The sequence below is a fragment of the Arthrobacter sp. TS-15 genome, assembly GCF_006964045.1.
Taxonomy (GTDB): domain Bacteria; phylum Actinomycetota; class Actinomycetes; order Actinomycetales; family Micrococcaceae; genus Arthrobacter.
The window spans coordinates 1-57,011 of the sequence record NZ_SDXQ01000029.1 but is presented as its reverse complement, the minus strand read 5'-3'; the positions used below and the strand labels follow the sequence as shown (position 1 = coordinate 57,011).

Annotated in this window: 59 protein-coding genes and 1 tRNA gene (1 of these 60 running past the window's edge); 10 read left to right on the top strand and 50 right to left on the bottom strand. The window is 60.9% G+C overall.

The window, feature by feature from the left end; all coding sequences use genetic code 11:
- Positions 1–855: the 3' portion of a type II secretion system F family protein gene (locus EU811_RS10520; protein ID WP_142938385.1), read on the top strand. 93 nt of this gene lie to the left of the window's left edge; the window shows 855 of its 948 coding nt (coding positions 94–948); the start codon falls outside the window, past its left edge; it ends in the stop codon at positions 853–855.
- A 9-nt stretch (positions 856–864) separates the two neighbouring features.
- On the top strand, positions 865–1,755 hold the full coding sequence (locus EU811_RS10515) for a type II secretion system F family protein (RefSeq protein WP_142938384.1): 891 nt from the start codon (positions 865–867) through the stop codon (positions 1,753–1,755).
- Positions 1,756–1,895: 140 nt separating this feature from the next.
- Here EU811_RS10515 and truA read toward each other — a convergent pair whose 3' ends face one another.
- The 8 genes from truA to EU811_RS10475 form a co-directional block, all read right to left on the bottom strand.
- Positions 1,896–2,786, bottom strand: a complete 891-nt coding sequence (truA, locus tag EU811_RS10510) for a tRNA pseudouridine(38-40) synthase TruA (RefSeq protein WP_238703383.1) — start codon at positions 2,784–2,786, stop codon at positions 1,896–1,898.
- 32 nt (positions 2,787–2,818) lie between these two features.
- On the bottom strand, positions 2,819–3,379 hold the full coding sequence (rplQ, locus tag EU811_RS10505; RefSeq protein ID WP_142938383.1) for a 50S ribosomal protein L17: 561 nt from the start codon (positions 3,377–3,379) through the stop codon (positions 2,819–2,821).
- Between the two features lie 66 nt (positions 3,380–3,445).
- Complete coding sequence (locus EU811_RS10500; protein ID WP_011775567.1) at positions 3,446–4,456, bottom strand: DNA-directed RNA polymerase subunit alpha; 1,011 nt, start codon at positions 4,454–4,456, stop codon at positions 3,446–3,448.
- A gap of 149 nt (positions 4,457–4,605) precedes the next feature.
- Positions 4,606–5,007 carry a 30S ribosomal protein S11 gene (gene rpsK / locus EU811_RS10495; RefSeq protein ID WP_014922380.1) on the bottom strand — a complete coding sequence of 134 codons (402 nt, stop codon included), beginning with the start codon at positions 5,005–5,007 and terminating at the stop codon, positions 4,606–4,608.
- A 51-nt stretch (positions 5,008–5,058) separates the two neighbouring features.
- On the bottom strand, positions 5,059–5,436 hold the full coding sequence (rpsM, locus tag EU811_RS10490; RefSeq protein ID WP_011775569.1) for a 30S ribosomal protein S13: 378 nt from the start codon (positions 5,434–5,436) through the stop codon (positions 5,059–5,061).
- Between the two features lie 196 nt (positions 5,437–5,632).
- Positions 5,633–5,746 carry a 50S ribosomal protein L36 gene (rpmJ, locus tag EU811_RS10485; RefSeq protein WP_011775570.1) on the bottom strand — a complete coding sequence of 38 codons (114 nt, stop codon included), beginning with the start codon at positions 5,744–5,746 and terminating at the stop codon, positions 5,633–5,635.
- Positions 5,747–5,818: 72 nt separating this feature from the next.
- Positions 5,819–6,040: a translation initiation factor IF-1 gene (gene infA / locus EU811_RS10480; protein WP_011775571.1), complete on the bottom strand. Its 222-nt coding sequence runs from the start codon at positions 6,038–6,040 to the stop codon at positions 5,819–5,821.
- Between the two features lie 195 nt (positions 6,041–6,235).
- A complete protein-coding gene (locus EU811_RS10475; RefSeq protein ID WP_187697123.1) occupies positions 6,236–7,216 on the bottom strand; it encodes a P1 family peptidase in 981 nt (326 codons plus the stop codon).
- Between the two features lie 242 nt (positions 7,217–7,458).
- On the opposite strand from EU811_RS10475, the gene EU811_RS10470 reads away from it, so the two are divergent.
- From EU811_RS10470 to EU811_RS10460, 3 genes are read left to right on the top strand one after another with little or no spacing between them, the layout of a single operon-like run.
- Complete coding sequence (locus EU811_RS10470; RefSeq protein WP_187697121.1) at positions 7,459–8,445, top strand: carbohydrate ABC transporter permease; 987 nt, start codon at positions 7,459–7,461, stop codon at positions 8,443–8,445.
- Positions 8,442–9,362, top strand: coding sequence for a carbohydrate ABC transporter permease (locus EU811_RS10465; RefSeq protein ID WP_142938381.1), 921 nt, complete (start codon positions 8,442–8,444; stop codon positions 9,360–9,362). Before EU811_RS10470 ends, EU811_RS10465 begins: the two co-directional genes overlap by 4 nt.
- Before the next feature lie 52 nt (positions 9,363–9,414).
- Positions 9,415–10,761 carry an ABC transporter substrate-binding protein gene (locus EU811_RS10460; protein ID WP_142938380.1) on the top strand — a complete coding sequence of 449 codons (1,347 nt, stop codon included), beginning with the start codon at positions 9,415–9,417 and terminating at the stop codon, positions 10,759–10,761.
- 62 nt (positions 10,762–10,823) lie between these two features.
- On the opposite strand, the gene map is transcribed toward EU811_RS10460, so the two are convergent.
- From map to rpsJ, 23 genes are all read right to left on the bottom strand, one after another.
- Positions 10,824–11,651 (bottom strand): type I methionyl aminopeptidase, encoded by an 828-nt coding sequence (gene map, locus EU811_RS10455; protein WP_142938379.1) that lies wholly within the window; start codon positions 11,649–11,651, stop codon positions 10,824–10,826.
- A 183-nt stretch (positions 11,652–11,834) separates the two neighbouring features.
- Positions 11,835–12,404, bottom strand: a complete 570-nt coding sequence (locus tag EU811_RS10450; RefSeq protein ID WP_187697147.1) for an adenylate kinase — start codon at positions 12,402–12,404, stop codon at positions 11,835–11,837.
- 5 nt (positions 12,405–12,409) lie between these two features.
- Positions 12,410–13,720 carry a preprotein translocase subunit SecY gene (gene secY / locus EU811_RS10445; protein WP_142938377.1) on the bottom strand — a complete coding sequence of 437 codons (1,311 nt, stop codon included), beginning with the start codon at positions 13,718–13,720 and terminating at the stop codon, positions 12,410–12,412.
- A 185-nt stretch (positions 13,721–13,905) separates the two neighbouring features.
- The gene (rplO, locus tag EU811_RS10440; RefSeq protein WP_142938376.1) at positions 13,906–14,388 is read right to left on the bottom strand and encodes a 50S ribosomal protein L15; all 483 of its coding nucleotides are present in this window, start codon (positions 14,386–14,388) and stop codon (positions 13,906–13,908) included.
- The gene (gene rpmD, locus EU811_RS10435) at positions 14,388–14,594 is read right to left on the bottom strand and encodes a 50S ribosomal protein L30 (RefSeq protein WP_142938375.1); all 207 of its coding nucleotides are present in this window, start codon (positions 14,592–14,594) and stop codon (positions 14,388–14,390) included. Before rpmD ends, rplO begins: the two co-directional genes overlap by 1 nt.
- 2 nt (positions 14,595–14,596) lie before the next feature.
- The gene (rpsE, locus tag EU811_RS10430; RefSeq protein WP_011775581.1) at positions 14,597–15,268 is read right to left on the bottom strand and encodes a 30S ribosomal protein S5; all 672 of its coding nucleotides are present in this window, start codon (positions 15,266–15,268) and stop codon (positions 14,597–14,599) included.
- Between the two features lie 29 nt (positions 15,269–15,297).
- On the bottom strand, positions 15,298–15,681 hold the full coding sequence (gene rplR, locus EU811_RS10425; RefSeq protein ID WP_024817584.1) for a 50S ribosomal protein L18: 384 nt from the start codon (positions 15,679–15,681) through the stop codon (positions 15,298–15,300).
- A gap of 3 nt (positions 15,682–15,684) precedes the next feature.
- On the bottom strand, positions 15,685–16,221 hold the full coding sequence (gene rplF, locus EU811_RS10420; protein WP_062073167.1) for a 50S ribosomal protein L6: 537 nt from the start codon (positions 16,219–16,221) through the stop codon (positions 15,685–15,687).
- Positions 16,222–16,239: 18 nt separating this feature from the next.
- Positions 16,240–16,638: a 30S ribosomal protein S8 gene (gene rpsH, locus EU811_RS10415; RefSeq protein ID WP_142938374.1), complete on the bottom strand. Its 399-nt coding sequence runs from the start codon at positions 16,636–16,638 to the stop codon at positions 16,240–16,242.
- Positions 16,639–16,716: 78 nt separating this feature from the next.
- Positions 16,717–17,292 carry a 50S ribosomal protein L5 gene (gene rplE, locus EU811_RS10410; RefSeq protein WP_142938373.1) on the bottom strand — a complete coding sequence of 192 codons (576 nt, stop codon included), beginning with the start codon at positions 17,290–17,292 and terminating at the stop codon, positions 16,717–16,719.
- Complete coding sequence (rplX, locus tag EU811_RS10405) at positions 17,292–17,651, bottom strand: 50S ribosomal protein L24 (protein ID WP_142938372.1); 360 nt, start codon at positions 17,649–17,651, stop codon at positions 17,292–17,294. Before rplX ends, rplE begins: the two co-directional genes overlap by 1 nt.
- 3 nt (positions 17,652–17,654) lie before the next feature.
- The gene (gene rplN / locus EU811_RS10400) at positions 17,655–18,023 is read right to left on the bottom strand and encodes a 50S ribosomal protein L14 (protein ID WP_003803789.1); all 369 of its coding nucleotides are present in this window, start codon (positions 18,021–18,023) and stop codon (positions 17,655–17,657) included.
- 352 nt (positions 18,024–18,375) lie between these two features.
- Positions 18,376–18,672 (bottom strand): 30S ribosomal protein S17, encoded by a 297-nt coding sequence (gene rpsQ, locus EU811_RS10395; RefSeq protein ID WP_142938371.1) that lies wholly within the window; start codon positions 18,670–18,672, stop codon positions 18,376–18,378.
- Positions 18,669–18,989, bottom strand: a complete 321-nt coding sequence (rpmC, locus tag EU811_RS24580; protein WP_014922387.1) for a 50S ribosomal protein L29 — start codon at positions 18,987–18,989, stop codon at positions 18,669–18,671. The genes rpsQ and rpmC overlap by 4 nt, the downstream gene beginning before the upstream one ends.
- A 2-nt stretch (positions 18,990–18,991) precedes the next feature.
- Entirely contained in the window at positions 18,992–19,408 is a 417-nt protein-coding gene (gene rplP / locus EU811_RS10385) for a 50S ribosomal protein L16 (protein ID WP_003803795.1), read from the bottom strand.
- Positions 19,409–20,230 carry a 30S ribosomal protein S3 gene (gene rpsC / locus EU811_RS10380; protein WP_011775589.1) on the bottom strand — a complete coding sequence of 274 codons (822 nt, stop codon included), beginning with the start codon at positions 20,228–20,230 and terminating at the stop codon, positions 19,409–19,411.
- Positions 20,231–20,596, bottom strand: a complete 366-nt coding sequence (rplV, locus tag EU811_RS10375; RefSeq protein WP_011775590.1) for a 50S ribosomal protein L22 — start codon at positions 20,594–20,596, stop codon at positions 20,231–20,233.
- Between the two features lie 38 nt (positions 20,597–20,634).
- Positions 20,635–20,916 carry a 30S ribosomal protein S19 gene (gene rpsS / locus EU811_RS10370; RefSeq protein ID WP_011775591.1) on the bottom strand — a complete coding sequence of 94 codons (282 nt, stop codon included), beginning with the start codon at positions 20,914–20,916 and terminating at the stop codon, positions 20,635–20,637.
- 12 nt (positions 20,917–20,928) lie between these two features.
- Complete coding sequence (gene rplB, locus EU811_RS10365; RefSeq protein WP_011775592.1) at positions 20,929–21,768, bottom strand: 50S ribosomal protein L2; 840 nt, start codon at positions 21,766–21,768, stop codon at positions 20,929–20,931.
- Positions 21,769–21,797: 29 nt separating this feature from the next.
- Positions 21,798–22,103: a 50S ribosomal protein L23 gene (gene rplW, locus EU811_RS10360; protein WP_024817589.1), complete on the bottom strand. Its 306-nt coding sequence runs from the start codon at positions 22,101–22,103 to the stop codon at positions 21,798–21,800.
- A complete protein-coding gene (gene rplD, locus EU811_RS10355; protein WP_142938370.1) occupies positions 22,100–22,717 on the bottom strand; it encodes a 50S ribosomal protein L4 in 618 nt (205 codons plus the stop codon). Before rplD ends, rplW begins: the two co-directional genes overlap by 4 nt.
- Positions 22,718–22,721: 4 nt before the next feature.
- Positions 22,722–23,372 (bottom strand): 50S ribosomal protein L3, encoded by a 651-nt coding sequence (gene rplC / locus EU811_RS10350; protein ID WP_011775595.1) that lies wholly within the window; start codon positions 23,370–23,372, stop codon positions 22,722–22,724.
- 17 nt (positions 23,373–23,389) lie between these two features.
- The gene (gene rpsJ / locus EU811_RS10345; protein ID WP_003803825.1) at positions 23,390–23,698 is read right to left on the bottom strand and encodes a 30S ribosomal protein S10; all 309 of its coding nucleotides are present in this window, start codon (positions 23,696–23,698) and stop codon (positions 23,390–23,392) included.
- A 382-nt stretch (positions 23,699–24,080) separates the two neighbouring features.
- On the opposite strand from rpsJ, the gene EU811_RS10340 reads away from it, so the two are divergent.
- Complete coding sequence (locus EU811_RS10340) at positions 24,081–25,514, top strand: GH1 family beta-glucosidase (protein ID WP_142938369.1); 1,434 nt, start codon at positions 24,081–24,083, stop codon at positions 25,512–25,514.
- A 39-nt stretch (positions 25,515–25,553) separates the two neighbouring features.
- Here EU811_RS10340 and EU811_RS24575 read toward each other — a convergent pair whose 3' ends face one another.
- The 8 genes from EU811_RS24575 to rpoB form a co-directional block, all read right to left on the bottom strand.
- Complete coding sequence (locus EU811_RS24575) at positions 25,554–25,679, bottom strand: hypothetical protein (RefSeq protein ID WP_261609405.1); 126 nt, start codon at positions 25,677–25,679, stop codon at positions 25,554–25,556.
- A gap of 28 nt (positions 25,680–25,707) precedes the next feature.
- Positions 25,708–30,009, bottom strand: a complete 4,302-nt coding sequence (locus tag EU811_RS10335) for a hypothetical protein (protein WP_142938368.1) — start codon at positions 30,007–30,009, stop codon at positions 25,708–25,710.
- Positions 30,010–30,162: 153 nt separating this feature from the next.
- Positions 30,163–31,353 carry an elongation factor Tu gene (gene tuf, locus EU811_RS10330; RefSeq protein ID WP_011775598.1) on the bottom strand — a complete coding sequence of 397 codons (1,191 nt, stop codon included), beginning with the start codon at positions 31,351–31,353 and terminating at the stop codon, positions 30,163–30,165.
- A gap of 231 nt (positions 31,354–31,584) precedes the next feature.
- The gene (gene fusA / locus EU811_RS10325; protein WP_011775599.1) at positions 31,585–33,699 is read right to left on the bottom strand and encodes an elongation factor G; all 2,115 of its coding nucleotides are present in this window, start codon (positions 33,697–33,699) and stop codon (positions 31,585–31,587) included.
- A 69-nt stretch (positions 33,700–33,768) separates the two neighbouring features.
- Positions 33,769–34,239, bottom strand: a complete 471-nt coding sequence (gene rpsG, locus EU811_RS10320; RefSeq protein WP_003803829.1) for a 30S ribosomal protein S7 — start codon at positions 34,237–34,239, stop codon at positions 33,769–33,771.
- Position 34,240: 1 nt separating this feature from the next.
- Positions 34,241–34,615 (bottom strand): 30S ribosomal protein S12, encoded by a 375-nt coding sequence (gene rpsL / locus EU811_RS10315; protein ID WP_009358312.1) that lies wholly within the window; start codon positions 34,613–34,615, stop codon positions 34,241–34,243.
- Between the two features lie 411 nt (positions 34,616–35,026).
- A complete protein-coding gene (locus tag EU811_RS10310) occupies positions 35,027–38,926 on the bottom strand; it encodes a DNA-directed RNA polymerase subunit beta' (protein WP_142938367.1) in 3,900 nt (1,299 codons plus the stop codon).
- Between the two features lie 103 nt (positions 38,927–39,029).
- Positions 39,030–42,536: a DNA-directed RNA polymerase subunit beta gene (gene rpoB, locus EU811_RS10305; RefSeq protein ID WP_142938366.1), complete on the bottom strand. Its 3,507-nt coding sequence runs from the start codon at positions 42,534–42,536 to the stop codon at positions 39,030–39,032.
- 441 nt (positions 42,537–42,977) lie between these two features.
- Here rpoB and EU811_RS10300 point away from each other — a divergent pair, with 441 nt between their 5' ends.
- Both EU811_RS10300 and EU811_RS10295 read left to right on the top strand, forming a co-directional pair.
- Positions 42,978–44,177, top strand: a complete 1,200-nt coding sequence (locus tag EU811_RS10300; RefSeq protein WP_142938365.1) for an acetyl-CoA C-acetyltransferase — start codon at positions 42,978–42,980, stop codon at positions 44,175–44,177.
- Positions 44,177–44,671, top strand: a complete 495-nt coding sequence (locus EU811_RS10295) for an aminoacyl-tRNA deacylase (protein WP_142938364.1) — start codon at positions 44,177–44,179, stop codon at positions 44,669–44,671. The genes EU811_RS10300 and EU811_RS10295 overlap by 1 nt, the downstream gene beginning before the upstream one ends.
- 120 nt (positions 44,672–44,791) lie before the next feature.
- On the opposite strand, the gene rplL is transcribed toward EU811_RS10295, so the two are convergent.
- From rplL to EU811_RS10250, 9 genes are all read right to left on the bottom strand, one after another.
- The gene (gene rplL / locus EU811_RS10290; protein WP_011775604.1) at positions 44,792–45,169 is read right to left on the bottom strand and encodes a 50S ribosomal protein L7/L12; all 378 of its coding nucleotides are present in this window, start codon (positions 45,167–45,169) and stop codon (positions 44,792–44,794) included.
- A 76-nt stretch (positions 45,170–45,245) separates the two neighbouring features.
- A complete protein-coding gene (gene rplJ / locus EU811_RS10285; RefSeq protein WP_142938363.1) occupies positions 45,246–45,845 on the bottom strand; it encodes a 50S ribosomal protein L10 in 600 nt (199 codons plus the stop codon).
- A 300-nt stretch (positions 45,846–46,145) separates the two neighbouring features.
- Positions 46,146–47,315 (bottom strand): GNAT family N-acetyltransferase, encoded by a 1,170-nt coding sequence (locus EU811_RS10280; RefSeq protein ID WP_142938362.1) that lies wholly within the window; start codon positions 47,313–47,315, stop codon positions 46,146–46,148.
- Complete coding sequence (locus EU811_RS10275; protein ID WP_142938361.1) at positions 47,294–48,403, bottom strand: GNAT family N-acetyltransferase; 1,110 nt, start codon at positions 48,401–48,403, stop codon at positions 47,294–47,296. The genes EU811_RS10280 and EU811_RS10275 overlap by 22 nt, the downstream gene beginning before the upstream one ends.
- Before the next feature lie 109 nt (positions 48,404–48,512).
- Entirely contained in the window at positions 48,513–49,220 is a 708-nt protein-coding gene (rplA, locus tag EU811_RS10270; protein ID WP_142938360.1) for a 50S ribosomal protein L1, read from the bottom strand.
- A 147-nt stretch (positions 49,221–49,367) separates the two neighbouring features.
- The gene (rplK, locus tag EU811_RS10265; RefSeq protein ID WP_011775609.1) at positions 49,368–49,799 is read right to left on the bottom strand and encodes a 50S ribosomal protein L11; all 432 of its coding nucleotides are present in this window, start codon (positions 49,797–49,799) and stop codon (positions 49,368–49,370) included.
- 130 nt (positions 49,800–49,929) lie between these two features.
- On the bottom strand, positions 49,930–50,796 hold the full coding sequence (nusG, locus tag EU811_RS10260; protein WP_142938359.1) for a transcription termination/antitermination protein NusG: 867 nt from the start codon (positions 50,794–50,796) through the stop codon (positions 49,930–49,932).
- Between the two features lie 114 nt (positions 50,797–50,910).
- Positions 50,911–51,192 carry a preprotein translocase subunit SecE gene (gene secE / locus EU811_RS10255; RefSeq protein WP_024817604.1) on the bottom strand — a complete coding sequence of 94 codons (282 nt, stop codon included), beginning with the start codon at positions 51,190–51,192 and terminating at the stop codon, positions 50,911–50,913.
- 80 nt (positions 51,193–51,272) lie between these two features.
- Positions 51,273–51,345, bottom strand: a tRNA-Trp gene (locus tag EU811_RS10250).
- Positions 51,346–51,597: 252 nt separating this feature from the next.
- On the opposite strand from EU811_RS10250, the gene EU811_RS10245 reads away from it, so the two are divergent.
- Positions 51,598–52,827: a pyridoxal phosphate-dependent aminotransferase gene (locus EU811_RS10245; protein WP_142938358.1), complete on the top strand. Its 1,230-nt coding sequence runs from the start codon at positions 51,598–51,600 to the stop codon at positions 52,825–52,827.
- A 111-nt stretch (positions 52,828–52,938) separates the two neighbouring features.
- On the opposite strand, the gene EU811_RS10240 is transcribed toward EU811_RS10245, so the two are convergent.
- The gene (locus tag EU811_RS10240; protein WP_142938357.1) at positions 52,939–53,613 is read right to left on the bottom strand and encodes a LuxR C-terminal-related transcriptional regulator; all 675 of its coding nucleotides are present in this window, start codon (positions 53,611–53,613) and stop codon (positions 52,939–52,941) included.
- Positions 53,610–55,217, bottom strand: a complete 1,608-nt coding sequence (locus EU811_RS10235) for an ATP-binding protein (protein ID WP_142938356.1) — start codon at positions 55,215–55,217, stop codon at positions 53,610–53,612. The genes EU811_RS10240 and EU811_RS10235 overlap by 4 nt, the downstream gene beginning before the upstream one ends.
- A 125-nt stretch (positions 55,218–55,342) precedes the next feature.
- On the opposite strand from EU811_RS10235, the gene EU811_RS10230 reads away from it, so the two are divergent.
- Complete coding sequence (locus tag EU811_RS10230) at positions 55,343–56,890, top strand: PspC domain-containing protein (RefSeq protein WP_187697119.1); 1,548 nt, start codon at positions 55,343–55,345, stop codon at positions 56,888–56,890.
- Positions 56,891–57,011: the final 121 nt, after the last annotated feature.

The following is a 57,011-nucleotide window of genomic DNA, read 5'->3' as shown; positions in this document are numbered from 1 at the left end:
AACTCAACGATTGCGTTGTCCCGGCGCCGTCCGGACTCGGGCCCACAGGAATCCGTCCTGACCCGAGTGACGAATTCCGCTGTGGCCATGGTGGATGGTTCGGTTTCTGCAAGCCGGGCTTCAGGAACCAGGATTTTGCTTGAACAGGCCGGCTCGCGGATGAGACCAGCGGACTACGTTCTTTTGGTCATCTGCGCCACGTTCACTGGCGCCGTTCTAGGCTTCATCCTTGGCGGCGTCTTGGTGGCGATTCTCTTCGGAATCATCGTGCCCATCGGCGCACGCATGGTTCTGAGCATTATGACCTCCCGACGCAGGGCCCAGTTCGAGGCTCAACTGGGTGACACGTTGCAAATGCTGTCCGGCAGCATGCGGGCCGGCCACAGCTTGCTCCGGGCGGTGGATGCTGTTGCCCAAGAGGCCCAGTCACCTACCAAAGAAGAATTTGCCAGGATCGTGGGAGAAGTTCGCCTGGGTCGCGACTTGCGTGACGCCCTCTTGGACGCGGCCTCGCGTCTCCATAGCGAGGACTTCCTCTGGGCGACGCAGGCCATCGAAATTCATCGCGAAGTGGGCGGCGACTTGGCTGAAGTCCTGGACCATGTGGCCGAGACGATCCGTGAACGGTCCCAAATCAAGGGGCAAGTCAGGGCACTCAGCGCTGAAGGACGTATGTCCGCCTATGTGCTCATAGCGCTGCCGACTGGCATGTTCCTGTACCTCAGCCTTGCGAACGGGACGTACATCCAGCCGTTGTTCACCCATCCCCTGGGTTGGATCATGCTGGTGGCCGCAATAGTCCTTTTGGGGTTGGGCACCTTCTGGCTCAGCCGCGTGGTCAAGATCAAGTTTTAGGGAGTGATCATGAACGTTATTGCATGGGCGTCCGTCGCCTTGATCGTCATCCCCATCGCTTTCATGGCGTGGGCCTTCATTTCAGTTGATCGTGCCGGCCTGGCGACTGTTCGAGCCAACTTGAGCCGAAGCGCCGGGATGGCAACGGAGCTGGGAGCACAGTCATCATCATTCAACCTCCAACGCCTCGGAGCAAGGCTCACCCCCAAGGGCTACACCATCTGGTTGGACAAGCTGCTGGCCAAATTGGGCCGACCAGCGGGAATGCCCCTTGGGCGCCTTCTCATCCTCAAGCCGGCGTTGGCCCTGGCAGCAGGGCTCGTGGGCCTGCTGTTCTTTCTGCGGGCACCATCCGGATCGGGCTTCGTGCTTTATCTGGCAGCGGTCTCGTTGGTGTATTTCATTCCGGACCTGCTCATCCACGGCCGGGCAGCCGAGCGGCAGAAGGCCATCCAGATGGAGCTTCCCAACACCCTGGACCAGATGCTGATCTCCGTGGAAGCCGGTCTTGGTTTTGAAGGTGCCATGGCAAGGGCCGGACAAAACGGTTCGGGACCGCTCGCTATGGAAATGCTCCGTACGCTGCAGGACATGCAGGCAGGAAGAAGCCGCAAGGAGGCCTACATTGCCCTGGCCGATCGTGTTGACGTTCACGACCTGCGGGCATTCGTTGGGGCCATAGTCCAGGCAGACACCTACGGGATCGCGATCGCCAACGTCCTTCGTACACAAGCCAAGCAAATGCGTATCAAGCGTCGGCAGAGGGCAGAAGAGCAGGCCATGAAGCTGCCGGTAAAGGTTCTCTTCCCCCTGATGTTTTGCATCCTACCGGTGCTCTTCATCGTCATCATGGGTCCGGCCGTCATCAACGTAATGACTAACCTTGCCGGAACGTTCTAGGGCTCTGGTGTTCTTGCCCTAAAGGCCGGCACTTCGCGGATCCCAGACCACGGAGTGCCACAACGGCCCCCTTCCGGTACCCAGAGCCGGGAGGGGGTCCCCCCAACGCCCGGATAGGTCCTTGGTCACGGACAGAAGAGCTACTCGCGCCGTGCCCGCGTCAGCTCGGCCCGCGCCAGCAACTCACTATCGGAAGGGTAGGCGACTTCTTCAAGCACCAGGGGATGTGGAGCAGCGAGCACTGATTTGGCGTCACGTTGACGTTCCAGAAGACGAGAGTGCAGCCAACCCGGAGTTTCCAACCCCTCCCCCACGCGGAGCGCAGAACCAACCAAGGACCGCACCATGTTGTGGCAGAACGCGTCGGCCTGGACGGTGGCAACTATGACACCGTCGCTTCCACGGTCGAACGAAAATTGCTGCAGCTCACGAATGGTGGTGGCTCCCTCGCGGGGTTTGCAGTAAGAGCGGAAGTCCTGAAGGCCCAGCAGAGAATGCGCACCGTGATTCATGAGCTCAACATCCAAAGGCGTTTTATGCCACAAAGTGATTCCCCGCAGCACAGGGTCCCAGCGACCCGGACCATCGGCAATCCGGTAGCTGTACCTGCGCCACAACGCTGAGAAGCGGGCGTCGAAACCTTCCGGCGCCAGACCGGCGTCGTGCACTTCAATGGACCCCGTCAGATCGCCGAGAATGCGGCTCAAAGCGCCGCGGAGTCGACGCAAAAGCGCGACGGCGGGATCGAGTTCGTGCCCACGCGGCAGTGACAGCCACTCGGCTTCCGTCAGGTCCAGGTGAACAACTTGACCCCGGGCATGGACGCCGGCGTCGGTCCTGCCAGCAACCGTCACGCGAATCGGGCGTTGCAGGATGAGCGCCAAAGCTTCTTCAAGGGATCCTTGAACGGTGCGAAGACCGGGCTGCACGGCCCACCCGTTGAAAGGGCCGCCATCGTAGGAAAGATCAAGCCGGACACGCAAAAACCCGCCGCCCCCCATAACGGGGGCAGCGGGTTTTCGTTCGTTCATAGACTTAAGTCTACTGTGAAGAATTCAGTGAATTACTTCTTGTCCTCAGCGGCCGGAGCCTCTTCGGTTTCAGCAGCTTCGGTCTCAGCAGCTTCTGCCTCAGCGGCCGGAGCCTCTTCGGTTTCAGCAGCTTCGGTCTCTACAACCTCTTCTTCAGCAGCCGGAGCTTCAGCAGCCGGAGCAGCCTTGGCAGCAGCGTTGGTTGCTTCAGCAACTACAGCCTGCTTGGGGGAAACCGGCTCGAGAACGAGCTCGATGACAGCCATGGGAGCGTTGTCGCCCTTGCGGTTGCCGATCTTGGTGATGCGGGTGTAGCCACCATCGCGGTTAGCAACGGCACCGGCGATGTCGGTGAACAGCTCGTGGACAACGCCCTTGTCGCTGATCAGGCCGAGAACGCGGCGGCGGGAAGCGAGGTCGCCACGCTTGGCGAAGGTGACCAAACGCTCTGCGTACGGCTTAAGGCGCTTGGCCTTGGTGACCGTGGTGGTGATGCGCTTGTGCTCAAAGAGAGCAGCTGCCAGGTTCGCGAGCATCAGGCGCTCGTGAGCCGGGCCGCCTCCGAGGCGCGGACCCTTAGTGGGGGTAGGCATAGTTATTTCTCCTGTTATGTAAGCCGTTCAGGTCCATCGCTGGACCCGGCGGCCAAGATCTGCTGTTTAGAGCTCGTCGTCGCTGAACGCGGCGTCGTCCTCTTCGATGGCTGCGGCGCGGGCTGCGAGATCGAAACCGGGAGGGGAGTCCTTGAGGGACAGACCCAGTTCCACGAGCTTTGCCTTGACCTCGTCAATGGACTTCGCACCGAAGTTACGAATGTCCATCAGGTCAGCCTCGGAGCGGGCAACGAGTTCACCCACGGTGTGGATGCCCTCACGCTTGAGGCAGTTGTAGGAACGGACGGTGAGGTCCAGATCCTCGATCGGCAGAGCCATGTCCGCTGCCAGGGCAGCGTCCGTCGGCGACGGGCCAATCTCGATACCTTCAGCTGCGGTGTTCAGCTCACGAGCCAGACCGAACAGTTCCACCAAGGTGGTGCCTGCGGAAGCAACAGCATCGCGAGGGGCGATAGCCTGCTTGGTCTCGACGTCGACAATGAGCTTGTCGAAGTCGGTGCGCTGCTCAACACGGGTAGCTTCCACGCGGAAAGTTACCTTCATGACCGGCGAGTAGATCGAGTCAACCGGAATACGGCCGATCTCGGAGTCGCCGGACTTGTTCTGAGCTGCCGAAACGTAGCCACGGCCGCGCTCGATGGTCAGTTCGAGTTCGAACTTGCCCTTCGAGTTCAGAGTGGCAATGTGCAGATCCGGGTTGTGGAATTCGACGCCGGCCGGCGGAGCGATGTCCGCGGCGGTGACGACTCCGGGGCCCTGCTTGCGCAGGTAAGCAACAACCGGCTCATCGTGCTCGGAGGAAACCGAAAGGTTCTTGATGTTCAGGATGATCTCGGTGACATCTTCCTTGACACCCGGAACCGTGGTGAACTCGTGCAGCACGCCATCGATCCGGATGCTGGTTACAGCGGCACCGGGGATGGAGGAGAGCAGGGTACGGCGGAGGGAGTTTCCGAGGGTGTAGCCGAAGCCCGGCTCCAGCGGTTCAATGATGAAACGGGAGCGGTTCTCGGATACAACTTCTTCAGACAGGGTGGGGCGCTGTGCAATGAGCACTTAGGTTTCCTTTCGGCGAGCATCCGCTATATGACGCAACACAGGTGGTGGAAATCGGCTTCGGTTTCCAGCCTGACCAGCCGGGCCATGCTGATGGATGATCGAAACCATCCATAGCAGGCCCGGCCGGTCAGGCGGGGAAGACCTAATTAGACGCGGCGGCGCTTCGGCGGGCGGCAACCGTTGTGGGCGCTGGGGGTGACGTCCTGGATGGAGCCAACCTCGAGGCCAGCGGCCTGAAGCGAACGGATTGCGGTTTCGCGTCCGGATCCCGGGCCCTTGACGAATACGTCAACCTTGCGCAGACCGTGCTCCTGAGCGCGCTTTGCAGCGGCTTCAGCAGCCATCTGGGCGGCGAAGGGAGTGGACTTACGGGAGCCCTTGAAGCCAACCTCACCGGCGGAAGCCCATGAGATGACAGCACCGTTCGGGTCCGTGATGGACACGATGGTGTTGTTGAACGTGCTCTTGATGTGCGCCTGGCCAAGCGCAATATTCTTCTTATCCTTGCGACGCGGCTTACGAACCGCTCCACGAGTCTTCGGGGGCATTGTTTCTCCTACAGAAAGTTATCGGGGGAAAACCAGGTCAATCCCGAGGGATTAACGTCCGGCCTTCTTCTTGCCGGCGACGGTGCGCTTCGGGCCCTTGCGGGTACGAGCGTTGGTCTTCGTACGCTGACCGCGTACGGGCAGGCCCTTGCGGTGGCGCAGGCCTTCGTAGCTGCCGATCTCTACCTTGCGGCGGATGTCAGCGGCTACCTCGCGGCGAAGGTCACCCTCAACCTTGTAGTTGCCTTCAATGTAGTCACGCAGCTGGACCAGCTCGGCGTCAGTCAGGTCCTTGACGCGAACGTCAGCGCTGATGCCGGTGGCAGCCAGGGTTTCGTGTGCACGGGTCTTGCCCACGCCGTAGATGTAAGTAAGCGCAATTTCCAACCGCTTTTCGCGGGGAATGTCTACGCCAGCGAGACGAGCCATAGTGGCGGTACTCCTTGAATAAACCGGAGGTCGTAGGCAGTACACCCACACGTTCAGTGTGGCCCCAGCCTCCGACCGGGGGTTCGCTGACCAGGCTCTGTAATGCAGTCCTGGCACAGCTTGTGCTGCCTTTATTTACTTGCGTGGGCTAGCAGCCCAGGTTTGTCCTTGCGGACGCAGATTCCCGTGAGGGGAATTAGCCCTGGCGCTGCTTGTGGCGCGGGTTCTCGCAGATCACCATGACCCGGCCGTTACGGCGGATCACTTTGCACTTGTCGCAGATCTGCTTGACGCTCGGCTTGACCTTCATGGCGTTCCTTTGCGTGTTTTGCAGTTGATCTGCTGGAGCGGCTTAGGCACTATTGCCTTGCCGCCCAGCAATTTACTTGTAGCGGTAGACGATACGACCACGTGTGAGGTCGTATGGGCTCAGCTCAACCACTACCCGGTCCTCGGGGAGGATTCGAATGTAGTGCTGTCGCATCTTCCCAGAGATGTGTGCGAGAACGACGTGCTTATTGGTGAGCTCAACACGAAACATCGCATTGGGCAGCGCCTCAGTCACAACGCCCTCGATCTCAATGACCCCGTCCTTCTTGGCCATATCCTCCGCTAACTGTTGTTTGCCGCCGTCCTTCAGTTAGGCACCGAAGATCCAGCGGACGTTTTTTGTTTGCTTGGCTCTCTTGGAACCACGACACTAAAAAGGGCGTGGCTGCACAGACAACCAACAAATAACTCTACGCCAATGAAGCCGGAAAGTTAAATCCGTCAATGGTAGCGCACCTGTCTCCAGTCGTCACTCCCCCGCTGGCCGATAGGCCGGGAAGTCGCCCGCCGCCGTCGAGACGGCTTGCGCTGCAAGGACACCATCCAGAATGGCTAGTCGAACGGCTTCCGCCGCCGCACTTTGGAGTGTTATCAAGGACGCCTGCCGCGCCTGTTCAGTACTGCGGTCAAGCACGACAGCGCCGGTCGCCACAGCGAACACGGTATCGCCGTCCGCGAGGGTATGGGACGGATCCAAAGCACGCGCAAGCCCGGCATGCCCGGAAGAAGCAGTCCGCTTGCACTCGGCCACATCCAAGACAGCATTTGTGGCGATCACCACGAGCGTAGTGTTGAGTCCCTGCGGTGGAGACGGTGGGCCTGCGACCCTCTGCGCGCTCGGTCGCTCCTCCCTTAGACGCGCGCTGCCGGGTCCCAGCCCCACCGGCGATCCCAGGGCGTTGACTATTGCGATGGCCCCCACTACCACGCCGTCGTCGAGTTCGATCGAGGACGTCCCCACGCCGCCTTTGTACTGGCCGCGGGCAATAACGGCGCCAGTCCCGGCACCAACGTTTCCGCGCTCGACGGCGGCATGGTCGCCTGAGGCGAAGGCTGCGGCGGCTGCCTGGTAGCCCATGTCGGCATCAGGTCGTGCCTTTACGTCGCCGCCCCTACCAAGGTCGAAGATGGCGGCCGCCGGCACAATCGGCACCACGGTCCCGGGAACAGCAAAGCCCCGCCCCTGTTCTTCACACCACAACTGAGCGCCCGTAGCCGAGACCAACCCGAACGCACTGCCCCCTGTCAACACCACAGCGTCCACAGTGGAAACCAACGTGGTGGGATCCAGCGCATCGGTCTCATGCGTCCCGGGCCCACCACCGCGCACGTCCACAGACCCCACGGTCCCCGGCGGAGGAAGCACCACAGTAACCCCGGACAACCACCCCTCCCCCACCCTCTGCACATGCCCAACCCGTATGCCGGCAACATCGGTGATCGAATTCATGGCTCCATTCTCCACTGGTGAGCCAACTGGCGGCCCAAGGCGCGGCAACAAGTGGGAGCCGGGCCTCAAATACGAACAGGCGAGTAACGCTGAGTAAACGGGTTAGGAAGTGTAAGCCAACTATCGCTGCGGCTCCCCATTTTGGCCCAAACGCAGGCTTTCGGTGTGGTGAGCTAGGCCTGTCTTCGCCGCCCCGGTCCGGGAGCTGGCGCCCCACATTAGCCAGAAACCGTTAGTGACTCATGACTACCCGACAGATTCACAGCAGCAGTGCTGCGCCTGCAGACAAGCCGGCCGAGCCTCCGGTTCCGCCCGCCACAGCAGCCAAGCCCAGACAGGTTAGGAAGCGCTGGTCCGGCCGAGACCGCCGGGATTTCCTGGTGTTCCTGGCCATGGCCTTGCCGAACTTGGTGTTGATCGGCACGTTCACTTATTGGCCGCTGATCAACAACATCTACTACTCCACGTTGGATTGGACCCTCGGCTCGGCCTCGGCCACGGTGGTGGGCTTACAGAACTACGTCACGTTCTTCACCGGTGAGGACGCGTCAAAGGTCCTTGGGACTACAGCGATTTTCACGCTGGTGACGGTTGGCGGTTCCATGATCCTGGGCTTGTTGGTTGCCCTTGCTTTGAACTTCAAGGTCCGCGGCACCACGTTCGCCCGTTCTGCCGTGTTCGCGCCTTATGTGCTGTCTGGTGTGGGTGTTGGCCTGGTGTGGCTGTTCATTTTCGATCCCGGCTACGGCGTACTTGCTTGGCTCCTCCGGGGCCTGGGACAGCAGAGCCCACAGTGGATCAACGATCCCCAGCTGTCCTTGGTGATGGTGATCATTGTGTACGTCTGGAAGAACCTGGGCTACTGCGCCGTGGTCTACTTGGCCGGCCTGCAGTCCCTTCCACGCGACGTCATGGAAGCTGCGGCACTGGATGGAGCCAATGGCGCACGCAGGTTCCTCAATATTTCCTTGCCGCTGCTGTCCCCCACCACGTTCTTCCTGTTGATTACCACCATGCTCAGCTCGTTGCAGGCGTTCGACCTCATCCGCATCATGACGCCGCTGGGCAATGGCACCAGCACACTGATCTACGAGGCATACCTGCAGGCGTTCGGGGCCTACAACAGGGCAGGCTATTCGGCCGCGATATCGGTGATTCTTTTCGCCATCCTGCTGATCATTACTGTTCTTCAACTGCGGTTCGTTGAGCGAAAGGTCCACTATTCATGAGCGCGCCTTCACCCGCCGTCGTCGTTGATTCCTTACAGGAGAGCATGCAGGAGAAGGCGCCGCATGAGCCGCCGCGACCATTCTCCAAAGCCAACCTCATCCGGACCATGGCAACCGGATACGTGCCCCTGATCATCGCCACGCTGGTGGTGTTCCTGCCGCTGATGTGGATGTTGCTGAGCTCGTTCAAGCAACCGGGCGAGATCGTTACCACGGACCTCAGAATCCTTCCGGAGTCTGTGAACCTGGAGAACTACGCCACGGCGATGACTACGGTTCCGTTCGCGCAGTTCTTCGCCAACAGCCTCATCGTCACCGTGGTTGGCGCGTCCATCAAGGTCATCCTGGCCATTCTGACGGCTTACGCGCTGGTGTTCGTTCGTTTCCCGTTCAAGAACGTGATCTTCGTGCTGATTCTGGTGGCACTCATGGTGCCCGCGCAGGTGTCCATCCTGCCCAATTACATCCTCATAGCGGGCATGGGCGGCAAGAACACCCTGTGGGGCATCATCCTTCCTGGCTTGGGCACGGCGTTTGGCACGTTCCTGCTGCGCCAACACTTCCTGACCTTACCGCCGTCGATTCTCGAAGCAGCTGAAATCGACGGTGCGGGCCATTGGCGGCGGTTGTGGCAGATCATCGTCCCGGTGTCGGTTCCATCTATTGCGACGGTGGCTTTGGTGACCGTGGTCAGTGAATGGAACGACTACATCTGGCCCCTAATCATCACGGACCGTCCCGAAACCATGACATTGCCAGTGGGGCTGACGTTGCTGCAGAACTCGGAGGGCAACGGCGCCGGATGGGGAATTCTCATGGCGGGAGCCGTTTTGGTGATCGTTCCCATCTTGCTGGTATTCGCAGCGCTCCAGCGATACATCGTTGCCGGGCTGACCCAAGGCAGTGTCACCGGCTGATTTTCTCCAACCGCACCATTCGCATCGAAGTAAATTATTGAGAGGAAGCACCATGCGCACCAACCTTGACCGCCGACATTTCCTGGGCCTAGCAGGCCTCGGCGCCGGAGCTGCGGCCCTTGCCGCATGCGGCGGACCGTCGACGGCGGGCACGGCAGACGCCGTCGACACCGCAACGATCGATTTCAGTGGCATAAAGCCCGCCGCCTCCATCGATTTCTGGACCAACCACCCCGGCAAGTCGCAGGACGTGGAAAAGGCGATCATTGAAAAGTTCCACGCCAAGTACCCGGACATCAAGGTGAACCTGGTGACAGCGGGCGCCAACTACGAAGAAATAGCCCAGAAGTTCCAGACGTCCCAGGCAGCCAAGACGGGCCTTCCCGGGTTGGTGGTCCTCTCGGATGTGTGGTGGTTCCGCTACTTCTCCAACGGCAGCATCATTCCCATCGATGGCTTGGTGAAGCAGCTGGACATCAAGATGGACGACTTCCAAAAGTCGCTGGTGGACGACTACAAATACGACGACAAGCAGTGGGCGCTCCCCTACGGCCGCTCCACGCCCTTGTTCTACTACAACAAGGACCACTTCAAGGCAGCGGGGCTTCCGGATCGGGCCCCGGCCACGTGGCAGGAGTTTGCCGAGTGGGCGCCCAAGCTCAAGGCCACATCAGGTGCGCAGTACGCCTACATCTACCCGGCCCTGGCTGGCTACGCGGGCTGGACGTTGCAGAACAACCTGTGGGGCTGGGGCGGAAGCTGGTCAAAGGACTGGGACATCACCTGCGATTCTCCCCAGTCCGTGGCTGCACTGCAGTGGGCGCAGGACACCATCTACAAGGACGGTTGGGCCGGGGTCTCGTCCAAGGAAGCAGCCGATGACTTCGCCGCAGGTATCACCTCGTCCACCATTTCCTCTACCGGCTCACTGCTCGGCGTCCTGAAAGCAGCCAAGTTCAACGTGGGCGTCGGATTCCTTCCCGGCGGCCCGGAGGCACCCAGCGGCGTATGCCCCACCGGCGGCGCTGGGCTGGGCATCCCGAGCGGCATCAGCAAGGAAGAGCAGCTTGCCGCCGCGACGTTCCTGAAGTTCATGACCGAGCCGGAGAACACTGCGGCGTTTTCGGCCGCCACCGGTTACATGCCTACCAGGCTCTCAGCTGACATGTCCGCGGTCCTGGCAGCAACACCGCAAATCAAGACCGCCATGGACCAGCTTGCAGCCACCAAGGTCCAGGACAATGCCCGCGTGTTCCTGCCGGGAGCGGACCAGGAGATGGCCAAGGCTGCGGCCAAGATCCTGACGCAGCAGGGCGATGTCCAGGCAACCATGACCGAGCTGAAGAAGACACTCGAGGGTATCTACACTAAGGACGTGAAGCCCAAGCTGAAGGCGTAACTGCTTTTCATCACTGCGAAAAGAGCTGGGCTACTGACGTAGCCCAGCTCTTTTTTGCGGTGTTACGGGATGGGGACGGGCACCACGCCGAGTGGCGCCAACTGCTCGGCTCCCCCATCCGGGGCCGAAAGAACCCAGATGCCTTTTTCATGCACAGCCACGGAATGCTCCCACTGGCAGGAACGCTTGCCGTCCGTGGTGACCACGGTCCAGTCGTCGTCGAGGGTCGCGGTCTCGATGTCACCACGAACCAGCATGGGTTCGATGGCCAGGCACAGGCCGGGCCGGATCTTGGGGCCGCGGTGGCCGGTCCGATAATTCAAAACGTCCGGGGCCATGTGCATTTCCGAGCCGATGCCGTGGCCCACATAGTCCTCCAGGATGCCCAAGGGCTTGCCCGGGACGGACGATACGTAATCATCAATTGCGTTTCCGATGTCCCCGACAAACTTGCCTGTGGCCAAGGCTGCGATACCGCGCCACATAGCTGCCTCGGTGACATCAGAGAGTCTCTGGTCTTCAGGATCTGCGCTACCGACGATCACCGTCCTGGCGGAGTCGGAATGCCAACCGTCAACTATGCATCCGCCGTCAATGGAGATGATGTCGCCGTCGTTGAGCACCTTGCTGCCAGGGATTCCATGGACCACTTCTTCATTGACAGAGGTGCAAATGGTGGCCGGAAAGCCGTGATACCCGAGGAAGTTCGACTTTGCGCCGGCATCGTTGAGGACCGCGGCGAAGACGTCGTCCAGGTCCTTGGTGATGACCCCCGGCTTGGCCGCCGCAACGGCAGCATCCAGTGCCCGGCTCAGGACGAGACCGGCCTGGTGCATGGTGCGCATCTGCTCGTTGGTTTTGTATTCAATGCGGGGCTGACCGAACGCCATGATCTCCTCTGGAAGGTTTGCTGTAGAGGCCGATCAGGCCCCATGCTTCAACCATTTTCCCGTACCGGGGTGCGTGGCCGAAATTGGAATGCAGGGTGAAAAGAAAAGAGGGTGTGTCCCGCACGCACTGTACGGGACACACCCTCACTCCACCACCGTTTTACCGGCTTCGTGGAGAACACACTAAACGGTCTTGGCCGCCTCGATCGCCGTCAGCACGCGGTCGGTAACTTCATCGATACCACCGATGCCATCTACCTGCGTGAGGATGCCACGCTCGGCGTACTTAGCCACAACTGCCTCGGTCTGCTCATGGTAGAGATCCAGGCGGTGACGGATTACGGCTTCGTTGTCGTCCGAGCGGCCCGTTTCCTTGGCACGGCCAAGAAGACGGGTCACCAGTTCTTCGTCGTCAGCGGTCAGCTGGAGCACGACGTCGAGCTCCTGCTCACCCTCAGCGAGGATCTGGTCTAGGTAGTCCACCTGCGCTGTGGTGCGCGGGTATCCGTCCAGCAGGAAACCGTTCTCCACATCGCTTTGGCTCAGGCGATCGCGAACCATGTCGTTCGTGACGCTGTCCGGAACAAAGTCGCCGGCGTCCATGTACTTCTTGGCTTCGATGCCCAAAGGGGTTTCGCCCTTGACGTTGGCACGGAAGATGTCGCCGGTGGAGATGGCGACTACGCCGAGGCGCTCCGAAATTCGCTCAGCCTGCGTACCCTTACCCGAACCGGGAGGTCCAATGATCAGCATTCTCGTCATCGCAAAAGCCCTTCGTAGTGACGTTGTTGTAGCTGCGCATCAATCTGCTTGACGGTCTCCAGGCCAACACCCACCATGATCAGAATTGACGTGCCACCGAACGGGAAGTTCTGGTTGGCGTTGATCAGGACGAGCGCAACCAGCGGAATCAACGCCACGAAGCCCAGGTAAAGGGCTCCAGGCAAGGTGATCCTGGAAAGCACGTACTGCAGGTAGTCCGCGGTCGGTTTACCCGCCCGGATGCCCGGAATAAACCCGCCGTACTTCTTCATGTTGTCCGACACTTCTTCAGGGTTGAAGGTGATGGCAACGTAGAAGTAGGTGAAGAACACAATCATGGCGAAATACAGTGCCATGTAGATGGGGTGGTCGCCACGGGTGAGGTTGTTATTGATCCACTCAACCCACGGGGCCATCTGCTCCCCCGGCGCGGGCTGGTTGAACTGTGAAATCAGCCCGGGCAGGTACAGCATGGAGGAAGCGAAGATGACAGGCACGACGCCGGCCATGTTCACTTTGATGGGAATGTAGGTGCTGGTGCCGCCCACGGTGCGGCGTCCGATCATGCGCTTGGCATATTGAACGGGAACGCGGCGCTGGGACTGCTCCACGAAGACCACCAGGGCCACCGTGAGCAGACCTACAGCCAGCACGGTGAAGAACGTTCCCGGGCCCTTGGATTCCCAGATGGAGCCCAGCGAGCCGGGGAAGCTTGCAGCGATAGAGGTGAAGATCAGCAACGACATACCGTTACCCACACCCTTTTCCGTGACCAACTCGCCCATCCACATGATGAGGCCGGTGCCGGCCGTCAACGTGATGATGATCAGGATGGTGGTCATGATGCTCTCATCAGGAATGATGGGCAGGTTACACCCTGGGAGCAACTGGCCGGATCGAGCCAGCGAAACCAACGTAGTGGCGTTCAGCAGGCCCAATGCGATGGTGAGGTACCGGGTGTACTGCGTCAACTTTGACTGACCGGAGGCGCCCTCTTCGTAAAGCTGCTGGAACCGGGGAATGACCACCCGGAGCAACTGCACGATGATGCTCGCCGTGATGTAGGGCATGATGCCCAAGGCAAACACTGAAACCTGCAGCAACGCGCCGCCGCTGAACAAGTTCACCAGCTGGTAGATGCCCTGCGAGGTGTCACCGGTGTTCAAGCATTGCTGGACATTCTGGTAGTTCACACCAGGCGAGGGGATGAAAGCTCCCAAGCGGAAGATTGTGATGATTCCCAGCGTGAACAACAACTTGCGTCGCAAATCAGGCGTCCGAAACGCCCGGCCGAATGCGCTTAGCAAGCGTCCTCCTGAGTAGAAAGTACAAGGATGTGGATGGGATCAATGAAACCCAACAACCGAGTCTAACCGCTTGGGACGCCGTCGGAATAATCGAGAGTCCACAACCACGCAAAAAATCCCGGTATACAGGGCCGAAGCCCCGCATACCGGGATCCTTTTACAACGGGCATTTGCCCAACTGGCTCTTAGAGAGCAGTGGTGCTTCCGCCTGCTGCAGCAATCTTTTCCGCAGCGCTGGAAGAGAATGCGTGGGCGGTGACGTCAACCTTGACGGTGATGTCGCCGGTGCCCAGCACCTTGACGGGCTGGTTCTTGCGAACGGCACCCTTCTCAACCAGGGACTCTACGGTGACAGTGCCACCTTCCGGGAACAGCTCGTTGAGCTTCTCCAGGTTCACAACCTGGAACTCAACCCGGAACGGGTTCTTGAAGCCGCGCAGCTTCGGCAGGCGCATGTGCAGCGGCAACTGGCCGCCGGCAAAGCCAGCCTTCACCTGGTAGCGGGCCTTCGTACCCTTGGTTCCGCGACCAGCGGTCTTACCCTTGGAGCCTTCACCACGACCAACACGGGTCTTGGCGGTCTTGGCACCCGGGGCGGGGCGCAGGTGGTGGACCTTCAGAGCGTGCTGCTTCTCAGCAGTCTCTTCGGCGGTCTTGTTCTCTGCCATTACTTCGCCTCCTCTACATTCACGAGGTGCGGAACCGTGTTCAGCATGCCCACGGTCACGGCGTCAGCGTTGCGGACAACGGTGTGTCCGATGCGCTTCAGGCCGAGGGACCGAAGGGTAGCCTTCTGGTTCTGCTTGGCGCCAATGACGCCCTTGATCTGGGTGATCTCCAACTTGGCGTTGGAGGGAGTCAGGTTCTTAGCCATGACTAAACACCTGCCTTCTGGTTCTGGAGCGCGCGCACCAGAGCAGCAGGAGCAACCTCGTCCAGCGGCAGGCCACGGCGGGCAGCCACGGAAGCGGGCTCTTCGAGCTGCTTCAGAGCGGCAACAGTCGCGTGAACGATGTTGATCGCGTTTGAGGAACCGAGCGACTTGGAGAGGATGTCGTGGATACCCACGCACTCCAGTACCGCGCGGACCGGACCACCGGCGATAACACCGGTACCGGCGGAAGCCGGACGCAGCAGGACTACACCTGCAGCGGCCTCACCCTGCACACGGTGCGGGATGGTGCTGCCAACGCGGGGAACGCGGAAGAAGGACTTCTTAGCCTCTTCAACGCCCTTTGCGATAGCCGCGGGAACTTCCTTGGCCTTGCCGTAGCCGACGCCGACCATACCGTTGCCGTCACCGACGACGACGAGCGCGGTGAAGCTGAAGCGACGACCACCCTTGACGACCTTGGCAACGCGGTTGATGGTGACAACGCGCTCTACGAACTGGCTCTTCTCAGCCTCACGACCGCCGTCGCGGCCACCACGGCCACCACGGTCGCCGCGGCCTTGGCCACGGTCGCCGCGCTCGCCACGACGTCCGCCGCGGCGGTCGTCGGTAGCGGGTGCGGTCTCAGTTGCTTCAGCAGCTACAGCTTCAGTCACCTGAACGTCCTTTTCGTTATTTTCAACGGTCACAGTGCCAGCCCACCTTCGCGAGCACCGTCAGCGACGGCGGCGATACGGCCGTGGTACTTGTTACCGCCACGGTCGAAGACAACAGCTTCGACGCCTGCAGCCTTGGCACGCTCGGCAACGAGCTCGCCAACGCGCTTGGCCTTGGCAGTCTTGTCACCGTCGAATGCACGGAGGTCCGCCTCCAAAGTGGAAGCGAAAGCCACGGTTACACCCTTGCTGTCATCGACAACCTGGACGAACATGTGACGTGCAGAGCGGTTAACAACCATACGAGGACGTACGGCCGTACCTGTGATGCGCTTGCGGATACGAAGCTGGCGACGGCTGCGTGCAGCCGACTTGCTCTTGTTCGTACGCTTCTTGTTAATTGCGATGGCCATGGTTTACTTACCAGCCTTTCCGACCTTGCGGCGGATGACTTCGCCGGCGTAACGGACACCCTTGCCCTTGTAGGGGTCAGGCTTGCGCAGCTTGCGAATGTTGGCAGCAACCTCGCCGACCTGCTGCTTGTTGATACCCGCAACAGAGAGCTTGGTCGGACCCTCTACTACGAAGGTGATGCCTTCGGGTGCAGAGACGCTAACCGGGTGGCTGTAGCCCAGAGCGAACTCCAGGTCAGAACCCTTGGCCTGAACGCGGTAACCAGTACCAACGATTTCAAGCTTCTTCTCGTAGCCCTCGGTAACGCCCTGGATCATGTTTGCGATCAGGGTGCGGGTCAAGCCGTGCAGCGAACGCGAGTTGCGCTCGTCGTTCGGGCGGGTGACCGTGAGAGTGTTTTCTTCCTGGGTAACCTCGATCGGGCTGGCCACAGTGTGGCTCAGCTCGCCTTTGGCACCTTTGACGCTGATGACGGAGCCATCGAGCTTGACCTCAACTCCGGCAGGAACGGTGATGGGGAGACGTCCAATACGTGACATTATTCTCTTCCTTTCCCGTTACCAGACGTACGCGAGGACTTCGCCGCCCACGCCCTTCTTGCCGGCCTGCTTGTCAGTCAGGAGGCCGGAAGAGGTGGACAGGATAGCGATACCCAGGCCACCCAGCACGTGCGGCAGGTTGGTGGACTTCGCGTAAACGCGGAGACCCGGCTTGGAGATGCGGCGGACACCAGCGATTGAACGCTCGCGGTTGGGACCGAACTTGAGGTCGATGGTCAGCTTCTTGCCAACTTCTGCTTCCTCTTCCTTCCAGCCGGCAATGTAGCCCTCGGCCTTAAGGATGTCGGCAACGCGTGCCTTCAGTTTGCTGTACGGCATGGACACGGTGTCGTGGTATGCCGAGTTTGCATTGCGCAGACGCGTAAGCATGTCTGCGACAGGATCTGTCATAGTCATTTGGGCTATAGCCCTTCCTCGTACCGGTTTCCGCTGCGCTTGCCCTCATGAGCAAACGCGGACGGACCTGTCACGTAGTTAGTTTTCGGTTTTGAACGGGAAACCAAGCGCCTTGAGCAGCGCGCGGCCTTCGTCGTCGGTCTTGGCAGTGGTCACAACCGTGATGTCCATGCCGCGAACGCGGTCAATGGAATCCTGGTCGATTTCGTGGAACATAACCTGCTCGGTCAGACCGAAGGTGTAGTTGCCGTTGCCATCAAACTGCTTGCCGTTGAGGCCGCGGAAGTCACGGATACGCGGCAGGGCCAGCGAAACCAGACGGTCCACGAATTCCCACATGCGGTCGCCACGCAGGGTAGCGTGTGCACCAATGGGCATGCCTTCGCGCAGCTTGAACTGTGCGATCGACTTACGGGCCTTGGTTACCTGCGGCTTCTGGCCGGTGATCAGGGTGAGGTCGCGGACAGCGCCGTCGATCAGCTTGGAGTCCTTGGCGGCATCTCCAACACCCATGTTCACAACAACCTTCACCAGACGGGGAACCTGGTTCACGTTCGCGTAGTTGAATTCGTCCTGCAGGGACTTCTTGATGTCCTCTGCATACTTGGTCTTCAGACGCGGAACGATCTTGTTTGCAGACAGTGTCTCGCTCATTAGATGTCCTTCCCGGAGGCCTTGGACACGCGGATACGGACAGTCTTTGAACGACCATCCTTCTCAACGGTGTCGAGACGGAAACCAACACGGGTCGGCTTCTTGGTCGACGGGTCAACCAAAGCAACGTTGGAAACGTGGATCGGGGCCTCAACGACCTCGATGCCACCGGTCTTGGTGCCGCGCTGCGACTGACCGACCTTGGTGTGCTTGGTGACGCGGTTGATGCCCTCTACCAACACGCGGTTGGTGTCCGGGAATACGCGCAGGACTTTGCCCTGCTTGCCGCGGTCTCCGCCACGTTCCTGCTTGGCGCCGGTGATGACCTGAACGAGGTCACCCTTCTTGATTTTAGCCATGGACTAAAGCACCTCCGGGGCCAGCGAAACGATCTTCATGAACTTCTTGTCGCGAAGTTCACGACCAACCGGGCCGAAGATACGGGTACCGCGGGGGTCACCGTCGTTCTTCAGGATCACAGCTGCGTTTTCGTCAAACTTGATGTAGGAACCATCCGCACGGCGGCGTTCCTTCTTGGTACGAACGATGACAGCCTTGACGACGTCACCCTTCTTTACGTTGCCGCCAGGGATAGCGTCCTTGACGGTTGCGACGATGACGTCGCCAATGCCTGCGTAGCGACGGCCAGATCCACCGAGAACGCGAATGGTAAGGATTTCCTTAGCACCCGTGTTGTCGGCGACCTTCAGTCGCGACTCCTGCTGAATCAATTTTTACTCCTTGCGTCGCGCCGGTTCTCAGACCGAAATCATGCATACGGAATGAGCCTTGCGGAACGGTTGATCGGGGTGTCTCTTGACCCGTCTGGATTTTGCCAGGACGGGCCTAAACGCCCGTGCCACAAGCATCAGCTTCCCTTGCAGAAAACTCTGCGCGGGGCAGTATGCAGCAGCACGATTGTTTACGAGGTAGTTGACGGCCCACTAATGGCGCTATACAAACTCAATATCCTAGCACGTTTATGCACTCGAAACCAACGCGCCTGAAACGCGGAAAGACCCGCATTCCCCAGGGAATACGGGTCCTTCCAGTCAACCCTGCCGGGCAAGCCCGGCGTTGGATTTACTTGGCCTTTTCGAGGATCTCCACCAGACGCCACCGCTTGGTAGCGGACAGCGGGCGGGTCTCAGAGATGAGAACGAGGTCGCCGATGCCGGCGGTGTTCTCTTCGTCATGAGCCTTGACCTTCGAGGTGCGGCGAATAACCTTGCCGTACAGAGCGTGCTTTACGCGGTCTTCAACCTGAACAACGATGGTCTTTTCCATCTTGTCAGAGACAACGTAGCCGCGACGCGTCTTACGGTAACCGCGCTGTTCAGCGCTGGCTGCTGCTTCCGTCACAGTTTCCTTCTCGCTCACTTGGCGTCCTCTCCAGCTTCAACCTCGGCCTTTTCAGCCTTGGCAGCCTTCTTGGACTTCTTTTCTTCCTTGGCTTCCACAACCGGTGCGGCAACCTCGGCACGAATGCCCAGCTCGCGCTCACGGAGAACGGTGTAGATGCGTGCGATGTCCTTCTTTACCGCACGCAGGCGACCGTGGTTCTCCAGCTGTCCGGTGGCGGACTGGAAACGCAGGTTGAACAGCTCTTCCTTGGACTTGCGGAGTTCTTCAACGAGACGCTCGTTGTCGAAACCGTCCAGCTGTGCGGGTGCGAGATCCTTCGACCCTACTGCCATTTCTATTCACCACCTTCGCGACGCACAATGCGTGCCTTCAACGGCAGCTTGTGGATTGCCAGGCGCAGTGCCTCGCGAGCTACCTCTTCATTGACACCGGAGAGTTCGAAGAGAACCCGGCCCGGCTTGACGTTTGCGACCCACCACTCAGGAGAACCCTTACCGGAACCCATGCGGGTTTCAGCAGGCTTCTTCGTCAGCGGACGGTCCGGGTAGATGTTGATCCAGACCTTACCGCCACGCTTGATGTGGCGGGTCATCGCGATACGAGCGGACTCGATCTGACGGTTGGTTACGTATGCCGGGCTGAGAGCCTGGATACCGTACTCACCGAAGCTGACCTTGGTGCCGCCCGTTGCAGCGCCGGAACGACCCGGGTGGTGCTGCTTACGGTGCTTGACTCGACGTGGGATAAGCATTTAAGCCTGTCCTCCTTCTGCTGCAGGTGCAGCAGCTTCAGCGGCCGGTGCTTCAACGGCAGCAGGTGCTGCCTCAGCTGCCGGACGGTCGTTACGACGACGGCGGTCGCCACCCGGGCGGCCCGGACGGTCTCCTGCACGGCCACGGGAAGGAGCAGCAGCTGCCTGCTGAGCCAGTTCCTTGGCAGTGACGTCGCCCTTGTAGATCCAGACCTTCACGCCGATGCGGCCGAAGGTGGTCTTGGCTTCGTAGAAGCCGTAGTCGATGTTCGCACGGAGGGTGTGCAGGGGCACACGGCCTTCGCGGTAGAACTCCGAGCGGGACATTTCTGCGCCGCCCAGACGACCCGAGCAAGCAACACGGATACCCTTGGCACCCGCACGCTGTGCGGACTGCATGGCCTTCTTCATCGCACGGCGGAAAGCCACGCGGGAAGTCAGCTGCTCAGCGATGCCCTGGGCAACAAGCTGTGCTTCCATCTCGGGGTTCTTGACCTCGAGGATGTTCAGCTGAACCTGCTTGCCGGTGAGCTTTTCGAGCTCGCCGCGAATGCGGTCTGCTTCAGCGCCGCGGCGGCCGATAACGATACCCGGGCGTGCCGTGTGGATATCCACGCGGACACGGTCACGGGTGCGCTCGATCTCGACCTTGGCGATGCCGGCGCGCTCCATGCCCGTGGACATGAGCTGACGGATCTTGATGTCCTCGCGGACGAAATCCTTGTAGCGCTGTCCGGGCTTGGTGCTGTCAGCGAACCAGTGCGAAACGTGGTCGGTGGTGATGCCGAGTCGGAACCCGTGCGGGTTAACTTTCTGTCCCACTTAGCGAGCCTCCTCTTTCTCCGGGGTTGCGACAACCAGCGTGATGTGGCTGGTCCGCTTCCTAATGCGGTAGGCGCGGCCCTGGGCACGCGGCTGGAACCGCTTCATGGTCGGGCCTTCATCAACAAATGCTTCGGTGATGAAGAGGTCGCTGTCGTCGAATGCAACGCCGTCACGGTCCGCGAGGACACGTGCGTTGGCCATTGCCGACTGAAGTACCTTGAATACCGGCTCCGAAGCTGCCTGGGGGGCAAACTTCAGAATTGCCAGAGCCTCATTCGCTTGCTTACCACGAACAAGGTTGACGACGCGCCGGGCCTTCATAGGCGTTACGCGGATGTGACGCGCAATAGCCTTGGCTTCCATTGCTTTCCTTCTCTCGTCTAAGACGTAAAGTCAGGCGCCTAGCGGCGCTTGCCCTTACGGTCGTCCTTAACATGGCCGCGGAATGTCCGCGTGGGAGCGAATTCGCCGAGCTTGTGCCCGACCATCGACTCTGTGACAAACACCGGAATGTGCTTGCGTCCGTCGTGTACGGCGATCGTGTGCCCGAGCATGTCGGGGATGATCATCGAACGGCGGGACCAGGTCTTGATGACGTTCTTGGTGCCCTTATCGTTTTCCCGTGCGACCTTCACAAAGAGGTGCTGGTCAACGAAAGGACCTTTTTTCAGGCTGCGTGGCATGTGTCCAGGCTCCTATCGCTTGTTCTTGCCAGTACGGCGGCGACGAACAATAAGCTTGTCGCTCTCTTTGTTCGGACGGCGGGTACGGCCCTCGGGCTTGCCGTTCGGGTTAACCGGGTGACGTCCACCGGAAGTCTTACCTTCACCACCACCGTGCGGGTGGTCAACCGGGTTCATGGCTACACCACGGACGGTCGGGCGAACGCCCTTCCAGCGCATACGGCCGGCCTTGCCCCAGTTGATGTTCGACTGCTCGGCGTTGCCAACCTCGCCGACGGTTGCGCGGCAGCGCACGTCAACGTTGCGGATTTCGCCGGAGGGCAGACGCAACTGAGCGAAGCGGCCTTCCTTGGCAACGAGCTGCACCGAAGCACCTGCGGAACGTGCCATCTTGGCGCCGCCACCCGGACGCAGTTCAACTGCGTGGATTACGGTACCAACCGGGATGTTGCGCAGCGGCAGGTTGTTGCCCGGCTTGATGTCAGCGTCAGGACCAGCCTCGACGAAGTCACCCTGGGACAGCTTGTTAGGAGCGATGATGTAACGCTTGGTGCCATCAACGTAGTGCAGGAGTGCGATGCGAGCCGTACGGTTCGGGTCGTACTCAATTTCGGCAACGCGGGCGTTGATGCCGTCTTTGTCGTGACGACGGAAGTCGATCAGACGGTACTGGCGCTTGTGCCCACCACCCTTGTGACGGGTGGTGATCTTACCGGAGTTGTTACGGCCGCCAGTTTTGTGCAGCGGACGCAGCAACGACTTTTCCGGAGTCGATCGCGTGATTTCAGCGAAGTCGGCTACGCTCGAGCCACGACGGCCCGGGGTAGTCGGCTTGTATTTACGGATTCCCATAATTTATTTCCTCGTTAAAGTGGTCTCCGCTACGCGAGCGGACCGCCGAAGATGTCGATTGTGCCTTCTTTGAGGGTGACAATTGCACGCTTGGTGCTCTTGCGCGTACCCCAGCCGAATTTGGTGCGCTTGCGCTTACCGGCACGGTTGATGGTGTTGATCGAGTCAACCTTGACCGAGAAGATCTTCTCAACGGCCAATTTGATCTCGGTCTTGTTCGAACGAGGGTCCACCAGGAAGGTGTACTTGCCTTCGTCGATCAGACCGTAGCTCTTTTCCGACACGACGGGTGCAAGCACGACGTCGCGCGGGTCCTTGATGGTGGTTACGCTCACTTGGAGGCCTCCTCGTTCTTTGCCTTGTCAGCGACGAACGCCTCGAAAGCAGCCTTGGTGAAGACCACGTCGTCGGAGATGAGCACGTCGTAGGTGTTCAGCTGATCTGCGTACAGAACGTGAATACCTTCGAGGTTGCGCACGGAGAGTGCTGCAACATCATTGGCGCGCTCGATAACGACGAGCAGGTTCTTGCGCTCGGAGACTGCGCGCAGCGACGCCAGTGCTTCTTTGGCGGACGGCTTGGTGCCGGCTACCAGTTCAGCGATGACGTGGATACGGCCGTTACGGGCGCGGTCAGACAGGGCACCGCGGAGTGCAGCGGCCTTCATCTTCTTGGGGGTGCGCTGGCTGTAGTCACGAGGGGTCGGACCGTGGACAACGCCACCGCCGGTCATGTGAGGAGCACGGATTGAACCCTGACGGGCGCGGCCGGTGCCCTTCTGCTTGAACGGCTTGCGACCTGCACCGGAAACCTCGGCGCGGGTCTTCGTCTTGTGGGTACCCTGGCGTGCAGCAGCGAGCTGTGCGACGACGACCTGGTGCAGCAGCGGCACGTTGGTCTGGACGTCGAAGATCTCTGCGGGCAGGTCTACCTTGACAGTGCTAGTCATTTAACTAGGCTCCCTTCACGGCGGTGCGTACGAGTACGACCTGGCCGCGGGCACCGGGGACGGCACCCTTGATAAGGAGCAGCGACTTCTCAGCGTCAATGGCGTGAACCGTGAGGTTCAGCGTGGTGTGACGCTCGGCGCCCATGCGGCCGGCCATTTTCAGGCCCTTGAAGACGCGGCTCGGGGTGGATGCGCCACCGATGGAGCCAGGCTTACGGTGGTTCTTGTGGGCACCGTGGGAAGCGCCAACGCCGTGGAAGCCGTGACGCTTCATAACACCGGCGAAGCCCTTACCTTTGGAGGTGCCGACGACGTCGATCTTCTGGCCGGCTTCGAAGATCTCAACAGAGAGCTCCTGGCCCAGCTCGTAGGATGCGGCGTCTGCGGTACGCAGTTCGACGACGTGGCGGCGAGGAGTTACGCCAGCCTTTTCAAAGTGACCAGCCAGCGGCTTGGTGACCTTGCGGGGGTCGATCTGGCCGTAGCCGATCTGTACGGCGACGTAGCCATCTACCTCTGCGTTACGCAGCTGGGTGATGACGTTGGAGTCAGCCTGGACAACAGTTACCGGGATGAGCTTGTTGTTCTCGTCCCAGACCTGGGTCATGCCGAGCTTCGTGCCCAGCAGGCCCTTTACGTTACGGGTTGCGGTCATAGTCTCTCAGCACCTCCCTAGAGCTTGATTTCGATGTTCACGTCTGCGGGCAGGTCGAGACGCATAAGCGAGTCAACAGCCTTCGGCGTGGGGTCGATGATGTCGATCAGACGCTTGTGAGTACGCATTTCGAAGTGCTCACGGCTGTCCTTGTACTTGTGAGGAGAGCGAATAACGCAGTAAACGTTCTTCTCCGTGGGCAGCGGCACCGGGCCGACTACCGTTGCGCCTGCGCGCGTGACCGTCTCAACGATCTTCCGCGCTGAAACATCAATGACCTCGTGGTCATATGACTTCAGCCGGATGCGGATTTTTTGTCCCGCCATGTCGCCTGACTCTCTTTCAGCTAGTGCTGCTCTAGTTAGGGCTGCTCTGTTTACTTACCTGTTGATGTGGCCGCCGAAGCGTTTGAGGCAGTGCCACCACACGCCGCACAAGCTGAATCCGGAAAAATCCGGGTTCCTCACCTTGCCGGCGCACCGACCCCCGCGGTCGGGCGTGTCGCGATTTCCACGCAAACTCGACCGCAATCATGGGGTTCAGGGTTATGTTTGGGCTTCAGCCTGGACCCTGACACCCGGCATTATCCGGATCGGGACACGAAGAAGCGCTTGAACAACTCATCCAGTATGGCGGAAATATGGTGTAAAGGCTAATCGGCCCTGAAGAGCCATTGCCCGCCACTCGTCCCGTGAGGATGATAGGGGCATGAACGCCCAGGATTCAGGCTCCGTGGAAGATCTCGCCGCCCGCCTGCCTCCCGGGTTCACGTTGGGTGTGGCTGCTGCAGCTTTCCAGATTGAGGGCTCGCTGACCGCTGACGGCCGCGGGCCGTCGGGATGGGATGCTTTCTCCGAAAAGCCCGGGGCAATAGTCGACGGCGGCTCCCCCGCCATGGCCTGCGATCACTACAACCGCTCCGACGAAGATATTGCCTTGATGCAGGAGCTTGGTGTCGATTCCTACCGCTTTTCGCTCTCGTGGCCGCGTATCCAACCTGGAGGCAAAGGTGCAGTCAACCAGCGCGGCCTGGACTTCTATGATCGCCTGATCGACAAACTCCTGGCCGCAGGCATTTCCCCCATGGCAACGCTGTACCACTGGGATACCCCGCTGGAGTTGGAGCATGCCGGGGGGTGGATGAACCGGGACACTGCAGAACGCTTCGGAGTGTACTGCGAAGCCGCCGCCAAACGGTTCGGTGACCGCGTTGAGCACTGGGTCACCATGAACGAGCCTGTGTCCGTCACAGTTCAGGGATACGCGCTGGGTGTGCACGCCCCTGGCCGGCAACTGCTGTTCGACTCACTGCCTGCCGCGCATCATCAATTGCTGGGTCATGGGATGGCCGTGCGGGCTCTCCGGAACGCTGGCGTCAAGGGGCAGATCGGGGTGTCAAACATGCATTGCCCCGTGGAGCCGGCCAGCAACAGTCTCGGCGACAGGCTGATGACGCAGGCGCTGGACCTGATCCTCAACCGCATCTACGCCGATGCGATCCTGCTTGGCCAATACCCCAAGCCACCGTGGCCCATGAAACCGTGGTTCCGCTCGCTGGGTACCGTTCACGACGGTGATCTTGAACTGATCAGCCAACCTCTGGACTTTTACGGGCTCAACTACTACTACCCCGTGAAGGTGGCAGTGGGCCCTGGACCGGCGGAGATCCCTACCGGAAGTTCTCCCGAGATGACCAATGTTCCTTTCCATTTGGCCGCCTACCAGGAGTATGAGACCACAGGGTTCGGCTGGCCTGTTGCGCCGGAATACCTGGCGTTGCTGCTCCGCGACATGAAGGACCGGTATGGAGCGGCACTTCCCTCCGTCTACATCACGGAAGGTGGAGCAAGCTTCCCCGAGCCTGCCCACGTTGACGGACCCATCCAAGACACTAACCGCATTACCTACCTGGCTGAGCATCTTGGCCATGCCTTGACGGCAACGGGGCCTGGTGGCCTCGCCGCAGATGTGGATCTCCGGGGATATTACGTCTGGACCTTACTGGATAACTTCGAGTGGGCAGCAGGCTACTCACAACGGTTCGGCCTGACCCACGTGGACTTCGAGACCATGGAGCGGACTCCCAAGGACTCGTTCTACTGGTATCGATCCCTGGTCCGCGCACGCCACCATCACTCGTAGCATGTGTGAGTTAAATCGATCAGGCTTGGAGTCCGAACCCTACTTGCTCTTGTTGGCGCGACGTATCCGCTTGGCGCGTTCGATCTCGCTCTTGAAGTTCTTTCGACCCCACAGCACCCCGCCACCGATAGCGGCAATGACTGCCAGGAAAATCAGAAATTCCATGGTGCTCTCCTGTTCGTAGACTGCAACATTATCGGATTCCGTCACGGGTCCGCTCCGGCGGAACATCGCTCGGATCCCCGCCCTTGACCGGCCCGCCGGTATTACTGGGCGGCTTCCGATTCAAACGCCATACCGCCAGCACGATCAGACCCAAGGCGACCAACGCGAGCATGGCAAAGGCGTAGGACCGCAGCGCCCACATAATGCTCAGCGCTACGGCGACGGCTCCCCACCACACCAGTACGCGTTCAGCCAGGAGCAGGCCCGCCGCCAGAAGCACGACGTGTGCCACCAGTACGTAGAGCTGTTGCGAAGACGTACCGCCGACGACGGTCCCCAGGGACATGAGAGACAGCAAGCCAGCGGCAAGGCAAAGCCGAAGGAGGGCCTCCGCGCGCTGCCCCTTTGCATAGCGCAGCCCTGCTATAACGGCCCCCGCCACCACGTACCATTGCGCGGTCCAGAACAAATCAGGACTGGATCCGTCCACGAAAAGCACCGCCCGTTGCAGAGCCGCGACGGAGACAATCCCCGCAAGCTCCGCTGCCAGCCACTTCCCGTTCGGTACCTCAATCACAACCAGTACCCCGGTAGCCACCACCAGGACAAATCCCAGCATGGATGTTTGATCGCGCCCCAACCCCACGGCCGCAGATGTTGCAACCGCCACGGCCGCAATGGCGGCCAGGGAGTTACGTCGCCAGTCATTGCCTTTGATGGCCGCTCCGCCAAATACTCTCAGGGAATAGAGGAGCACCGCGGTCCCCACTCCGCCAATAAGCCAGGCAGCGTAGTCGCTCCAGACACCCGCAGGCAGCTCCACCAACAAACCGTCGACGGCGGGCACGGCCCCTACCAGCACAGCCGGGGCAGCTGCGGTGTAAAGGACCGGCATCCGTTCAAAGTGCGAGGCAGCGAACAAGACACCAGCCAGGACCAGTACCGACAGTCCTGTCAGGGAGTGTGAGATGCCCAAGGTCAAAGTGCCGCCAACCAACGTAAATGCCATTGCCGAGATGAGCCAGAACCAGCGCTCCGCGCCGCCGGCAGCAGAACCCTCGTACGACTTCTGCGGGCGGGATATCCCCCGCGCAGCAACCGTGGCAACAGCCAGGGCGAGCAGGACAACAGGGACTTGAGACTTGTCCAGAAGCGGCTGATACAGCCACGTTGAAGCTGGGAACACGAGGGCCGGCCCAGCAGCGATGACGCCAGCCACAACAGCCGCGGTACCGAAGTACTGGGATCCTCGGGCTCGGAGAATCCGCCATGCAATAGCGGCCGAAGCCGCGGCCACAGCCAATTCAAGCATCGCTACCCAGCGGCCTCCGCCGTCGTAATCCCCTGCGAGCAAGTATGAGAACGGCAGCAATAGCTGGGCACCCAAGGTGGCGTGGACTGTTGCCTGCTGGAAGGCGACATCAATGCCTCGCCCTCGCAGGACCATGGTCAACGCGTGCTGCAAGGCAAGAACCAGAGCGAGGCTGATGGACAGAGCCGTCGCCGAGTCCGTGACATCAGCCACTGTCACAGCGACGAAGGCGCCGGTAAGCACCCGGACCGCCAGCAAGTAGCAACCGCGGATCAATCGGTGGCGAACCGCGCCCATCATGAACCCGCTGTAGGCGGCAAAGATGCCCAACAGAATTTCGACGTCCCGGACGTTCCCTCCTCGGAGTGCCAGGAGGAGGACAAAAGCAGCGGGCGCAAAGATCCAGCCAGCGGAGTGGCGTCGCAGAATCGCACTGACGAGGACGGCCGCCAAGGCAGTCGATACCGCTGCAACTCCAGGCTGCCAGCTATCCCTAACGGTCCCCCCGGAAAACGCTCCAGTGACAGTAAGGAACGTGGTTGCCGCCGCCATGACGGCAACCACAACACCGGCATCTGCTACGGAAGCTCGAGGGTAACGGCGTCGGCTGCCGACAAGGAGGGGAAGGACCAGCTGGACCGCGGCCGCCACCACCAGTACAAATCCTGTGGTGGGAACTTCACCGGCGACCCGAATGCTCCAGCCATCGCGCATCGCGTCCCCGTAAGCCGAGAACGCCAACAGCGTGCCAGCCGCCCGGGACAGCCACCAGTAGCACTGCCTGTGGAAGGACGGGGAGATTCTTAGGGCAGTGACCACGAAGTAGGCAAGCAATGCCAAAAGGACGCCATTTCCCAACGTCAACGACACGAATGCAGTTGCCATTGCGCCCGCGATGACTGCGGTTGCGGGCGCAATGACTTCGGCCACTGTTGCACGCCATCCAACCTTGCCAGCGGATTCCGTACGAACTGGCGGAAACATCAGAAGTCCCGCTACCAAACCTGCCAGCACAACAAGGAGTACAGCTACTGCAACAACCGGACGCCCGGAAGTGTCGTCAAATATCGGCAGTACAAGAAGGCCCGCGACGGCGGCGGCGCCAAAGCCGGCTACCGAAGCCTGCGGCGCCAACAGCCGGACTCCCCCACGTGCCAACCCGGCGCTCAGTAGTTGCTGCACGGCGGCCGCGGCCACGAGCGCAATCAAGGAGTACGACGTTCGTTCCGGATTTCCCGTCATCACACCGGCTACCCCCAAAGGCACAGCCAAGGTGAGCGCGATCCTCCCCGCGAGAATCAAGTATTGGCGGGAAGTGGTTGCTGCGGTCAGTGCCAGCAGGAACCAGTAAAGCGCTGCTGACCCCAGGAATATCGAGACGGGCCATGCCCCGAGCAACGCACCGAGGGCTCCGCCCACTCCCAGCACAGCGGCCGGGGCAAACTCCAGGCCTTGGCGCAACTTCCAACCCATCACCATGGCAGTCAGCATCGTCACAGCGAGAGGAACATAGTTTGGGGGGTCGAACGGCCTGAACTCCAGCACCACGGTGAGGATAGTTGAAGTTATCAGTTGCAGCGCCAAACATGACACGGCGTCAGCCCACCAGGAGCGGGGCAGCAACTTCCTTCCTCCGAAGGCAACCCCCAAGGCCTGGACTCCGAGGCAGATGACGGCGGCCAACAACACTGTGCTCACGTTCGCGGTGACATCCCACACCACCCCGAGCAGGGCGAGGGTCAGCGCGGCCCGCGCCGCATAGAGGTGCTGCACCCTATAGCGAGCCCGCGGAACGAAGAACATCACGGCGAAGTAGATGCCGCACATCAACATGACCCAGGCGTACTCCCCCTTGGACAAAAGGTGAGGGGTGAGCGTAACAGCAACGGCTACAAGGGGAACCAACGCCGGGTGCAGCATCATCAGAGGACGGACGTAAAGAGGCGGAAGCCACTTAGGACGCAGCAAGGACACTACTGTCAGGAGAACTGCCACCCCAATGAGCGCCGTGAAGTACCAGACCAGCGCGCCGCCAAGGACCGATACGCCGGACCACGCCGTTGAGACGATGAAGCTGAGGGACAGGAAGGCCAGGACTTTGTTGTCCAACTTCACTGCGGTGTAAGCGTAGACTGCGGTGCCCAGCAACGAAGTGACCAACCATGCCGCCGGGCCGTTGTGAAGCACAAAGTTGTACATGGCCAACCCGGTGACCGGAACCAGCGCAAGTCCTGTTCCAACAAAGGCCACAGCAGCAGGCCGAAGCCGCGGTACGCGCGAGTGGATGACCATGCCTGCACCATAGAACAGCGCAGTGATGAACCAGATCCCCACGAACCGCAAGAGGGCCGGAAGGCTCGTGCCCAGGAACAAAGCTCCGGCTGCAACCAAGAGGAGGCTGGCGACGTAGAGCGTGATGTTGATGTTCTGCTGATCGCGCTTTTCCTTGCGCGCAGCGGCGGCCTCAGGAGTCTCTCGAACTACCGGGGGTTGGTTGACGTAGAAACCAGGTTGCTGTTGTGCCACAGGTGGCACGGCCCGTTGTGTCGCCTGTTCCCGGGGAGCAGTCCATTGCCGAACGGGCTGCTGTGGATTCGACGGCTGTGGGTTCGGCTGGTGCGGGTTCGGCTGCCGCCGGACGGGCTGCTGCGGAAGGGGCTGCTGTGGGATGGGCTGCTGCGCGGCCGCGGCCTGTTGTTGTGCAGGTGGCTGAGGCGTAGGCGGGTGGAAAGCGGGCGCCGGCGGCGGCACTGGGCGGTACGGGGCAGACGGAGCCGGCGGGCTAACAGAGGCAGGAGCAGGACTCCCGGCCGCGGACCCGCCCAATGCCTGCCCCTTGGCCTCAGCATCCCGCCAACCAGCCAGGTGCCCGGCGAGAAAACCTGCCTGGTAGGAGGCTGCGTGGTGAGGCTCCGCAGTAGGGGCATGAGCAGTCCCGCGGCGTCCCTTCGCAAGCCCGACTGCAAAGCCAATCCCGCCGACAATGACGACGAGCAGCAGGATGAGAAATGCAGTCATGGTAGCTCCTTGGTTGCGCCGGACGCAGCAAGTGCACGGCCTTTATCCATTCGATAGAGTAACTGTAGCAAAAAGAACCCCACCGCCGTAGCGGTGGGGTTCTCTTAGCTAACTACCGGCTGGGCCGGAGTGTCACCGATCTACAAGTAGAGACTACTTGATGATGCTGGTAACACGTCCCGAACCAACGGTGCGGCCGCCTTCGCGGATAGCGAAGCCGAGGCCCTCTTCCATAGCGATCGGCTGGATGAGCGCAACGGTCATCTCAGTGTTGTCGCCAGGCATAACCATTTCCGTGCCTTCCGGCAGGGTGATAACGCCGGTTACGTCCGTGGTACGGAAGTAGAACTGCGGGCGGTAGTTGGAGTAGAACGGGTTGTGACGTCCGCCTTCGTCCTTGGAAAGGATGTAGACGTTAGCCTCGAAGTCGGTGTGCGGGGTGATGGAACCCGGCTTGACGACAACCTGGCCACGCTCGACATCGTCGCGCTTGAGACCGCGGAGCAGGAGGCCACAGTTCTCGCCGGCCCATGCTTCGTCGAGCTGCTTGTGGAACATCTCGATACCGGTAACCGTGGTCTTCTGGATCGGGCGGATGCCAACGATCTCAACCTCGGAGTTGATGGCGAGGGTTCCACGCTCGGCGCGGCCCGTAACAACGGTTCCACGACCGGTGATCGTGAAGACGTCTTCGATCGGCATCAGGAACGGCTTGTCGCGGTCACGTACGGGGTCCGGAACGGACTCGTCGACTGCTGCCATCAGGTCCTGGACGGACTTGACCCAAACCGGGTCGCCTTCCAGAGCCTTGAGACCGGAAACGCGAACAACCGGAGCCTCATCGCCATCGAAGCCCTGCGAGCTCAGGAGCTCACGAACTTCCATTTCGACGAGGTCGAGGAGTTCTTCGTCATCAACCATGTCGGACTTGTTCAGTGCAACCAGCAGGTAGGGAACACCAACCTGGCGGGCGAGCAGAACGTGCTCACGGGTCTGAGCCATCGGACCATCGGTTGCAGCAACCACGAGGATTGCGCCGTCCATCTGGGCAGCACCGGTGATCATGTTCTTGATGTAGTCAGCGTGACCCGGGGCGTCTACGTGTGCGTAGTGGCGCTTCTCGGTCTGGTACTCCACGTGGGAGATGTTGATGGTAATACCGCGCTGGCGCTCTTCCGGAGCAGAGTCGATCGACGCGAAGTCGCGCTGCTCGTTGAGATCCGGGTACTGGTCGTACAGCACCTTGGAAATGGCGGCAGTCAGCGTCGTCTTACCGTGGTCAACGTGACCAATGGTGCCGATGTTGACGTGCGGCTTAGTCCGCTCGAACTTTGCCTTTGCCACAGGTTCCTCCTAGAACGATTTCAAGTGAAGTGCTCCTCGGCCGCGCTTTTCGCGGCAGAAACTTTAGCAAGTCTACTTGGGGGCTTGGTTTTGGTGAAATTGCAGATTCAGGAACCAATGGTAGTTCCTCGAGCCTGTTTGCGCAGGGGCCGGGCTGCGGCTCTCGCCGCAGCCCCTCCTCAAGCGCTCAGATGCCTTCCCGATACCGGAATTGCATCCGTTACCGGGAGATTACTCGCCGCGGGTTTTCTGGATGATCTCGTCGGCTACTGCCTTGGGGACCTCCGCGTAGCTGTTGAACGTCATGGAGTACACAGCGCGACCCTGGGTCTTGGACCGGAGGTCACCGATGTAGCCGAACATGCCGGACAGCGGAACGTGTGCACGGATAACCTTCACACCTGCTGCGTCTTCCATGGACTGCATCTGGCCACGACGGGCGTTAAGGTCACCGATAACATCACCCATGTATTCCTCAGGTGTGCGGACCTCAACATCCATCAGCGGTTCAAGCAGAACAGGGTTCGCCTTGCGTGCAGCTTCCTTGAAAGCCATACGTCCGGCGATCTTGAACGCCATTTCCGAGGAGTCAACATCGTGGGACGCGCCATCAATCAGCGTGGCCTTGATGCCGACAACCGGGTAACCGGCCAGGACGCCGTCATTCAGTGCATCCTGGATACCAGCGTCAACGGACGGGATGTATTCGCGCGGAACACGGCCACCAGTGACCTTGTTTTCGAACGCGTACAGCTCGCCGGAAGCGGTGTCCATGGGCTCGATCGCAATCTGGATCTTTGCGAACTGACCCGAACCACCGGTCTGCTTCTTGTGCGTGTAGTCAAGGCGCTCAACGGCGCGCTTGATGGTTTCGCGGTAAGCAACCTGCGGCTTGCCAACGTTTGCCTCGACCTTGAATTCGCGGCGCATGCGGTCCACCAGGATGTCCAGGTGGAGCTCGCCCATGCCGGCGATGATGGTCTGGCCCGTGTCTTCGTTGAGGGAGACCTGGAAGGTCGGGTCCTCAGCGGAGAGCTTCTGGATGGCCGTGGAGAGCTTCTCCTGGTCACCCTTGGTGTTGGGCTCGATCGCAACAGAGATCACGGGCTCCGGGAAGCTCATGGACTCGAGGACGATCTGGTTGTTGGCATCACACAGGGTGTCGCCCGTGGTGGTGTCCTTCAGACCGATAGCCGCGTAGATGTGGCCGGCGGTAGCGCCCTCAACAGGCATTTCCTTGTTGGCGTGCATCTGGAACAGCTTGCCGATGCGTTCCTTCTTGCCCTTGGTGGAGTTAACCACCTGGGCGCCAGCCTCGACGTGACCGGAGTACACGCGAACGAAGGTCAGCTGACCGAAGAACGGGTGCGCAGCAATCTTGAAGGCGAGGGCCGAGAACGGCTCGTCAGCAGAGGGCTTGCGGGTGAGTTCCTTCTCTTCGTCGCGAGGATCGTGACCGATCATCGGCGGGACGTCGAGCGGGTTCGGCAGGAAGTCAACAACAGCGTCAAGCATCGGCTGGACACCGCGGTTCTTGAAGGCAGAACCACAGAAGACCGGGTAGAGCTCAGAGTTGATGGTCATCTTGCGGATGCCGGCTTTGATCTCTTCGAGGGTGAGTTCTTCACCTTCGAGGTACTTCTCCATAAGTTCTTCGGAAGCCTCGGCCACAGTCTCAACGAGCTGTGCACGGTACTCTTCGGCCTTGGCCTGGAGATCCGCCGGGATTTCCTGCACTTCGTAGGAAGCGCCCATGGTGACGTCACCCTTTGCGTCGCCAGGCCAAACCAGGGCGCGCATTTCGAGGAGGTCAACAACACCGATGAAGTCGTTCTCAGCGCCAATGGGCAGCTGCATAACCAGCGGCTTGGCACCAAGGCGGGAGATGATGGTATCTACGGTGAAGTAGAAGTCAGCACCCAGCTTGTCCATCTTGTTGACAAAGCAGATACGCGGAACGTTGTACTTGTCGGCCTGGCGCCAAACAGTCTCGGACTGCGGCTCCACGCCTTCCTTGCCATCGAACACTGCGACTGCACCGTCGAGGACGCGCAGGGAGCGCTCAACCTCAACCGTGAAGTCAACGTGGCCCGGGGTGTCAATGATGTTGATCTGGTTCTTGTCCCAGAAGCAAGTCACGGCGGCAGACGTGATGGTGATGCCGCGTTCCTTTTCCTGTTCCATCCAGTCAGTCGTCGAAGCGCCGTCGTGCGTCTCGCCGATCTTGTGGTTCACACCCGTGTAGAACAGGATGCGCTCGGTAGTGGTGGTCTTGCCGGCATCGATGTGGGCCATGATGCCGATGTTGCGGACCTTATTAAGGTCGGTAAGCACGTCCTGTGCCACGGGGTCTCCCTTTCGGATGGACTACACGTTCGCCGCCGGCTCAGTGAGCCGGCGGCGTCCGGAAAGTTTTTACCAGCGGTAGTGTGCGAAGGCCTTGTTGGACTCGGCCATCTTGTGGGTGTCTTCGCGACGCTTCACAGCGGCACCAAGACCATTTGAGGCATCCAGGATTTCGTTCTGGAGGCGCTCGGTCATGGTCTTCTCGCGGCGGGCCTTGGAGTAGCCCACGAGCCAACGCAGAGCGAGAGCGGTGGAGCGACCCGGCTTGACCTCAACCGGAACCTGGTAGGTAGCGCCACCAACACGGCGTGAACGCACCTCGAGAGAAGGCTTGACGTTGTCCATGGCCTTCTTGAGAGCGGCAACGGGGTCGCCGCCGGACTTGGCACGTGCACCTTCGAGTGCACCGTAAACGATGCGCTCTGCGGTGGACTTCTTGCCGTCGACAAGAACCTTGTTGATCAGCTGCGTGACCAACGGGGAGCCGTAAACGGGATCGGAAACTAGCGGCCGCTTCGGGGCCGGACCCTTGCGAGGCATATTACTTCTTCTCCATCTTTGCGCCGTAACGGCTGCGAGCCTGCTTGCGGTTCTTGACACCCTGGGTGTCGAGTGCGCCGCGGACGATCTTGTAGCGGACACCCGGAAGGTCCTTAACACGACCACCACGGACGAGCACGATGGAGTGCTCCTGGAGGTTGTGGCCAACACCGGGGATGTAGGCGGTAACTTCTACGCCACCGTTGAGGCGCACACGTGCCACCTTACGGAGAGCCGAGTTCGGCTTCTTGGGGGTGGTGGTGTAAACGCGGGTGCAAACACCGCGGCGCATCGGGCTGCCCTTCAGCGCGGGAGCCTTGGTCTTGGAGACCTTCGGCGTGCGGCCCTTGCGGACCAGCTGGTTAATCGTAGGCACTTTCGTGTTCTCCGTTGTTTGATCTCTGCCCCCACACACAGGCGCCAGCCTGTGTAAACGTGGGAACTTTGGCGTTGCTCGTGCAGCCGGCCGAAACTCCGGTAGGCGTGCAAAAGTGCGGCATTCGTTGCGCATGTTGCCCGCAACCCGGAAACAGGCTCCACCCAGCACCATGAGAACAAAACCAAAATGATGCTGCGGCGGCCTTCATCCACTGCCACACAGAACAATTACCAAAAGTCTAGCACGGCTTGATCTAGCGCCTTAATCGGGTGTATGGAGGACGACGGCGGAAGCCGGGCGCCGCCGTCGTCCTCCCCTCCCCCGGGTTCCCGCCCGAAAGGCGGCGTTAACGGGCCAGGCCCCGCACTCGAAAGTGCGGGGCCTGACCTTTTGGCGTCAACTCACGCGTCAGCGGAAGTCGTTACCGAGATCGTAGTCATCCAGCGGGATGGCGTGGAACTCGGGAGCTCCGTCGCCGCCCAGGGCGTCATAGGAGAAGTCGGTGAAAGCGCTGGGGCCCGTGAACAGGCTTGCCTTTGCTTCTTCCGTCGGCTCCACGGTGACCTCTGTGTAGCGGGGCAGACCCGTACCAGCCGGGATGAGCTTACCGATGATGACGTTTTCCTTGAGGCCGAGCAGAGGATCGCTCTTGCCTTCCATGGCCGCCTGCGTCAGGACGCGGGTGGTTTCCTGGAAGGAAGCAGCCGACAGCCAGGACTCGGTAGCCAAGGAAGCCTTGGTGATACCCATGAGTTCCGGACGACCGGACGCCGGCGCCTTGCCCTCGGACACGACGCGGCGGTTCTCGTCCTCGAAGCGGGCGCGCTCTGCAAGCTCACCGGGGAGCAGGTCGGAGTCGCCGGATTCGATGACGGTCACGCGGCGCAGCATCTGGCGGACGATAACCTCGACGTGCTTGTCGTGGATACCAATACCCTGGCTGCGGTACACGCCCTGAACTTCGTCCACAAGGAACTTCTGTGCAGCACGCGGGCCCATGATGCGCAGAACCTGCTTCGGGTCCACAGGACCGTTGATCAGCTTCTGGCCGACGCTTACGTGATCGCCATCTTCGATGAGCAAACGTGAACGGCGGAGCACCGGGTAGGCAATCTCTTCGGAACCATCGTCCGGAGTGATGACCAGGCGCATCTGGCGCTCGGACTCTTCGATGGTGATGCGGCCGGCTGCTTCTGCAATCGGTGCCACACCCTTCGGAGTACGGGCTTCGAAGAGCTCCTGGATACGGGGCAGACCCTGGGTGATGTCGTCGCCGCCACCGGCGGAAACAGCACCACCGGTGTGGAACGTACGCATGGTCAGCTGTGTACCGGGCTCACCGATGGACTGTGCGGCAATGATGCCCACGGCCTCGCCGATGTCCACGGTCTTACCGGTAGCCAGCGAACGGCCGTAGCAGAGTGCACACGTGCCCACCTTGGACTCACACGTGAGTACGGAGCGGACCTTGACCTCGGTGATGCCTGCAGCCAGCAGCTGGTCGATAACGACGTCGCCGCAGTCGGTGCCGCCAGCAGCCAGGACGTTGCCCTGGGCATCGACGACGTCGACAGCCAGCGTACGTGCGTAGGCGCTGTTCTCGACGTTCTCGTCCAGGACGAGCTCACCGTTGGAATCCGGCACGGCGATCGGGGTGACCAGACCGCGTTCGGTACCACAGTCCTCTTCGCGGACGATGACATCCTGCGAGACGTCCACCAGACGACGGGTCAGGTAACCCGAGTTGGCAGTACGCAGAGCGGTATCGGCCAGACCCTTACGGGCACCGTGCGTGGCGATGAAGTATTCCAGAACCGACAGGCCCTCGCGGTAGGAGGACTTGATCGGGCGAGGAATGATCTCACCCTTCGGGTTGGCCACAAGACCACGGATACCCGCGATCTGGCGGACCTGCATCCAGTTACCACGTGCACCGGAGGACACCATGCGGTTGATGGTGTTCATCGGGGACAGGCTGTCACGCATCGCCTGGGCGATTTCGTTGGTTGCCTTGTTCCAGATTTCGATCAGTTCCTGGCGACGCTCGTCGTCGTCGATCAGGCCCTTGTCGTACTGGCCCTGGATCTTGGCGGCCATGTTCTCGTAACCGGCCAGGATGGCAGGCTTGGAAGTAGGCACCTCGATGTCAGAGATGGCAACCGTGACACCCGAACGGGTGGCCCAGTAGAAACCGGCATCCTTCAAGTTGTCCAGCGTTGCCGCGGTAACAACCTTCGGGTAGCGCTCGGCGAGGTCGTTGACGATACGGGACAGTTCGCCCTTATCCGCAACAGCCTCAACCCACGGGTAATCCTCAGGCAGCGTCTGGTTGAAGATGACCTGGCCCAGGGAGGTTTCAACGAGAGCCGGCTGACCGGGCTCCCAACCTTCCGGAGCTTCCCATCCTGCGTAAGGCACGAAGTCGTCCAAGCGGATCTTGACCTGGGAGTTCAGGTGCAGATCACGGGCATCGTAGGCCATGATGGCTTCCGAAACCGAGGAGAAGATGCGGCCTTCGCCGGCGGAGCCGACGCGCTTGGTGGTCAGGTGGTACAGGCCGATGATCATATCCTGCGAAGGAAGGGTCACCGGACGGCCATCAGAGGGCTTCAGGATGTTGTTCGAGGACAGCATCAGGATGCGTGCTTCGGCCTGGGCTTCCGGGCTCAGCGGCAGGTGGACTGCCATCTGGTCGCCGTCGAAGTCAGCGTTGAAGGCGCCACAAACCAACGGGTGAAGCTGGATTGCCTTGCCTTCCACAAGCTGGGGTTCGAAGGCCTGGATGCCGAGGCGGTGAAGGGTAGGTGCACGGTTGAGCAGCACCGGGTGTTCGGTGATGATCTCTTCCAGCACGTCCCAAACCTGCGGACGGTAACGCTCAACCATGCGCTTGGCCGACTTGATGTTCTGTGCGTGGTTGAGGTCAACCAAGCGCTTCATCACGAACGGCTTGAAGAGCTCCAAGGCCATCTGCTTGGGCAGACCACACTGGTGCAGCTTCAGCTGCGGGCCGACGACGATAACCGAACGACCCGAGTAGTCAACGCGCTTGCCGAGGAGGTTCTGGCGGAAACGACCCTGCTTGCCCTTGAGCATGTCGCTCAGGGACTTCAAGGGACGGTTACCCGGACCCGTAACGGGGCGGCCACGACGACCGTTGTCGAAGAGGCTGTCAACAGCTTCCTGAAGCATGCGCTTCTCGTTGTTGACGATGATCTCCGGAGCACCGAGGTCAAGCAGTCGCTTGAGGCGGTTGTTGCGGTTGATCACGCGACGGTAGAGGTCGTTGAGGTCGGAGGTCGCGAAGCGGCCACCGTCCAGCTGGACCATCGGGCGCAGTTCCGGCGGGATCACCGGGACGGCGTCGAGAACCATGCCGAGCGGGCTGTTGTTGGTGGTCAGGAACGCGTTGACAACCTTCAGGCGCTTCAGGGCACGCGTCTTGCGCTGGCCCTTGCCGTTCTGGATGGTGTCGCGCAGTGACTCGGCTTCAGCCTGCATGTCAAAGGTCTCGAGGCGCTTCTTGATCGCCTCGGCACCCATGGAGCCCTCGAAGTACAGTCCGTAACGGTCGCGCAGTTCGCGGTACAGGCCTTCGTCACCTTCAAGGTCAGCAACCTTGAGGTTCTTGAAGCGGTCCCAAACCTGCTCAAGGCGCTCGATGTCGGCGTCGGCACGCTTACGGACGTTCGCCATCTGGCGGTCAGCAGAGTCGCGGGCCTTCTTCTTGTCGGCAGCCTTGGCGCCTTCGCCTTCAAGACGGGCAAGCTCGTCTTCAAGGTCGCGGGCGATCGTGGCGATGTCGCTGTCGCGGTTGTCCACCATCTGCTTCTTCTCGAGGTCGTGCTCAACCTGGAGGTTCGGCAGTTCTGCGTGACGGCTCTCGGTGTCAACGCTGGTGATCATGTAGGCAGCGAAGTAGATGACCTTCTCAAGGTCCTTCGGTGCCAGGTCCAAAAGGTAACCCAAGCGCGAGGGGACGCCCTTGAAGTACCAGATGTGGGTTACAGGCGCGGCCAGCTCGATGTGGCCCATGCGCTCACGGCGCACCTTGGCACGGGTGACTTCAACGCCACAACGCTCGCAAATGATGCCCTTGAAGCGGACGCGCTTGTACTTACCGCAGTAGCATTCCCAGTCGCGGGACGGGCCAAAGATCTTCTCGCAGAAGAGGCCGTCCTTCTCAGGCTTGAGCGTGCGGTAGTTGATGGTTTCCGGCTTCTTGACCTCACCGTAAGACCATCCGCGGATGTCTTCCGCGGTGGCGAGGCCGATCTGCATGAGGCCGAAGGAGGATTCGCTGGACATATGGTCCCTGTTCTCTCTTGTTCTCTAAATTCTGAAGTCTTGGTTACGGGAAGAGGGAGTTGTTCCGACGGACAGTTGTTGAAGCTGTCCGCCGGAACAGCTGCTAAACCTCTTCTACGGAACTGGGCTCTGCACGAGACAGATCGATGCCCAGTTCTTCCGCAGCCGTGAAGACTGCGTCATCAGAGTCACGCATTTCGATCGTGGTTCCGTCCGTGGAAAGAACTTCCACGTTCAGGCACAACGACTGCATTTCCTTGATCAAGACCTTGAAGGACTCGGGAACGCCAGGCTCAGGGATGTTCTCGCCCTTGACGATGGCTTCGTAGACCTTCACACGACCATGGATGTCATCGGACTTGATCGTGAGGAGTTCCTGAAGGGTGTAAGCAGCGCCGTAAGCTTCGAGCGCCCACACTTCCATTTCACCGAAGCGCTGGCCACCGAACTGAGCCTTACCACCCAGCGGCTGCTGCGTGATCATGGAGTACGGGCCGGTGGAGCGCGCGTGGATCTTGTCGTCCACCAAGTGGTGGAGCTTCAGGATGTACATGTAACCGACGGAGATCGGGTCCGGGAACGGCTCGCCGGAGCGGCCGTCGAACAGACGGGTCTTGCCGGAGGAATCGATCAGGCGATCGCCATCGCGGGTCACGTTGGTGGAGTCAAGAAGGCCCGTGATTTCTTCTTCGCGGGCGCCATCGAACACCGGTGTGGCAACGGTGGTCTGGCCGGTTTCACGGGGCAGGTTGGGCAGGTTCTTGACCCACTCCGGCTCGCCTTCGATCTTCCAACCGGTCTTGGCAACCCAACCGAGGTGGGTTTCCAGGACCTGTCCAACGTTCATTCGACCCGGAACACCAAGGGGGTTCAGGACGATGTCCACCGGGGTACCGTCTGCAAGGAAGGGCATGTCCTCGATCGGGAGGATCTTGGAGATAACACCCTTGTTGCCGTGACGGCCGGCGAGCTTGTCGCCGTCGGTGATCTTACGCTTGGCTGCAACGTAGACGCGGACCAGCTGGTTCACGCCCGGGGGCAGTTCGTCGTCGTTGTCGCGGTCGAAGACGCGCACGCCGATGACCGTACCGGACTCGCCGTGGGGCACCTTCAGGGAGGTGTCTCGGACTTCGCGGGACTTCTCACCGAAGATTGCACGGAGGAGGCGCTCTTCCGGGGTCAGTTCGGTTTCACCCTTAGGGGTGACCTTTCCGACCAGGATGTCGCCGGCTTCAACCTCGGCACCGATGTGGATGATGCCGCGCTCGTCCAGTCCTGCAAGGACTTCCTCGGACACGTTGGGGATATCACGGGTGATTTCCTCGGCACCAAGCTTGGTGTCGCGGGCATCAATTTCGTGCTCCTCGATGTGGATGGAGGAAAGAACATCCTCAGCAACAATGCGCTGGGACAGGATGATGGCGTCCTCGAAGTTGTGGCCTTCCCATGACATGAATGCCACAAGCAGGTTCTTACCGAGGGCAAGCTCACCCTGGTCCGTTGCGGGACCGTCGGCGATGATGCCGCCAACTTCCAGGCGCTGGCCTTCGTTGACCAACACGCGGTGGTTGTAGCAGTTGCCCTGGTTGGAACGGGCGAACTTGTTGATGCGGTAGTTGGTCTCGGTACCGTCATCGTTGATCATCACAACGAGCTCGGCGGAAACCTCGGTAACCACACCTGCCTTCTTCGCGATGACAACGTCACCGGCGTCGACTGCTGCTGCGCGTTCCATGCCGGTGCCCACGAAAGGAGCCTCGGAACGGACCAGGGGCACGGCCTGACGCTGCATGTTGGCACCCATGAGTGCACGGTTGGCATCGTCATGCTCGAGGAACGGAATCAGGGCGGTTGCCACGGAAACCATCTGGCGCGGGGAAACGTCCATGAACTGAACGTCTGCAGCGGGAACCAGAACGGGCTCGCCTCCACCACCACGGGCACGGACAAGCACGGTCTCTTCCGCGAACTTCTTGTCAGCGTCCAGCGGAGCGTTGGCCTGTGCGATCAGGACCTCTGCTTCGTCGTCAGCCGTGAGGTACTGGACCTCATCGGAAACGACGCCTTCGGAAACCAGACGGTACGGCGTCTCAATGAAGCCGAACGGGTTGATGCGGCCGTAGGAAGCCAGCGAGCCGATCAGACCAATGTTCGGGCCTTCAGGGGTTTCGATGGGGCACATACGTCCGTAGTGGGACGGGTGAACGTCTCGAACTTCCATGCCTGCACGGTCACGGGACAGACCACCCGGGCCAAGTGCCGACAGGCGGCGCTTGTGGGTCAGACCCGAAAGCGGGTTGTTCTGGTCCATGAACTGCGACAGCTGGGAGGTTCCGAAGAACTCCTTGATGGCTGCCACAACGGGACGGATGTTGATCAGTGTCTGCGGCGTGATGGCCTCGACGTCCTGCGTGGTCATGCGTTCGCGAACGACGCGTTCCATGCGGGAGAGGCCGGTGCGGACCTGGTTCTCGATCAGTTCGCCCACGGCGCGGATGCGACGGTTGCCGAAGTGGTCGATGTCGTCGACGTCGACGCGAAGTTCGTGGTCTTCGCCGTCGCGCTTGCCCATGAGGGTCTTCTCGCCGGCGTGAAGCGCGACGAGGAACTTGATCATGGCGACGATGTCTTCAACGTGCAGGACCGAAGCTTCCTTGTCACCAAGGGAACGGTCGATGCCGAGCTTGCGGTTGATTTTGTAACGGCCAACCTTGGCAAGATCGTAGCGCTTGGCGTTGAAGTACAGGTTGTCCAGCAGGGACTGGGCAGCCTCAACTGTGGGCGGCTCGCCCGGACGCAGCTTGCGGTAGATGTCCAGAAGCGCATCTTCGCGGGTTTCGGTGGCGTCCTTCTCCAGCGTTGCACGCATGGAGTCGTACTGGCCGAACTCTTCCAGGATCTGGCCTTCGGTCCAGCCGAGGGCCTTCAGGAGAACCGTGACCGACTGCTTGCGCTTACGGTCGAGGCGTACGCCGACCTGGTCGCGCTTGTCGATTTCAAGTTCGAACCATGCACCACGGGACGGGATGATCTTCGCAGTGAAGATGTCCTTGTCACTGGTCTTGTCAGCCGTGCGCTCAAAGTAGGCGCCCGGTGAGCGGACCAACTGGGAGACAACAACACGCTCGGTGCCGTTTACGACGAACGTACCCTTCTCAGTCATGAGGGGGAAGTCGCCCATGAACACGGTCTGCTGCTTGATTTCGCCCGTGTTGTTGTTCATGAACTCGGCCTTGACATACAGCGGTGCCGAGTAAGTGGCGTCACGGTCTTTGCATTCGGCCATGGTGTACTTCGGGTCAGCGAACTCCGGCTCGGAGAAGCTCAAGGACATGGTGCCCTGGAAATCCTCGATGGGGGAGATCTCTTCGAAGATGTCGGCAAGTCCGGAGGTGGTGGCGACGCTGAGGTCGCCCTCCTCGACAGCCTTCGCTACCCGCGCCTGCCAGCGTTCGTTTCCGACCAGCCAGTCAAAGCTGTCTGTCTGCAGGGCGAGAAGATTCGGAACGTCAAGCGGTTCGTGAATCTTTGCGAATGAGAGGCGGCGGGTGGCACCATCGGTGCTTGCCGTGTTAGCGGTTTCGTTATTAGAGGTGCTCGAGGCGACCAAGAGGGATCCTTCCACAGACCTTCAGGCGTTTTCAGATCTCCCCCGTTTGCATCCTGCAGAGTGCTCCGCAGAATACTTGTTCCGGTTCCGCTATATGACCCGGACCCAGTCCGCTTATGACAGTGCACGTTTCGGAACGGCACGTCAATGACGCAGCTGAGAGGTAAAGCCCACCGCTATATGAAGGCTGAAGGTTAACAGGGAAGACGCAAATATCTACGATACGGCAAAGTAGCCTTTCTGTCTACCCCAGATCGTCCGTGATTGCAAGCACGGTTGCTGCGGGCACCAATGCCAGCGAAAATTCGCCGAACCGTGAAGGCCGAACTGTCAGAGGAGAGCAGGCAAGGAATGGGATGATCAACGCAGTTGTTGAAGAAGTGGGCTCGAGCGCACTCCGCGATAGCCTTGCTACACCACTCCCGGATCGGAAGAGAGACCATGACCAACTCCGCTGACGACAATGACGTTGTCATCCTTGCTGCTTCCCGCACCCCACAGGGTCGGCTCAACGGACAATTGGCGGGATTCACCGCCGTCGACCTTGGCGCTCATGCCATCACCGCCGCTTTGGCGGCCAGCGGGGTCAAAGCCGAACAGGTGGACGCCGTCATCATGGGCCAGGTGCTTCAGGCCGGCACGGGCCAAAATCCGGCCCGGCAAAGCGCCATCGCCGCCGGTGTTGGTTGGAACATCCCTGCCGTCACCATCAACAAGGTCTGCCTCTCCGGGCTCACCGCCGTCATTGATGCCGCGCGCATGATCCGCAGCGGCGATGCCACGGTGGTCGTCGCCGGAGGCCAGGAATCCATGACCCGGGCACCCCACCTCCTGCCTGGCTCGCGGCAGGGCTGGACCTATGGCGCCATTCAGGCCCTGGACGTTGCTGCCCATGACGGCCTCACGGACGCGTTCGACGGGCAGTCCATGGGTCTGTCCACAGAAACCAAGAACGTGACACTCGGCATTGACCGCAAATCCCAGGATGAAGTAGCGGCTGCTTCCCACCAGCGCGCCGCTGCCGCTATCGCGGACGGAATCTTCGACGTCGAAATCGCCCCGGTAAGCGTCAAGCAGCGCAAGGGAGATCCCGTGGTACTCACCACGGATGAAGGCGTTCGACCCAACACTTCCTTGGAAACCTTGGCGCCGCTCAAGGCCGCTTTCGCCACCGACGGCACCATCACAGCCGGCAACTCCTCTCCCCTGTCCGACGGCGCCTCCGCGTTGGTGCTGACCAGCCGCCGCTTCGCCACGGACAACGGGTTGGACTTCCTGGCCGTCGTGGGAAAGCCCGGCCAGGTAGCCGGCCCCGATAATTCGCTGCACTCCCAACCATCCAACGCTATTGCCCAAGCTCTGAAGCGGGCTGGCTGGACGGCGGAGGACCTGGATTTCATCGAAATCAACGAGGCCTTCGGCTCGGTGGCCGTCCAGTCCCTCAAAGACCTCCGCTACCCACTGGAGAAGTGCAACATCCACGGCGGCGCCATCGCCTTGGGCCACCCCATTGGAGCATCGGGAGCGCGGTTGGCACTGCACGCCGCGCACGAGCTCAAACGCAGGGGAACAGGGAAAGCGGCTGTCTCCCTCTGCGGAGGCGGAGGCCAGGGTGAAGCCCTCCTCTTGTACCGCGACTGATGGCTGAGGGAGTGGCTGCACCCGGGATGGCAGGTGCGGAACGTTTCCTGTCCGACGCCGCGGCGCGCGGACTGGACGTCGACGTCGTCGAGCGCCCGGCTGCCCGCAGCCTCGAAGAGGCCGCCGCAATCCTGGGCATAAGCCCCGCAGACATCGTGAAGTCGCTGGTGGTCAAGCACAAGGATGGCAGCTTCTTGTTCGCGCTGATACCCGGAGATCGGCAAATTTCCTGGCCCAAGCTGCGCGCCCTGCTGGGCGTCAACAAGCTCTCGCTCCCCCACGCCGACGTTGCCCTGGCCGCCACCGGCTATGAACGCGGCACCATCACCCCGTTGGGCAGCACCACCCCATGGCCGGTGTACGCCGACGCCACCATCACCGGGCGTCGGATCTCCATGGGTGCCGGCGCGCACGGCCGGAGTGCGTTTGTGGACGCGGACGCACTCACGGCAGCTCTGGGAGCGGTAGTAGCGGACATCAGCGAACCTAACTAAGTCGCAGTTAAGCGCGTTTAGAACCCTCAAAACGCGCACAACTGCGACCTAATTGGGTGCTGTGGAACGCAGGAAGCCCCGCCCGGCGAACCGGACGGGGCTTCCACAAAGCAAAACGAGTTACTTGAGGGTAACCGTTGCGCCAGCTTCTTCGAGCTGAGCCTTAGCCTTCTCGGCAGCTTCCTTGGTGGCGCCTTCGAGAACAGCCTTCGGTGCGCTGTCAACCAGGTCCTTGGCTTCCTTGAGGCCGAGGGAGGTGATGGCGCGAACTTCCTTGATCACTGCGATCTTCTTGTCGCCAGCAGCTTCGAGAACGACGTCGAATTCGGTCTTCTCTTCAGCAGCTTCAGCAGCACCGCCGGCAGCGGGGCCAGCAACTGCAACAGCAGCAGCCGTAACTTCGAAGGTCTCTTCGAAGAGCTTGACGAACTCGGAGAGCTCGATGATGGTCAGTTCCTTGAAAGCTTCAATGAGCTCTTCGTTGCTGAGCTTCGCCATGGTGGCGTCCTTCCATTAGTTGGTGCAGGCCCGGACAAATCCGTTCCGTGCACCGGAGTTTGATTGAGGGGAGAACTTAGTTCTCTTCGGTTGCAGCTTCGGCAGCTGCCGGTGCTTCTTCAGCAGCCGGAGCTTCCTCGGATGCAGCCTCTTCAGCCGGAGCTTCTTCAGCGGCCGGTGCAGAAGCGCCGCCCTCTTCTTCAAGCTTGAGGCGCAGAGCGTCGATGATGCGTGCAGCAGCGGATGCGGGAGCCTTGAGGACACCAGCAACACGTGCAAGCTGCAGCTCGCGGGACTCGAGGGCTGCCAGTGCGGCAACTCCTGCTGCGTCCAATGCCTTGCCTTCGAAGACGCCGGTCTTGATAACCAGCTGCTTGTTGGCCTTGGCAAAGTCCGTCAGGCTCTTGGCAGCAGCAACAGCGTCACCCTTGATGAAGGCGATTGCAGTAGGGCCGGCAAGCTGATCGTTGAATGCTTCAACTCCAGCTTCCTTGGCTGCAATGGCACTCAGGGTGTTCTTGACGACCGAGAACTTGGTGTCCTGGCCGAGCGCAACACGCAGTTCCTTGAGCTGTGCAACAGTGAGCCCGCGGTATTCGGTCAGGACAGCCGCGTTCGATTCCTTGAAATCGTTGGTGATCTCTGCAACTGCGGAGATCTTGCTAGGCGTTGTCATAACCCTCCTTCCGGGGAATAAAGCCGGTCTTCCGGGTCCCCGCTCACGAGAGCTAAAACTAAAAACGCCCCGCGCAGATGCACGGGGCTTGGCTCAACACGGTTTTGACCCGTGGAGACTTGCTTCGTTCACCTGCGCCGGCCGCCCTATGTTCAGGGTCCTTCGTCAAGGAATTCACTTTCATCTCACGGGCGCAACTACAGAATTGAGCTGTGCTCGTAAGAGTGGATTCCCATCAACCGACGGTCTTTGGTACTTCAAGGTTACGGGAGAGCGTTCGGCAAACCAAATCGGCCCTGCCTAGTCTGACAACGTTGCTCCCGACAGCCTGCCTGGCAGTTCCTTCTGCCACAGTCCCGTGATGCCCGCAGTGGTGAATCCCAGCTGCTTATTCACGGTCAGGAGGTACCTGTTCTCCGGCGCATTCCAAGTGTAGATAACGCGGGCATCCGGGAACTGCTCGCTCAGCCGTTCCATATTGGCAACCTTAATCAACAAGCCGAGCTTATTGCCACGGTGCTCCTGCAGCACCAAGGTGTCGTCTTGGAAAACCACATCCTGGCGGTGGGCAAGGACGCTGATGGTGGTCAGGCCCACCAAGCGTCCGGTCTCGATATGCTCGACGGCGGTCACCACCGTGCGTCGGCCCTGCGCCAAAGCGGCGTCCTCGGTTTCGCGCAGGACCGCTGCATCGAAAACCATCCCGCTCGCCTCAACTTCAGGTGCGTCTTCGTCCCCTTCGTCACGAACCACCTCACCGGCGGCGTTCTCCAGCGCGGCCACGGCTTCCAACCAGGGTTCGGGGCACCGGTCCGTCCAGTGGTGCACGGTGTACCGGCCACCGTTGGCTTCTTCGGCTTCAAGCTGCAGATCCCCCACAAGCTTGGAATCCAGGGGCAGCAGGCAGGAACTGAACTGCTCAATATGCTGAAGGGTGTACCCGGCCCGTTTGGCGAAGTCCACTTCCCTGCTGCTCACAGGGACAAATCCAGCGCCGCTGCCCGGGATCAGCTGGTCCTCAGGTATCTCGGTGAGAGACGTTGCCGGATGATTGGTATCCACCAAGGCCATGATGCGGCCCTCAGCCCGGGCGAGCTGCTCCGCGGCCTCCAGCAATTGACGTCCGACGCCCTGGCCCTGGAACTCGGGAAGGATGTCCAAGGTGAACTCTGCCAGATCAAGGTTGTCCGCCAACGGCAAGGCGATATCCACGGTTCCCACAATGACGCCATCTACTTTTGCCACCAGGATGACTTGGCGCTCATAGGGGTCGGACAACTCCAGCAGCTTTTCCATGGGCGTGTAGGCGAGGTCGTCGCTCCCCCAGGTTTCCATGCGTACCCGGCGCCCTACTTCTACGGCATCCAGGAAATCAGCGGCGTCGGGGCTGTCCAGGGTGTCGGGCACCCACAGTTGCTCGACGTGAACCGTCTTCGCCTCTTCTACAGTCATTCCAGCCGTTTCTGCCATTCGCCGTCATAGCCGGAAGGCTTGAACCCCAAGGCGATATTTATGGCCAGCATATGCCGGTTTTCATTGGCGTTCCACGTCATCACAGACGTGGCGGCCGGCCATAGCTCCTGAACACGGCGAAGGTTGGCGATCTTGACCAACATGCCAAGGCTATGTCCGCGGTGTCCAGGAGCAACCAAGGTATCCTCCTGGTAGACCATGCCCGGGGTAGCATCGCGGTGGGTGAGGGTGGTGTACGCCGCTAAGTCCCCTGTGGCGTCGTGGCGTGCAACTGAAACCGTGGAAGCGATACCGCCTGCCAGCCACGTGGATTCCTCGAGGCGGACGCGGTCGGCATCCCATTCCTCGCCCTCCCAACCCAGTCCTGCGATGGGCACCTCGGTGCTCATGAGGCTTTTCAGCTTGGCAAATACGTCTACGAGTTCATCAGGGCAACGGTCCTGCCATCCGATTAAGCTGTAGCCGGCTGCCCTCTGCGTTGCCTGCGCTTCAAGGTCCTGCAGCAGCCTTTCCCCTACCGGGAGGGCCAGAGTGCTGTTGGTTTCAACCTGCTCCAGGGAATACCCGTGGTGAACGGCAAAACGCGTTGAGACGGTGTCCAGCGGGACGCCACCCGTGCCGGACTTCGCCTCCAGCAACTCACCACCAGGGATTAGCAGCCCAAGAGGTTCCGCGCAAAACCCGTCAAAGGAGGTGCGGCCCCTCTCGCGGGCAACCCCTTCCAGCACCAGGAGGATTTCCGACCCGATGCCGCGTCGACGACAGCCGGCGTCCACCAGGACGTCCACACCCGCCGTCGTCGTGTTCTCGCTTAAGGGCAACGTCAGTGTGCCCCTGCCAACCACAGTTCCGTCGAGGCGAGCCAGGAATACGTGGCGCTCTTCGTATTCATTGCCCCGCCAGAAGAGGACTGCCTCGGCCAGGGTGGAGCACCGGTCGAGGTTGCCCCAAAGATCCATATGGTGGGCAACGTCCAGATCATGGAAGGCACGGAAGTCGGGCGCCCCGCTCGCGTCGGTGCTTGACGGGACCGGAATCCGTTCAACGGACAACCCGGCAAGGGCGTGAAAGTTCGACGACGACACGAACCACAGCCTACGGCGCACCACCGGCGGTGAACAGGTAGCAAGACAAGAAAAAGGACCGCCCGGCAATGCCGGACGGTCCTTTTATCAGAGCAAGTGCTCGCGAAGCTTACGCGTCGACGAGGACCTTGGTGACGTTCGGGTCAACGGTGATGCCCGGACCGAACGTGGTGGCAACGGTAGCCTTCTGGATGTAGCGGCCCTTGGAAGCGGACGGCTTCAGACGAAGCACCTCTTCCAGTGCAGCTGCGTAGTTCTCAGCCAGCTTGTTGACGTCGAAAGACACCTTGCCAATGATGAAGTGCAGGTTGGAGTGCTTGTCGACGCGGAAGTCGATCTTGCCACCCTTGATGTCGTTGACAGCCTTGGTGACATCCGGGGTAACCGTACCGGTCTTCGGGTTCGGCATCAGGTTACGCGGACCGAGGACCTTACCCAGGCGGCCAACCTTGCCCATGAGGTCAGGGGTAGCCACTGCGGCATCGAAGTCGGTCCAGCCGGCTGCGATCTTTTCGATCAGGTCGTCGGAACCAACGAAGTCGGCGCCGGCAGCGATTGCTGCTTCAGCCTTGTCGCCGGTCGCGAAAACGAGGACGCGAGCGGTCTTACCGGTGCCGTGGGGCAGGTTGACGGTGCCACGAACCATCTGGTCAGCCTTACGCGGGTCAACGCCCAGGCGGAAAGCGACCTCAACGGTTGCGTCGAACTTGGAAGGGTTGGTGTCCTTCGCGAGGGTGATGGCCTCGACCGGGGCGTAGACCTTGTCTGCCTCGATCTTGGCTACGGCTGCCTCATATGCTTTGCTGCGCTTTGCCATGCTGCTATTTCTCCTTGTGCAGTTGTGGTCTGCGGACCGCGCTGGGCCCTGCCACAAGCCGCGGATCCGGCAAGGATCCTGCGACATTTCAATGTTTCAGATGCCGGTTTCCCGGCGGGTGAAGGCCACAAGGGCCTTCGAAGGTTACTAGCCTTCTACGGTGATGCCCATGGAGCGGGCGGTGCCGGCGATGATCAGGGCGGCAGCCTTGATGTCGTTGGCGTTGAGGTCTTCCATCTTGGTGGAAGCAATTTCCTCAACCTGTGCCTGGGTCAGCTTGGCAACCTTGACGGTGTGCGGGGTAGCCGAACCCTTGGCAACGCCTGCAGCCTTCTTGATGAGCTCTGCAGCCGGCGGGGTCTTAGTGATGAAGGTGAAGGAACGGTCCTCGTAGACCGTGATTTCAACCGGGATAACGTTTCCGCGCTGGGATTCCGTTGCAGCGTTGTACGCCTTGCAGAATTCCATGATGTTGACACCGTGCTGGCCAAGCGCAGGACCGATCGGCGGAGCCGGGTTAGCGGCACCTGCCTGGATCTGCAGCTTGATGAGGCCGGTGACCTTCTTCTTGGGAGCCAATGTAGGGTCCTTCTCTCAATAGCTTCCTGGGACACAGGAGCGCGTCCCAGGTTGGTGGCCGCCATGGCGAGGCGGCCGGCCGCTCCCGAACTGCTAAGCAGGCAGGGCTGGAGCGAAATTTTGGATTCAGCTAGATCTTGGTGACCTGGTTGAACGCGAGCGTAACCGGGGTTTCGCGCTCGAAGATCGAGACCAGAACCACCAGGGTCTGGGACTCGGGCTTGATCTCGGAGATCGTAGCCGGGAGGGTCTCGAACGGACCTTCCTTGACGATGACCGACTCGCCGACCTCGAAGTCGACAGCCACGGGAGCCTGGTTCTGCTTGTTGACGGGCTTGCCCTGCTCTGCCTGCTCTTCTTCGAAGACGGGGGCGAGCATGGAGAAGACCTCATCGAGCCGCAGCGGGACAGGGTTGTGGGCGTTACCCACGAAGCCGGTGACACCCGGAGTGTGACGAACGGCGCCCCAGGAAGCGTCAGTCAGGTCCATACGAACCAGAACGTAGCCGGGAATGCGCACGCGGTTGATGACCTTGCGCTGCGCGTTCTTGATCTCGACAACCTCTTCCATGGGGACCTGGATCTCGAAGATGTAATCTTCCATGTCCAAGGTCTGGATGCGGGTCTCAAGGTTTGCCTTCACGCGGTTCTCGTAACCGGCGTAGGAGTGGATGACGTACCAGTCACCTTCCTGGCGGCGCAGCTTGGCCTTGAACTCTTCGGCCGGATCAGCCGGCGCTGCTGCAGCAGCAACTGCCAGGTCGTCGCCGTCGGACTCTTCCGAAGCGTCGTCTTCATCGGCAACATCACCGGACGCGTCGTCAGACTCGGCGTCTACGTCAGCTTCGAAATCCTCTACGGAATCGTCGGCGTCGGCAGATTCGGGCGCAGCAGAATCGACCTCGGACTCTTCCACGACAATTGCCGTGGCGTCGGCTGAGTCCTCGGCGGATTCGCCCAGCTCAGTCTCGTTTACCTCGAGCTCCTGCTCAGACACTTGGTCTCCTGCTTCCTCATTGCCTAACATGCCTATTTAAATGGCTCAATTCCGCAAACCCCGCAAAACCCTTGAATCACTAAGGAATTTCGCACAGTTTGCGGACAGATCCGTCTAGCGGTCCGTAGCGCCTGACCCACCGAAGACCCAGCTGACTCCCGTGCCGAAAGCCAGGTCCAGCAGGGTAACGATGAGCATCATGATGGCCACGAACACCAGCACCACGAGCGTGTAGTTGATCAGTTCCTTGCGGGTTGGAGCAACGACCTTCTTCAGTTCACCAATAACCTGGCGGACGAAGAGTGCAATTCGGGCGAAGAAGCCGCGGTCGGCTTTCTTGGCGGGACGGCCCTTCGAGCTGCTGGCAGCTGTTTCGGTCACCTGGTCCTCACTCACCTTGCAAAGTCGTTGACCCGACTCTGATCAGAGCCATGGTTGCTGCGCGTGCCCCGGCGTTTCCGCCGGAACAGCTTGCGCAGGGCAGACAGGACTCGAACCTGCAACCTGCGGTTTTGGAGACCGCTGCGCTACCAATTGCGCCACTACCCTATGGATCGAATCCATGTTTCAGGCCGCACTTCAGCCTGTGGTGCTTTTCAACACCGGTGAACCAGTCTACGCAAGAATTTCGCGATAGTCGAACCGGACTGATTCCGGACCTCCCAGCCCTAAAAGCCTGTGACCAGCATTATCAGTCACAAAGTTCTGCAGGCACCCGGGAGCTCCGCAGAACAGCATAAGGTAGTTTACGTCGAATCCCATCATCCAGCCCACGAGCTGCCTGCGAAGAACGGTACATAGATGTCTGCCGGAACAACTACCGCCCGCATTTCACAGCGAATCTCCGCCATTGCCGAGTCCGCCACCCTTGCCGTTGACGCCAAGGCCAAGGCACTGAAGGCCGCGGGACGTCCCGTGATCGGTTTCGGTGCCGGCGAACCCGATTTTCCTACCCCTGACTACATCGTTCAGGCCGCGATTGAGGCAGCCAGCCAGCCGAAGTACCACCGCTACTCCCCCGCGGGCGGTCTCCCCGAGCTGAAGAAGGCCATCGCAGAGAAAACCCTGCGGGACTCCGGCTACACGGTTGACCCGTCCCAGGTCCTGGTGACCAATGGCGGCAAGCAGGCCGTTTACAACACGTTCGCAACCTTGGTTGATCCGGGCGACGAAGTCATCATCCCTACCCCCTTCTGGACCACGTACCCGGAGGCCATCCGCCTTGCTGGCGGCGTGCCGGTTGAGGTCTTCGCCGGTCCCGAACAGGGCTACCTGGTAACTGTCGAGCAGCTTGAGGCTGCGGTGACGGACAAGACCAAGATCCTGTTGTTCGTTTCCCCCTCCAACCCCACCGGCGCCGTGTACAGCCCGGAACAGGTTGCCGAGATCGGCAAGTGGGCAGCGTCCAAGGGCCTTTGGGTTGTTACCGACGAAATCTACGAGCACCTGACCTACGACGGCGTGGAATTCACCTCCATCGCCACTGCCGCGCCGGAACTGGGCGACAAAGTGGTCATCCTCAACGGTGTGGCCAAGACCTACGCCATGACCGGTTGGCGCGTGGGATGGATGATCGGCCCTGCCGATGTCATCAAGGCGGCCACCAACCTTCAGTCGCACGCGACGTCCAACGTCTCCAACATCATGCAGATTGCCGCTGCCGCTGCGCTCACGGGCCCGCTGACCGCCGTCGACGAGATGAAGGTGGCCTTCGACCGCCGCCGCAAGGCGATCGTGGCCGGCCTGAACGCGATCGAAGGCGTTGAATGCCCGACGCCGACCGGCGCCTTCTACGTCTACGCGGACGTCCGCGGCCTGCTGGGTAAGGAATTCGAGACCTCCAACGGTCCCGTCCGTCCGGAGACTTCCGCTGAACTCGCGACGCTCATCCTCGACGAGGTTGAGGTTGCCGTGGTTCCGGGCGAGGCATTCGGTCCCTCCGGCTACGTACGGTTGTCCTACGCACTCGGCGATGAGGATCTGGCAGAAGGTGTCCGTCGCATCCAGGAGTTCCTGGGCAAGGCCAAGTAGGAATCAGCCAACGAAAACGCTCTTCCGCCGTGACAGGTGGAAGAGCGTTTTCGTTTAAGGCGCGGGATGTGAGAGAGCGTCCGGTTTAGGCCCGAGAGATGTGATAGAGCGTCAGAGGAGACGGCGCTCTGCAGCCCACTTGGTGAGTTCGTGGCGGCTGGAAAGCTGGAGTTTGCGCAGCACGGCCGAGACGTGGGTTTCCACCGTTTTGATGGAGATGAACAGCTCCTTGGCCACCTCCTTGTAGCTGTACCCGCGGGCGATGAGCCGCATGACTTCCAGTTCACGGGCAGAGAGCTTGTCCAGTTCATCGTCAGCGATGTCCGCCGGCGCAGTCCCGAAGGCATCGAGCACGAAGCCTGCAAGCCTTGGCGAGAACACGGCATCGCCATCGGCCACACGGATGACGGCGTCCGAAATTTCCTTCCCGGAAATAGTTTTTGTGACGTACCCCCGGGCTCCTGCCCTGATGACCGACACCACGTCCTCAGCGGCGTCAGACACGCTCAGGGCCAGGAAGCTGGTGGTGGCGAGCAACGACATGGACCCCGCAATGACTTCACGTCCGCCACCACCCAGACCGCCGGGAAGGTGCACATCCAACAGCACTACTTCGGGGCGGATCTCGGCTATGACAGCGATGGCCTGTTCCACGGTTCCGGCTTCGCCCACAACGTCGATGCGTTCGTCGAGGTCGGCCTTCAATCCGGAGCGGAATATGGTGTGATCGTCCACGATGACCACGCGTACCCTGCGTCCAACGCCGTTTTCAGAGCTGTTGTTCATTGCTTGGCTTCTCCATTCCGCTGTTCACCGTTTCGCGCATCAGCATTCCGTTGCTCGCCGGTGTCCGGATTTGCTGACGGGAGGGACAAACGAACTTCCGTTCCATCACTGCTGCTGTTGATGACCGCTGTACCGCCGTGCCGCTTCATCCGGCCAATGATCGATTCCTTGACGCCCAGCCTGTCGTCCGGAACAGCGTCGAGGTCAAAGCCCGGGCCGCGGTCCTTGATGAAAATCTCGGTACTGCCGGTATTGCTCTCCAAGTACACGGATACTGTTCCGCCGCCGTGCCTTGCGGCATTGAGCATGGCTTCCCTTGCGGCCTGGACCAGGGCTTCATGCCGGTCCGTCATCTCGGTATCTCCCACTGTCACCACCTCAACCGCGTGGCCGTGGGAGTCTTCCACTTCCGCGGCCACGGACTTGATCCGGTCAGCGAGGAGGCCAGACTCCTTGGCGGGGTCGCTGAACAGCCAGGACCGGAGCTCGCGTTCCTGGGCCCTTGCAAGCCGCACCACGTCCTGCTCGGAACCTGCACGCCGCTGGATGAGCGCCAAGGTTTGAAGTACGGAGTCGTGCAGGTGGGCAGCGATCTCTGCGCGCTCGGTTTCGCGGACGCGGCCGGCGCGTTCGGCCTCGAGGTCCTTCCAGAACTTCAGGCCCCACGGCAGCAGTACCAAGGCAACTCCGCCGAGGACAGCGACGGAAGCCAGTAGTGCCAGCCAAGTCTGCTCCCAGGATCCAGACCCGGAAACCATCACCAGGACGCCGGCCACCACCAAGGCCAACCCCGCTGCCAGGCGGGTCCATCCACCTGCTTGATCGGCCTTCGTCTTGTCCACCAACCCGGCTCGCCGGGTCTCATCCAGTTGCATCCAGGCGATGGCAGCACCACCCAGGATGGCGGCTGCCGGAATGAGCGTGCCCAAAGGGACATCAACGCCCAACTGGCGTGCAATCAAGATCGCGGCCACCAGGAGCAGTGCCGCTCCGAGCAGGATTTCCTTGCCGTAGTGGATCTTGCGGAACGAGAACCACGTCGCCAGCGTGCTTTCGTTGCTGCCACCTGCAGTGCCCGAACGGGGCGGGCCCGCAAGCTGACCGGATGGAGCGTCCGCGCCGATCAATGAATCAGTAGCCGGCAAAGGACCGCTGCCGGGCAAAGACACACCGGGCAAAGGGGTGCCGGGCATGGTCCCTGCAGTAGGGCTATAAGCCGTACCAGGAACAGGAGGGCCGGCCTGGACGGAACCGGATACCGGTGGTGCGCCGACCCCCGCCGGCGACGCGCCGGCGTCGTACGTTTTTGGTGCCACGGAAGGGGCGGGGGCGGAGACGGACGGAGGCGCCAGGCTCACCGCAGGAGCAATGGGCGATGCCGGACGGCGGGCGTTGCGCTTGGCGTTTTCATCCGCGGTGGGAACCATGGTCCACAACCATGCGTAGAAGGCCACGCCTGCTCCGCCGGCGAAACAGGCAAGGATCATGCCAAGCCGGACCAAATTGACGGGCCAGCCCAAATGGTCGGCGAGTCCGCTGCAGACGCCCGCGATCATGCGGTCGCTGCTGCGGACCAGCGTGGGGCGTTGTACAGCGGTTGTCATATACCAATCCAAACACGGATCAGAGTGCCCCGGACGGGAAACCGGCGTTGTTCGGGGGTCCCTCAGGGATCATTCAGGGTATCCCCCAGTAGAGGGCGGGGTGGTCTGGGCGGCAGGATCGAAGTATGAACGCGAACAGCATGAACCCAGAGGAACCCGGAACGCCAAGCACGGCCAGCGGATCCGGCTCCAGCGCCCACACCGGCGCTTCCACCGGCGCCACCGGTGCCACGTCCGGGACGCCTTCGGGAACACCTGGAGAGGCCGGGACTTCCGCGGGAACCGGTCCCACCGGGGGCAACTACCCGCCCACCGGCACCGCTCCGGCAACCTCCCAGCAGAACTTCTTCGACTGGATCCGCAACCAAGGCATCCGCCGGGGACCGGACCGTTGGATTGGCGGCGTCGCAAGCGGTGTGGCCCACCGGTTCGGCATCGACCCCCTGATCGTGCGGGGCATCTTCATTGTCCTGGCACTCTTCGCAGGCGTCGGCGTGCTGCTTTACGGCATTGCCTGGGCGCTCCTGCCCGAGCCTGACGGCCGGATCCACGTACAGGAAGCCGCCGCGGGCCGTTGGTCAGGGGGTATGACCGGCGCATTGATCACCACCATCATCGGCCTGCCGAGCCTTGGCCGCGGATTCTGGGGCTGGGGCTGGGATGGTATGCCCGGCCTGTTCTGGACCCTCTTCTGGCTGGGCGGAGTCTTCTACCTCATCTACTTCCTGGTCCAACGCAACAAAACCTCAAAAGGAGCACCGACCGTGGGTCAACAAAATTACTCCTCAACGCCCTATGCCGCGGCTCCCGGCGGCACGGGTTACGGTACGCCCACGCAGTTCGCGTCCAGCACAACCACCGGCTCCACAACCACCGGAACCAATACCGGCGTACCCGTATACGGCGCGCCCGGCAGGTCAGGTGCCACACCGTCCGGGCCCTCCGGGTCCGTGCCCTCGCCGTCCGGGCCTTCCGGCCCTCGCCCTCCTTACGGACCAACTCCCCCGCAACAATGGCAGCCTAAACCCGCCGCTCCTAAGCACAAGGGTCCAGGAGCTGCAATCGTCTCAGTCTCAGCCGGTGCAGCCCTCCTTGCCGGCGGCACGCTGAAAGCGCTCGACGCCGGAAATGTCATTGAACTGGGTAACTCGGGTAACGCCGTGGTGTGGGCTACCGGCGCAGCCGTACTTGGCTTGGGCATCCTCATTGCAGGACTTCGCGGACGGACCTCGGGCTTCCTTGGCTTCCTCGCCGTGGCGGCCCTGATCACTGGCGGAATCTTCAACGTGATCCCCAGAGACGGCGACCGCTTCACCTTCCACGACGTGAACTGGGCACCCACCAGCATTGAACAAGCACGGCTCGGCATTGACGTCACGGGGGCGCAGGGGCGGGTGGACTTGAGCGAGATCGCCCTAACGCCTCCGCTGATCTCCGAGGTACTCATTCCGGTTGACGCCACCGCCAGCAATGTCACGGTCATCATCCCCGACGATGTTCCTGTTGAGGTCAGGGCCGATATGACGTTCGGCAACCTCAACGAACGTGGCACAGACCGCGGTGGGCGCCTCCAGGACGAGAGGACGCTCTACAACACTGAAAAGCCGGGAGCCAACCTCGTGGTGGAAATTGACGGCACGTTCAGCAACGTGACCATCCAGGAAGGAAACTGACATGAACACCAACGAGCCAGGCAAAGCACGCGACGCGCAGCCGACTGAGCCTGCGCAGCCAACAGAACCGCTGCCCAGGGAGCAACGTTCGGCGGAAACCCGCCCCACGGAAGCCCTCCCC

Coding starts and splice junctions, on each gene's coding strand:
- rplC (WP_011775595.1), bottom strand. CDS start 23,372: ATGACCGCAACCCGTAACGTAAAGGGCCTGCTGGGCACGAAGCTCGGC.
- truA (WP_238703383.1), bottom strand. CDS start 2,786: ATGAACGAACGAAAACCCGCTGCCCCCGTTATGGGGGGCGGCGGGTTT.
- rpmC (WP_014922387.1), bottom strand. CDS start 18,989: ATGGCAGTAGGGTCGAAGGATCTCGCACCCGCACAGCTGGACGGTTTC.
- rplP (WP_003803795.1), bottom strand. CDS start 19,408: ATGCTTATCCCACGTCGAGTCAAGCACCGTAAGCAGCACCACCCGGGT.
- EU811_RS10335 (WP_142938368.1), bottom strand. CDS start 30,009: ATGACTGCATTTCTCATCCTGCTGCTCGTCGTCATTGTCGGCGGGATT.
- EU811_RS10515 (WP_142938384.1), top strand. CDS start 865: ATGAACGTTATTGCATGGGCGTCCGTCGCCTTGATCGTCATCCCCATC.
- rplD (WP_142938370.1), bottom strand. CDS start 22,717: ATGACTAGCACTGTCAAGGTAGACCTGCCCGCAGAGATCTTCGACGTC.
- infA (WP_011775571.1), bottom strand. CDS start 6,040: ATGGCCAAGAAGGACGGGGTCATTGAGATCGAGGGCGTTGTGACTGAG.
- map (WP_142938379.1), bottom strand. CDS start 11,651: ATGGCGTTCGGTCAGCCCCGCATTGAATACAAAACCAACGAGCAGATG.
- rpsH (WP_142938374.1), bottom strand. CDS start 16,638: ATGACTATGACAGATCCTGTCGCAGACATGCTTACGCGTCTGCGCAAT.
- EU811_RS10450 (WP_187697147.1), bottom strand. CDS start 12,404: ATGCTGATCATTGGACCTCCCGGTTCGGGTAAGGGTACGCAGGCTGAG.
- rplQ (WP_142938383.1), bottom strand. CDS start 3,379: ATGCCTACCCCCACTAAGGGTCCGCGCCTCGGAGGCGGCCCGGCTCAC.
- EU811_RS10235 (WP_142938356.1), bottom strand. CDS start 55,217: ATGACAACCGCTGTACAACGCCCCACGCTGGTCCGCAGCAGCGACCGC.
- EU811_RS10470 (WP_187697121.1), top strand. CDS start 7,459: ATGACTACCCGACAGATTCACAGCAGCAGTGCTGCGCCTGCAGACAAG.
- rpsM (WP_011775569.1), bottom strand. CDS start 5,436: ATGGCTCGTCTCGCTGGCGTAGACATTCCCCGCGAAAAGCGGTTGGAA.
- rpsS (WP_011775591.1), bottom strand. CDS start 20,916: ATGCCACGCAGCCTGAAAAAAGGTCCTTTCGTTGACCAGCACCTCTTT.
- rplX (WP_142938372.1), bottom strand. CDS start 17,651: ATGGCTAAAATCAAGAAGGGTGACCTCGTTCAGGTCATCACCGGCGCC.
- rplJ (WP_142938363.1), bottom strand. CDS start 45,845: ATGACAACGCCTAGCAAGATCTCCGCAGTTGCAGAGATCACCAACGAT.
- rplF (WP_062073167.1), bottom strand. CDS start 16,221: ATGTCACGTATTGGACGTCTCCCCATCACCGTTCCTGCCGGAGTTGAG.
- rplB (WP_011775592.1), bottom strand. CDS start 21,768: ATGGGAATCCGTAAATACAAGCCGACTACCCCGGGCCGTCGTGGCTCG.
- EU811_RS24575 (WP_261609405.1), bottom strand. CDS start 25,679: ATGGAATTTCTGATTTTCCTGGCAGTCATTGCCGCTATCGGTGGCGGG.
- EU811_RS10300 (WP_142938365.1), top strand. CDS start 42,978: ATGACCAACTCCGCTGACGACAATGACGTTGTCATCCTTGCTGCTTCC.
- EU811_RS10230 (WP_187697119.1), top strand. CDS start 55,343: ATGAACGCGAACAGCATGAACCCAGAGGAACCCGGAACGCCAAGCACG.
- EU811_RS10475 (WP_187697123.1), bottom strand. CDS start 7,216: ATGAATTCGATCACCGATGTTGCCGGCATACGGGTTGGGCATGTGCAG.
- rpmJ (WP_011775570.1), bottom strand. CDS start 5,746: ATGAAGGTCAAGCCGAGCGTCAAGCAGATCTGCGACAAGTGCAAAGTG.
- rplL (WP_011775604.1), bottom strand. CDS start 45,169: ATGGCGAAGCTCAGCAACGAAGAGCTCATTGAAGCTTTCAAGGAACTG.
- EU811_RS10310 (WP_142938367.1), bottom strand. CDS start 38,926: ATGTCCAGCGAATCCTCCTTCGGCCTCATGCAGATCGGCCTCGCCACC.
- rplV (WP_011775590.1), bottom strand. CDS start 20,596: ATGGAAGCCAAGGCTATTGCGCGTCACATCCGCGTAACGCCTATGAAG.
- EU811_RS10240 (WP_142938357.1), bottom strand. CDS start 53,613: ATGAACAACAGCTCTGAAAACGGCGTTGGACGCAGGGTACGCGTGGTC.
- EU811_RS10280 (WP_142938362.1), bottom strand. CDS start 47,315: ATGGCAGAAACGGCTGGAATGACTGTAGAAGAGGCGAAGACGGTTCAC.
- rpsG (WP_003803829.1), bottom strand. CDS start 34,239: ATGCCTCGCAAGGGTCCGGCCCCGAAGCGGCCGCTAGTTTCCGATCCC.
- rpsK (WP_014922380.1), bottom strand. CDS start 5,007: ATGCCCCCGAAGACTCGTGGAGCGGTTCGTAAGCCGCGTCGCAAGGAT.
- EU811_RS10465 (WP_142938381.1), top strand. CDS start 8,442: ATGAGCGCGCCTTCACCCGCCGTCGTCGTTGATTCCTTACAGGAGAGC.
- rplE (WP_142938373.1), bottom strand. CDS start 17,292: ATGAGCGAGACACTGTCTGCAAACAAGATCGTTCCGCGTCTGAAGACC.
- rpmD (WP_142938375.1), bottom strand. CDS start 14,594: ATGGCTAAGAACCTGACTCCCTCCAACGCCAAGTTGGAGATCACCCAG.
- rplR (WP_024817584.1), bottom strand. CDS start 15,681: ATGGCCATCGCAATTAACAAGAAGCGTACGAACAAGAGCAAGTCGGCT.
- EU811_RS10295 (WP_142938364.1), top strand. CDS start 44,177: ATGGCTGAGGGAGTGGCTGCACCCGGGATGGCAGGTGCGGAACGTTTC.
- rpsJ (WP_003803825.1), bottom strand. CDS start 23,698: ATGGCGGGACAAAAAATCCGCATCCGGCTGAAGTCATATGACCACGAG.
- EU811_RS10340 (WP_142938369.1), top strand. CDS start 24,081: ATGAACGCCCAGGATTCAGGCTCCGTGGAAGATCTCGCCGCCCGCCTG.
- rplA (WP_142938360.1), bottom strand. CDS start 49,220: ATGGCAAAGCGCAGCAAAGCATATGAGGCAGCCGTAGCCAAGATCGAG.
- EU811_RS10460 (WP_142938380.1), top strand. CDS start 9,415: ATGCGCACCAACCTTGACCGCCGACATTTCCTGGGCCTAGCAGGCCTC.
- EU811_RS10245 (WP_142938358.1), top strand. CDS start 51,598: ATGTCTGCCGGAACAACTACCGCCCGCATTTCACAGCGAATCTCCGCC.
- rplO (WP_142938376.1), bottom strand. CDS start 14,388: ATGGCAGAGAACAAGACCGCCGAAGAGACTGCTGAGAAGCAGCACGCT.